This is a genomic window from Acinetobacter sp. ANC_7511, assembly GCF_056779975.1.
Genome location: NZ_JBWYIY010000003.1, coordinates 57,672 through 115,342, shown reverse-complemented (window position 1 = coordinate 115,342; position 57,671 = coordinate 57,672). Strand labels below are relative to the sequence as shown.

At 38.8% G+C, this 57,671-nt stretch carries 55 protein-coding genes and 4 tRNA genes (2 of these 59 cut by a window edge); 26 read left to right on the top strand and 33 right to left on the bottom strand.

Going from position 1 to position 57,671, the window contains the following annotated elements; translation table 11 throughout:
- Nucleotides 1-1,018, top strand: the 3' portion of a protein-coding gene (locus AC1M9L_RS03120; protein ID WP_481591306.1) for an NADP-dependent malic enzyme. Its footprint begins 1,262 nt before the window's first position; 1,018 of the gene's 2,280 nt are visible here — the last part of the coding sequence; its start codon lies beyond the left edge, outside the window; its stop codon occupies nt 1,016-1,018.
- Between the two features lie 79 nt (nt 1,019-1,097).
- A complete protein-coding gene (locus AC1M9L_RS03115) occupies nt 1,098-2,336 on the top strand; it encodes a multifunctional CCA addition/repair protein (RefSeq protein ID WP_481591305.1) in 1,239 nt (412 codons plus the stop codon).
- A gap of 35 nt (nt 2,337-2,371) precedes the next feature.
- On the opposite strand, the gene AC1M9L_RS03110 is transcribed toward AC1M9L_RS03115, so the two are convergent.
- Nucleotides 2,372-2,998, bottom strand: coding sequence for a LysE family translocator (locus AC1M9L_RS03110; RefSeq protein WP_481591304.1), 627 nt, complete (start codon nt 2,996-2,998; stop codon nt 2,372-2,374).
- A 243-nt stretch (nt 2,999-3,241) separates the two neighbouring features.
- Here AC1M9L_RS03110 and AC1M9L_RS03105 point away from each other — a divergent pair, with 243 nt between their 5' ends.
- Complete coding sequence (locus AC1M9L_RS03105; RefSeq protein WP_481591303.1) at nt 3,242-3,580, top strand: N-acetyltransferase family protein; 339 nt, start codon at nt 3,242-3,244, stop codon at nt 3,578-3,580.
- A 38-nt stretch (nt 3,581-3,618) separates the two neighbouring features.
- Here the strand turns inward: AC1M9L_RS03105 and epmA are convergent, their stop codons facing one another.
- The 7 genes from epmA to AC1M9L_RS03070 all read right to left on the bottom strand — a co-directional run bounded on the left by epmA (nt 3,619) and on the right by AC1M9L_RS03070 (nt 10,851).
- Nucleotides 3,619-4,599 carry an EF-P lysine aminoacylase EpmA gene (gene epmA / locus AC1M9L_RS03100; protein WP_481591302.1) on the bottom strand — a complete coding sequence of 327 codons (981 nt, stop codon included), beginning with the start codon at nt 4,597-4,599 and terminating at the stop codon, nt 3,619-3,621.
- The gene (locus AC1M9L_RS03095) at nt 4,596-5,663 is read right to left on the bottom strand and encodes a 4-phosphoerythronate dehydrogenase (protein ID WP_481591301.1); all 1,068 of its coding nucleotides are present in this window, start codon (nt 5,661-5,663) and stop codon (nt 4,596-4,598) included. Before AC1M9L_RS03095 ends, epmA begins: the two co-directional genes overlap by 4 nt.
- Before the next feature lie 110 nt (nt 5,664-5,773).
- On the bottom strand, nt 5,774-6,940 hold the full coding sequence (locus tag AC1M9L_RS03090) for a type III PLP-dependent enzyme (protein ID WP_481591300.1): 1,167 nt from the start codon (nt 6,938-6,940) through the stop codon (nt 5,774-5,776).
- Nucleotides 6,941-7,059: 119 nt separating this feature from the next.
- Nucleotides 7,060-7,293 (bottom strand): phosphopantetheine-binding protein, encoded by a 234-nt coding sequence (locus AC1M9L_RS03085; RefSeq protein WP_481591299.1) that lies wholly within the window; start codon nt 7,291-7,293, stop codon nt 7,060-7,062.
- A 2-nt stretch (nt 7,294-7,295) separates the two neighbouring features.
- A complete protein-coding gene (locus tag AC1M9L_RS03080; RefSeq protein WP_481591298.1) occupies nt 7,296-7,940 on the bottom strand; it encodes an isochorismatase family protein in 645 nt (214 codons plus the stop codon).
- A 15-nt stretch (nt 7,941-7,955) separates the two neighbouring features.
- Nucleotides 7,956-9,620: a (2,3-dihydroxybenzoyl)adenylate synthase gene (locus AC1M9L_RS03075; protein WP_481591297.1), complete on the bottom strand. Its 1,665-nt coding sequence runs from the start codon at nt 9,618-9,620 to the stop codon at nt 7,956-7,958.
- Nucleotide 9,621: 1 nt separating this feature from the next.
- On the bottom strand, nt 9,622-10,851 hold the full coding sequence (locus AC1M9L_RS03070; protein WP_481591296.1) for an isochorismate synthase: 1,230 nt from the start codon (nt 10,849-10,851) through the stop codon (nt 9,622-9,624).
- A 160-nt stretch (nt 10,852-11,011) separates the two neighbouring features.
- Between AC1M9L_RS03070 and AC1M9L_RS03065 the strand changes: the two genes are divergently transcribed.
- Complete coding sequence (locus AC1M9L_RS03065; protein ID WP_481591295.1) at nt 11,012-11,782, top strand: SDR family oxidoreductase; 771 nt, start codon at nt 11,012-11,014, stop codon at nt 11,780-11,782.
- 37 nt (nt 11,783-11,819) lie between these two features.
- Here the strand turns inward: AC1M9L_RS03065 and AC1M9L_RS03060 are convergent, their stop codons facing one another.
- A complete protein-coding gene (locus AC1M9L_RS03060; protein ID WP_481591294.1) occupies nt 11,820-13,142 on the bottom strand; it encodes a condensation domain-containing protein in 1,323 nt (440 codons plus the stop codon).
- A gap of 232 nt (nt 13,143-13,374) precedes the next feature.
- Here AC1M9L_RS03060 and AC1M9L_RS03055 point away from each other — a divergent pair, with 232 nt between their 5' ends.
- From AC1M9L_RS03055 to AC1M9L_RS03035, 5 genes are read left to right on the top strand one after another with little or no spacing between them, the layout of a single operon-like run.
- The gene (locus AC1M9L_RS03055) at nt 13,375-14,184 is read left to right on the top strand and encodes a siderophore-interacting protein (protein ID WP_481591293.1); all 810 of its coding nucleotides are present in this window, start codon (nt 13,375-13,377) and stop codon (nt 14,182-14,184) included.
- A gap of 37 nt (nt 14,185-14,221) precedes the next feature.
- Nucleotides 14,222-15,172, top strand: a complete 951-nt coding sequence (locus AC1M9L_RS03050; RefSeq protein ID WP_481591292.1) for an ABC transporter substrate-binding protein — start codon at nt 14,222-14,224, stop codon at nt 15,170-15,172.
- 1 nt (nt 15,173) lies between these two features.
- A complete protein-coding gene (locus AC1M9L_RS03045) occupies nt 15,174-16,211 on the top strand; it encodes a FecCD family ABC transporter permease (RefSeq protein WP_481591291.1) in 1,038 nt (345 codons plus the stop codon).
- A 1-nt stretch (nt 16,212) separates the two neighbouring features.
- Nucleotides 16,213-17,229, top strand: coding sequence for a FecCD family ABC transporter permease (locus tag AC1M9L_RS03040; protein ID WP_481591290.1), 1,017 nt, complete (start codon nt 16,213-16,215; stop codon nt 17,227-17,229).
- Entirely contained in the window at nt 17,226-18,014 is a 789-nt protein-coding gene (locus tag AC1M9L_RS03035) for an ABC transporter ATP-binding protein (protein WP_481591289.1), read from the top strand. The genes AC1M9L_RS03040 and AC1M9L_RS03035 overlap by 4 nt, the downstream gene beginning before the upstream one ends.
- Nucleotides 18,015-18,083: 69 nt before the next feature.
- Here AC1M9L_RS03035 and AC1M9L_RS03030 read toward each other — a convergent pair.
- A tRNA-Ser gene (locus AC1M9L_RS03030) sits at nt 18,084-18,173 on the bottom strand.
- Nucleotides 18,174-18,270: 97 nt separating this feature from the next.
- Entirely contained in the window at nt 18,271-20,304 is a 2,034-nt protein-coding gene (locus tag AC1M9L_RS03025; protein WP_481591288.1) for an FAD-dependent oxidoreductase, read from the bottom strand.
- Between the two features lie 428 nt (nt 20,305-20,732).
- Between AC1M9L_RS03025 and argG the strand changes: the two genes are divergently transcribed.
- From argG to AC1M9L_RS02995, 6 genes are all read left to right on the top strand, one after another.
- Nucleotides 20,733-22,073: an argininosuccinate synthase gene (gene argG, locus AC1M9L_RS03020; protein WP_092765981.1), complete on the top strand. Its 1,341-nt coding sequence runs from the start codon at nt 20,733-20,735 to the stop codon at nt 22,071-22,073.
- Nucleotides 22,074-22,300: 227 nt separating this feature from the next.
- Nucleotides 22,301-23,335: a dihydroorotase gene (gene pyrC / locus AC1M9L_RS03015; RefSeq protein ID WP_092766254.1), complete on the top strand. Its 1,035-nt coding sequence runs from the start codon at nt 22,301-22,303 to the stop codon at nt 23,333-23,335.
- Nucleotides 23,320-23,976 (top strand): ribonuclease T, encoded by a 657-nt coding sequence (gene rnt / locus AC1M9L_RS03010; protein WP_035266446.1) that lies wholly within the window; start codon nt 23,320-23,322, stop codon nt 23,974-23,976. Before pyrC ends, rnt begins: the two co-directional genes overlap by 16 nt.
- A 175-nt stretch (nt 23,977-24,151) precedes the next feature.
- Entirely contained in the window at nt 24,152-24,298 is a 147-nt protein-coding gene (locus AC1M9L_RS03005; protein ID WP_481591287.1) for a hypothetical protein, read from the top strand.
- A gap of 152 nt (nt 24,299-24,450) precedes the next feature.
- Nucleotides 24,451-25,392: a hypothetical protein gene (locus AC1M9L_RS03000; protein WP_481591286.1), complete on the top strand. Its 942-nt coding sequence runs from the start codon at nt 24,451-24,453 to the stop codon at nt 25,390-25,392.
- Nucleotides 25,393-25,425: 33 nt separating this feature from the next.
- Nucleotides 25,426-25,575, top strand: coding sequence for a hypothetical protein (locus AC1M9L_RS02995; protein ID WP_171076764.1), 150 nt, complete (start codon nt 25,426-25,428; stop codon nt 25,573-25,575).
- A gap of 83 nt (nt 25,576-25,658) precedes the next feature.
- Here AC1M9L_RS02995 and serC read toward each other — a convergent pair whose 3' ends face one another.
- From serC to AC1M9L_RS02965, 6 genes are all read right to left on the bottom strand, one after another.
- Complete coding sequence (gene serC / locus AC1M9L_RS02990) at nt 25,659-26,741, bottom strand: 3-phosphoserine/phosphohydroxythreonine transaminase (protein WP_481591285.1); 1,083 nt, start codon at nt 26,739-26,741, stop codon at nt 25,659-25,661.
- Nucleotides 26,742-27,374: 633 nt separating this feature from the next.
- Nucleotides 27,375-30,350 carry a DNA gyrase subunit A gene (gene gyrA / locus AC1M9L_RS02985; RefSeq protein ID WP_481591284.1) on the bottom strand — a complete coding sequence of 992 codons (2,976 nt, stop codon included), beginning with the start codon at nt 30,348-30,350 and terminating at the stop codon, nt 27,375-27,377.
- A 306-nt stretch (nt 30,351-30,656) separates the two neighbouring features.
- Nucleotides 30,657-31,265, bottom strand: coding sequence for a hypothetical protein (locus AC1M9L_RS02980; RefSeq protein ID WP_481591283.1), 609 nt, complete (start codon nt 31,263-31,265; stop codon nt 30,657-30,659).
- A gap of 232 nt (nt 31,266-31,497) precedes the next feature.
- Nucleotides 31,498-32,430: an FAD-binding protein gene (locus AC1M9L_RS02975; RefSeq protein ID WP_092765976.1), complete on the bottom strand. Its 933-nt coding sequence runs from the start codon at nt 32,428-32,430 to the stop codon at nt 31,498-31,500.
- Between the two features lie 18 nt (nt 32,431-32,448).
- On the bottom strand, nt 32,449-33,201 hold the full coding sequence (locus AC1M9L_RS02970) for an electron transfer flavoprotein subunit beta/FixA family protein (protein ID WP_035266425.1): 753 nt from the start codon (nt 33,199-33,201) through the stop codon (nt 32,449-32,451).
- 452 nt (nt 33,202-33,653) lie between these two features.
- Nucleotides 33,654-34,262 (bottom strand): LysE family translocator, encoded by a 609-nt coding sequence (locus AC1M9L_RS02965; RefSeq protein WP_481591282.1) that lies wholly within the window; start codon nt 34,260-34,262, stop codon nt 33,654-33,656.
- A gap of 112 nt (nt 34,263-34,374) precedes the next feature.
- Here AC1M9L_RS02965 and AC1M9L_RS02960 point away from each other — a divergent pair, with 112 nt between their 5' ends.
- A complete protein-coding gene (locus AC1M9L_RS02960) occupies nt 34,375-34,869 on the top strand; it encodes an Lrp/AsnC family transcriptional regulator (RefSeq protein ID WP_092765973.1) in 495 nt (164 codons plus the stop codon).
- An 86-nt stretch (nt 34,870-34,955) separates the two neighbouring features.
- On the opposite strand, the gene mtlD is transcribed toward AC1M9L_RS02960, so the two are convergent.
- The 7 genes from mtlD to AC1M9L_RS02925 all read right to left on the bottom strand — a co-directional run bounded on the left by mtlD (nt 34,956) and on the right by AC1M9L_RS02925 (nt 42,753).
- The gene (gene mtlD / locus AC1M9L_RS02955) at nt 34,956-37,103 is read right to left on the bottom strand and encodes a bifunctional mannitol-1-phosphate dehydrogenase/phosphatase (RefSeq protein WP_481591281.1); all 2,148 of its coding nucleotides are present in this window, start codon (nt 37,101-37,103) and stop codon (nt 34,956-34,958) included.
- 210 nt (nt 37,104-37,313) lie between these two features.
- Nucleotides 37,314-37,688, bottom strand: coding sequence for a hypothetical protein (locus AC1M9L_RS02950; protein WP_481591280.1), 375 nt, complete (start codon nt 37,686-37,688; stop codon nt 37,314-37,316).
- Between the two features lie 154 nt (nt 37,689-37,842).
- Nucleotides 37,843-38,763, bottom strand: coding sequence for a tyrosine recombinase XerC (locus tag AC1M9L_RS02945; RefSeq protein ID WP_481591342.1), 921 nt, complete (start codon nt 38,761-38,763; stop codon nt 37,843-37,845).
- Between the two features lie 112 nt (nt 38,764-38,875).
- On the bottom strand, nt 38,876-39,718 hold the full coding sequence (gene dapF, locus AC1M9L_RS02940) for a diaminopimelate epimerase (protein ID WP_481591279.1): 843 nt from the start codon (nt 39,716-39,718) through the stop codon (nt 38,876-38,878).
- An 11-nt stretch (nt 39,719-39,729) separates the two neighbouring features.
- On the bottom strand, nt 39,730-40,974 hold the full coding sequence (gene lysA / locus AC1M9L_RS02935; protein WP_481591278.1) for a diaminopimelate decarboxylase: 1,245 nt from the start codon (nt 40,972-40,974) through the stop codon (nt 39,730-39,732).
- A gap of 47 nt (nt 40,975-41,021) precedes the next feature.
- Nucleotides 41,022-41,216: an LPS translocon maturation chaperone LptM gene (gene lptM, locus AC1M9L_RS02930; protein ID WP_035267033.1), complete on the bottom strand. Its 195-nt coding sequence runs from the start codon at nt 41,214-41,216 to the stop codon at nt 41,022-41,024.
- A gap of 139 nt (nt 41,217-41,355) precedes the next feature.
- On the bottom strand, nt 41,356-42,753 hold the full coding sequence (locus tag AC1M9L_RS02925; RefSeq protein WP_481589701.1) for an amino acid permease: 1,398 nt from the start codon (nt 42,751-42,753) through the stop codon (nt 41,356-41,358).
- 322 nt (nt 42,754-43,075) lie between these two features.
- Between AC1M9L_RS02925 and AC1M9L_RS02920 the strand changes: the two genes are divergently transcribed.
- Complete coding sequence (locus AC1M9L_RS02920) at nt 43,076-44,434, top strand: alanine/glycine:cation symporter family protein (RefSeq protein ID WP_481591277.1); 1,359 nt, start codon at nt 43,076-43,078, stop codon at nt 44,432-44,434.
- A gap of 58 nt (nt 44,435-44,492) precedes the next feature.
- Here AC1M9L_RS02920 and AC1M9L_RS02915 read toward each other — a convergent pair whose 3' ends face one another.
- Nucleotides 44,493-44,891 carry a hypothetical protein gene (locus AC1M9L_RS02915; RefSeq protein WP_481591276.1) on the bottom strand — a complete coding sequence of 133 codons (399 nt, stop codon included), beginning with the start codon at nt 44,889-44,891 and terminating at the stop codon, nt 44,493-44,495.
- Nucleotides 44,892-45,078: 187 nt separating this feature from the next.
- Between AC1M9L_RS02915 and radA the strand changes: the two genes are divergently transcribed.
- Complete coding sequence (radA, locus tag AC1M9L_RS02910) at nt 45,079-46,467, top strand: DNA repair protein RadA (protein ID WP_035267023.1); 1,389 nt, start codon at nt 45,079-45,081, stop codon at nt 46,465-46,467.
- A gap of 131 nt (nt 46,468-46,598) precedes the next feature.
- Nucleotides 46,599-47,603: a Tim44 domain-containing protein gene (locus tag AC1M9L_RS02905; protein WP_481591275.1), complete on the top strand. Its 1,005-nt coding sequence runs from the start codon at nt 46,599-46,601 to the stop codon at nt 47,601-47,603.
- A 235-nt stretch (nt 47,604-47,838) separates the two neighbouring features.
- Here the strand turns inward: AC1M9L_RS02905 and AC1M9L_RS02900 are convergent, their stop codons facing one another.
- On the bottom strand, nt 47,839-49,026 hold the full coding sequence (locus tag AC1M9L_RS02900; protein ID WP_481591274.1) for a trypsin-like peptidase domain-containing protein: 1,188 nt from the start codon (nt 49,024-49,026) through the stop codon (nt 47,839-47,841).
- Between the two features lie 170 nt (nt 49,027-49,196).
- Between AC1M9L_RS02900 and AC1M9L_RS02895 the strand changes: the two genes are divergently transcribed.
- The 6 genes from AC1M9L_RS02895 to AC1M9L_RS02870 all read left to right on the top strand — a co-directional run bounded on the left by AC1M9L_RS02895 (nt 49,197) and on the right by AC1M9L_RS02870 (nt 52,154).
- On the top strand, nt 49,197-49,955 hold the full coding sequence (locus AC1M9L_RS02895; RefSeq protein ID WP_481588532.1) for a Nif3-like dinuclear metal center hexameric protein: 759 nt from the start codon (nt 49,197-49,199) through the stop codon (nt 49,953-49,955).
- Nucleotides 49,956-50,116: 161 nt separating this feature from the next.
- Nucleotides 50,117-50,743, top strand: coding sequence for a superoxide dismutase (locus AC1M9L_RS02890; protein WP_481591273.1), 627 nt, complete (start codon nt 50,117-50,119; stop codon nt 50,741-50,743).
- A 153-nt stretch (nt 50,744-50,896) separates the two neighbouring features.
- A tRNA-Asn gene (locus AC1M9L_RS02885) sits at nt 50,897-50,972 on the top strand.
- Nucleotides 50,973-50,978: 6 nt separating this feature from the next.
- Nucleotides 50,979-51,054: transfer RNA gene (locus AC1M9L_RS02880), tRNA-Asn, on the top strand.
- Between the two features lie 506 nt (nt 51,055-51,560).
- A tRNA-Asn gene (locus AC1M9L_RS02875) sits at nt 51,561-51,636 on the top strand.
- Between the two features lie 65 nt (nt 51,637-51,701).
- On the top strand, nt 51,702-52,154 hold the full coding sequence (locus AC1M9L_RS02870) for a DUF2726 domain-containing protein (protein ID WP_481591272.1): 453 nt from the start codon (nt 51,702-51,704) through the stop codon (nt 52,152-52,154).
- Here AC1M9L_RS02870 and AC1M9L_RS02865 read toward each other — a convergent pair whose 3' ends face one another.
- The 5 genes from AC1M9L_RS02865 to AC1M9L_RS02845 form a co-directional block, all read right to left on the bottom strand.
- A complete protein-coding gene (locus tag AC1M9L_RS02865) occupies nt 52,155-52,385 on the bottom strand; it encodes a hypothetical protein (protein ID WP_051586562.1) in 231 nt (76 codons plus the stop codon). It abuts the gene before it with no gap.
- Between the two features lie 112 nt (nt 52,386-52,497).
- On the bottom strand, nt 52,498-53,541 hold the full coding sequence (locus tag AC1M9L_RS02860; protein ID WP_481591271.1) for an alpha/beta hydrolase family protein: 1,044 nt from the start codon (nt 53,539-53,541) through the stop codon (nt 52,498-52,500).
- On the bottom strand, nt 53,542-53,754 hold the full coding sequence (locus AC1M9L_RS02855; RefSeq protein WP_481591270.1) for a hypothetical protein: 213 nt from the start codon (nt 53,752-53,754) through the stop codon (nt 53,542-53,544).
- A gap of 77 nt (nt 53,755-53,831) precedes the next feature.
- Complete coding sequence (gene ubiA / locus AC1M9L_RS02850) at nt 53,832-54,710, bottom strand: 4-hydroxybenzoate octaprenyltransferase (RefSeq protein WP_481591269.1); 879 nt, start codon at nt 54,708-54,710, stop codon at nt 53,832-53,834.
- A gap of 10 nt (nt 54,711-54,720) precedes the next feature.
- Nucleotides 54,721-55,212 carry a chorismate--pyruvate lyase family protein gene (locus AC1M9L_RS02845; protein ID WP_481591268.1) on the bottom strand — a complete coding sequence of 164 codons (492 nt, stop codon included), beginning with the start codon at nt 55,210-55,212 and terminating at the stop codon, nt 54,721-54,723.
- Nucleotides 55,213-55,371: 159 nt separating this feature from the next.
- Between AC1M9L_RS02845 and AC1M9L_RS02840 the strand changes: the two genes are divergently transcribed.
- On the top strand, nt 55,372-56,286 hold the full coding sequence (locus AC1M9L_RS02840) for a polysaccharide deacetylase family protein (RefSeq protein ID WP_481591267.1): 915 nt from the start codon (nt 55,372-55,374) through the stop codon (nt 56,284-56,286).
- A 30-nt stretch (nt 56,287-56,316) separates the two neighbouring features.
- Here the strand turns inward: AC1M9L_RS02840 and AC1M9L_RS02835 are convergent, their stop codons facing one another.
- Both AC1M9L_RS02835 and glnA read right to left on the bottom strand, forming a co-directional pair.
- On the bottom strand, nt 56,317-56,595 hold the full coding sequence (locus AC1M9L_RS02835) for a hypothetical protein (protein ID WP_180028688.1): 279 nt from the start codon (nt 56,593-56,595) through the stop codon (nt 56,317-56,319).
- 95 nt (nt 56,596-56,690) lie between these two features.
- Nucleotides 56,691-57,671, bottom strand: partial view of a type I glutamate--ammonia ligase gene (gene glnA / locus AC1M9L_RS02830; protein WP_171076768.1) — the 3' portion only. 435 nt of this gene lie beyond the right edge of the window; only the last 981 of its 1,416 coding nucleotides appear in the window; its start codon lies off the right edge, out of view; its stop codon occupies nt 56,691-56,693.

The window sequence follows — 57,671 nt, the reverse complement described above, 5'->3', positions numbered from 1 at the left end:
CAACTCAGCATTTATGATGAAACCAATTTTTGCTCAAGCGAAAACTGATCCTAAACGTATTGCTTATGCGGAAGGTGAAGATCTTCGTGTTCTTCGTGCTGTTCAAATTGCAGTAGACGAAGGCCTGGCAAAACCGATCTTGGTGGGTCGTACTGCTGTGATCGAAGCGAATATTAAGAAATTAGGTTTACGTTTAGAAAATGGTGTGAATATCACTATCGTTGATCAAGAAACAAATCCTGATTACGAAAAGTTTGCTGATGATTACTATAATCTGATGATGCGTAAAGGGGTAACACCTGAGTATGCACAACGTGAATCACGTCGTCGTTCGACCCTGATTGCAGCGATGTTAGTACGCCACGGCTTAGCAGATGGTATGCTATGTGGTACGTATTCTAGCTACGATATTCATTTAGATTTCGTGAGTAATGTCATTGGTTTAAAAGAAGGTCATAACACTTTCTTTACGTTAAATGCGTTGATGCTCGAAGATCGCAACTTGTTCATTGCAGATACATACATCAATCGTAATCCTACGGCTGAACAGCTTGCTGAAATGACTATTTTAGCAGCAGAAGAAGTCCGTCGTTTCGGTATTACTCCACGTGTAGCATTGTTGTCGCACTCAAGTTTTGGTTCTGACCAGACTGATCCTAGCGCTCAAAAAATGCGTAAAGTGTATGAAATTCTTTCTGAAATCGCACCTGAACTTGAAGTTGAAGGTGAAATGCATGCAGATGCAGCGCTTGATGAAAATATCCGTAGCTTTGCATTCCCGAACTCGCGCTTCAAAGGTTCTGCGAATCTATTGATTATGCCGAATTTAGATGCTGCAAATATTTCATTCAACCTGTTGAAGTCAACTTCAGGAAATAATGTAACAATAGGTCCAATCTTATTAGGTGCGGCTAAGCCAGTTCATATCTTAACACCGACAGCAACTACGCGCCGTGTTGTGAATATGACTGCATTAACTGTTGCAGAAATTCAAGAAGAGGAAAAAAACGCGCTCTAATCCTTTATTTAGGGCACGTTTTGTGACTTGAGAAAACCTCTATTCTGATGCATGATGGTGCTAAGAATAGAGGTTTTTTATGCAAGTTTATTTAGTAGGCGGCGCAGTGCGAGATCAGTTGCTCGGACACCCCTATCACGAAAAAGATTATGTCGTTGTCGGTGCAACACCAGAACAACTTTTAAACCAAGGGTTCCAACCTGTTGGTAAAGATTTTCCTGTATTTCTACATCCCGAAACTAAAGATGAATACGCCCTCGCTCGTACTGAGCGTAAATCTGGGCATGGTTATCATGGCTTTGAATTTTTTACCGATCCCTCTGTAACCCTTGAAGATGATTTAATTCGTCGTGATTTGACCATCAATGCAATGGCCATGAATGAAGATGGTGAATTGTTCGACCCTTATCATGGTCATCAAGATTTGAATCAACGCATTTTACGTCACGTTTCTGATGCATTTGCAGAGGATCCACTACGAGTATTGCGTGTTGCGCGTTTTGCAGCTCGCTATCATCAGTATGGTTTTAAAGTAGCTGAAGAAACCATAGCCTTAATGAAAAAATTGGCTGATTCTGGTGAATTGCAAGCACTTACGCCTGAACGTGTTTGGAAAGAAACTTCTCGTGCTTTAATGGAACGTGATGCTGATATTTATTTCGAAGTCCTTCGTCAGTGTGATGCTCTCAAAATCCTCTTTCCAGAAATCGAAGCATTATTTGGTGTACCACAACGTCCTGAATACCATCCTGAAATTGACTGTGGTATTCATACCTTGATGTCATTACAACAAGCTTGTAAAGCAGACTACTCGATGGATGTGCGCTTCGCAGTATTAGTGCATGATCTGGGTAAAGCACTCACGCCTAAAGATGAGTTACCTCGCCATATCATGCATGAGGAACGTGGTGTTCAGCCCGTGACTGATTTATGTGAACGTCTTAAAGTTCCGACCCAAACCAAACAATTGGCAATTGCGGTGTGCAAAGAACATCTTAAATGCCATCAGGCGTTTACATTAAAACCAGGAACACTTTGGCGTCTATTACAACGTTTAGATGTATTACGCCGTCCTGAACGTGTTGAGGCTTTTGTACAAGCATGTGAATGTGATGCCAAAGGTCGCTTAGGTCTCGAAGACCGTGAATATCCTCAAGCAAAATATGTATTAGATGCGGTACAGATTGTTCGTTCAATTAAAGCATCTGATTTACCGCCTGAGATCAAAGGCCCTGATATTGGTGAAATGCTGATACAAAAAAGAATCGAGGCTTTGGCAACACACCGAGAAAAACATCAATCCTTGGTAAACGCATAATATTTACCTCCTGAAACTCAGGAGGTAATCGTATTTTAAAAGAATGATTGTTGAAAATATTTAAAAGAATCAATCATTGGTTTAATGATTGAAGCCACTAATAGTAGCGCCATACTGTAATTGAAAATTTTTAGATGCTGTGGCGTACGCACCAAAGTTTGTAATTTTTCTCCGAGTATTCCCCAAGCTCCAGTGCATGGAATACAGACTACACCAAATACAACGCCCAATATGATATACCAATAAAATTCACTGCCTGCAGCTAAATAAGTTGTCACCGCGCCCATTGCCATTATCCAAGCTTTTGGATTAACCCATTGAAATAATGCAGCTTGCAAAAAAGTAATGGGTTTCGCTTGAGTTTTATCTAATTCAACTGAGCCTGATTGAGCAATCTTAATAGCTAAATAGATTAAATAAGCAATACCGATCAACTTTAGAATTTCGTAAACCAATTGATTTTGACTCAGTAATGTACCAATTCCTAAACCAACCAAAATCACCATGACCCCAAAACCGATCGCTACACCTAAAATGTGTCCATAAGTCGCACGGAGTCCAAAGTTCACTCCTGAGGTTGCGACCATCAAATTATTAGGTCCAGGTGTTATGGATGTCACAATTGTATAAATTACAAAAGATAAAAATATAGAAAAAGACATATAGTCGCCTATGATTATTGTTTTAAATCTTCACGTTGAAAAAATGAATTAAATCCAATATTAAAAGATAAAATATTAAATTTATCTAAACAAAATACATGAAAGATTAAATTATTTAAACATAGTTCAATTCATACTTATAAATCATGTTTCAATAGCCATGACAATACTGATTAAACCTGTAAATTTAAACCATGATGTTGCAGCGATCGCTGAATTGACTACCCAACTCGAACAGAAGTTATGAAAGAACGTTTAATAAGGTTGCAAGCCCAGGAGCGTTATACAACCCTAGTATTTATCGATCATGGACAAGTTGTCGCATATATTGGTTTTGTTGAAGAAATATCATGGGAATGTGCTGATCCGTATTTTCGCATTCTAGTACTCATTGTAGATCAAGCGCATCGCGATAAAGGGATTGGTCAAAAACTGTTGGCTCACGTTGAACATATAGCCAGTCAACAAGGTATTCAAAAAATTGTGGTCAGTAGTGGTAATCGTGCTGAACGATTACCTGCACATCAGTTTTATTTAAATCACGGTTTTAAGCGTATAGCACGGCATTTGTCAAAATATTAGCTCCTCAAGATAGTCCTTTATCCTGAGGATAAAAAATCTTATGAGCGATCAGCAGGAAATGTAATCACTTGCTCTAATTTCATTTTCTCTGTTGCCACCATCAGTAAACGATCGATTCCTAATGCGATACCTGAGCATTCTGGCATTTTAGGCAATGCGGCTAAGAGATTTTCATCTATTGGCATAACATCTAAGCCTAATTTTTCGCGTTCAGCATTATCAGCTTCAAAACGGGAACGCAATACATCTGCATCAATCAACTCATCATAAGCATTTGCTAACTCTAAGCCCTCAATGTAAAGCTCAAAACGTGCTGCAACCAATTCCCCATCTTCATCAACTCGAGTTTTTGCAAGAGATGCAAGTTCTGGTGGAAAATCCGTTAAAAATACAGGCGTATCAAAACCTAAGCTCGGTTCCACCATATGCGAAAATAACAAGTCGATATAACCTAGACGATCATCACCCAGATCTAGATTTAACCCAACACGATTACAACAATCCTTTAATTCCTTTAATGTGGATTTAAGTGGGTTGAGATCTAAGCGATCTATAAATGCATGTTTGTAACTTAAAATCGTAGGTCGCACTTCGCCAAAACGATGTGCCAAAGTGACATTGAGTAAATCTGTAACTTCAAACATTAACTCTTTGAGACTTAAATCAGGTCTATACCATTCAAGCATGGTAAATTCACTGTTATGTTTACGTCCATGTTCATCATCGCGAAAAACTTTACAGATTTGATAAATTGGCCCTACGCCTGCTGCCAACAGTCGTTTCATGGCAAATTCTGGTGAAGTTTGAAGATAGTGCTTTTTCAAATGACCATGCACATGACGGCTTGCCTCAACTGATGCCAAGTGGACATCGGTTACTCCAGCATGAGATAAAATTGGAGTTTCCACTTCCAAAACATCACGTTCTAAAAAAAATTGGCGAATCTGTTGATACATCTTCGCTCTGGCTTTCATGGCTGTAAGATCGCAAGTTGGTAGATAGCTCAGAGAGTCAGTCATGCTTGCGGCCCTCCATGAGCAGCCCATTCACGGCGTAATGGATAGGTTTTACGTAATTGATCAAATGAGGCTTGATCTACTTTCCCATCTTTGAGGCATGCTCTTAAGTTCTGATCATCTCTAAAGATATCGTAGATATGGTTTAATTGAGTTTTCAGCGTGTGCTTGAGATCACTATTGTTAAAATATTGTTCACATGTAGGCAATCGGGTTTCGAATTTTTTGGAAGGTTGATGGCCGAAATGCTGACAGAAAGCATCATAAATCATCTGGGTACCACGCGCTTTACCCTCAAGACTATACCCCGCAATATGAGGTGTTACCAATTGCACAAGATCCAGTAACTCCTTCGTAATGATTGGTTCATGCTCAAAGACATCTAGTACAACTTTACGACTTGTTGCTCGAATATCTGCAATTAAAGCCTGTTCTTCAATGACTGGCCCACGGGCAGAATTAATTAAAATTGTAGATGGTTTAAGCTTTTTTAAGGTCTCAGCATTAAACATATGTCGGGTTGCATGCATCCCTGAAGTGGTTAATGGCACATGGATAGAAATTGCATCTGCTTTTGAAAAAACTTCATCTAAAGTGACTTGCTGAATATTTTCTCTTTGTACAAAAGGATCAACCCCGATGACGCTCCATCCCAATAGTTTCGCCATATGTGCGAGTCGTGAACCGACATTACCCAGCCCAATAATGGCTAAAGTGAAATCTTGTTCAGCATCTAGAAGATGAGGATTTAGAGCTAATAACGCAGTAATAACATATTCAGAAACAGCTTGGGCATTACATCCTGCAGCATTTGACCAATGAATATTTTGTTGTTCAATTGCTGGAATGTCCAAATGATCTGTGCCGATCGTTGCACTACCCACAAAGGTTAATGCAGTATTTTGAATGAGCGCAGAATTCACTTTCGTCACAGAACGTACTAATAAGGCTTCAGCATCGACCACATCTTCATGCTTTAAGGTACGACCAGCTTTATTATCAATATCGCCAAATTCTGAAAAGAAATAATCTGTGAATGCTAGATTTTCATCTGCAACGATTTTCATGAGCCTACCCATCAAGATTTTAGCATTATGATAACGCTTCTGGGAGGGTTAGGCTATGTGGCTCGCAGCTTGAGCGACTGACTACCAACCACATAGCACCATTCCTTAAATCAATCTAAATAGAACGTTTTTAAAGGTGGATAACCATTAAATTCGACCGAAGCATAAGAGGTTGTATAAGCTCCAGTACTTAACCAATAGAGTCGATCTCCAATGCTCAAGTTTTTAGGTAACTGATAAGGCACTTTTTCATACATGATATCAGTTGAATCACAGGTCGGGCCTGCAAGCACAACACTTGAATGCTCAGGTGCTGAATGCATTTTAGGTGTGTATATAGGATATTTGATCATCTCACCTAAAGTTTCAATTAGTCCATTAAAGACGCCCACATCCGTGTAGACCCATCGTTTATCATCATGTGCTGATTTATTGGCGATAAGAACAATCTCTGAAACAATCACACCAGCATTACCCACCAACGATCTGCCTGGCTCCAAAAATAATATCACCTGATCATCAAAGTGTTCATCAAGATAGCGTTGAATCTCGTGCGCATAACTTTGGATACTGTCAACATCAGCTAAGTAATGTGCTGGGAAACCACCACCCAAATTGATTAATTGTAAACTGATACCGTATTGGTCTTTCAAAGTATTAAATATTTGCTTCACTATCGTTAAAGCTGAACGCCATACAGTGACATCACGTTGCTGACTACCGACATGGAATGACACGCCAAAGGGTATTAAACCCAATTGTCTAGCTTTCACCATTAAATCAACCGCCATATCTGGATGGCATCCAAATTTACGTGATAGTGGCCAATCTGCTGTACCTCCTGACTCTACCATTGCCCTGACAAAGACTTTAGAGTTCGGTGCGAATTCGGCTATTTGGGCGAGATCTGCTTCAGCATCAGTGACAAATAAACGGATTCCTTTTTGGTAAGCGTATTCAACGTCTGAAGCTTTTTTAATAGTATTACCGTATGAAATACGATCTGGATGAATTCCACATTCAAGCGCTTTGTCTAACTCATAAATTGATGCAACATCAAAACATGAGCCAAGTTGATCAAGTTTATGAATAATTTCACGACCTGGATTTGCTTTCACTGCATAATAAATATGGGCTTTTGGAAAGCTATTTTGCAACTCAATAAATTGAGTTTGCACTTGATCTAAATCAACAACTAAAAAAGGGCTTTGCTTTGTTTCGGCAAAATTTTGGATTTTTTTCCATTGTTGATCAGAATAGTATTTTTCTAATTGCATGTAAGATCCACTCACGTTAGCGAATAATTTAACGAAAATGACCTTTGGCTATAAGTGTTTTGGCTAGGGCCGTTGATTGTGCATGTGTTGATTTTCAAGGTATGCACATTAGTCTTACATTAATCTCTATCCAATTTAAGACGATCACTCCATTCATTCAACGTTGGCTCCTCCACCAGATCTTGAAATTCAATTTGAAAGCCTTTTTCACGTAGCAATCCAACCAGCGTCATAAGACTGACTGAATCAAGTCCTAACATAAATAAATTATCCTCCTGCTGAATTTCATCTACAGGTAAATTCAATTGATGAGCGACCATATTTTTTAACTCAATCATGCTTAATTCATTCATGATCATTGCCCCTGACCTAAGGCGTTAATCACAGTCTGAGTATCTATGACTTTTGCACAGCGCCCAGTCGCATACTTTAGTGCAAGATCATGTTCTTCTCGGCTAAAATCCGCCAAGGCATCACCCACCATAAATGCTTGAATATCCAACATAAATGCTTCGGCAGCTGTTAATAAGCAACCAATATGGGCATATACTCCACAAATCACTAATTGATCGCGATTGGCTTGTTTGATTTGCTGCTCAAAATCACTTTTTTTAAATGCGCTATAGCGCCATTTTGTCAGCACGGTGTCTTCATTTTTTGGTTGAAGCGGATCAATAATTTTGGTCAATGCTGGATCAGCTGACAAACCTTTACCCCAAAAATCCGTTAATAGTTGACGATGTTCTTGCGTCTGATCTCCAGGTTGTGCGGTGTAATAGACTGGAATTCCTAGTGCATGTGCCTGATCAATAAGGGCTTTACAATTTCGGATTAATGTGGGAATGGGCGCTTGGGTCTGATCGTAAAAATCTAAAAAATATTGCTGAACATCATGTACCAATAAAACCGACCGTGACGCATCTAAAGTCCAATCAACTTTGTTAACTGGAAAATCTTGAGCAGATGGCATGGGATAACTTGCAATACGTGGGATTGCCATATTTTATTTCCTTAGTTAATTCGTGTCTTCGGTGAGGCGTTTTCTGAGTTGTTTCTTGTCGATTTTGCCCAATGCCGTATAAGGCATTTCTTCAATAAATTCGATGTGATCTGGGATCTTATAGGTCGCCAGACCGTATGCTTGAACGAATTGTCTAATTTGCAGTTTCAGCCTTGTTTCTGATGCATCTTGATCGTTAGGTCGCCATTGAATAAATGCACAACTTTTTTCTCCTAACTTTGGATCTGGTTGTGCAACCAAGGCAGACAAGATGATTTGTTGGTGTTGATTTAAAACCTGTTCGACTTCTTCCGTCGCGATTTTTTCACCGCCACGATTAATTTGTTCCTTACTTCGTCCTTCAACAATAATATTGCCTTCTGGCGTTAATCGTACTAAATCACCAGTGCGATAAAATCCATCTAAGGTAAAAGCACTTCGATTATGTTCTGAAGCCCGATAATAACCTCTAATGGTATAAGGGCCGCGAGTTAAAAGATGCCCCACCTCACCCAATGGCAGCTCGTGATCCTCCTCATCGACGATTTTTATTTCATCATCTGGACTTATACGGGAACCTTGGGTACCTATAATGACTTCTTTCGGATCATCGTAACGCGTGTAATTCACCAAGCCTTCTGCCATACCAAATACTTGTTGTAATCGGCAGTGGTATTGATCAATCAACTTTTCAGCTAAAGCATCTGGCAACCTTGCCCCACCGACCTGTAAAGCCGTTAATTTCTTAAAAATATTTGTTGCGCCGTTTTGAACTGCTTCAGCCCATGTTGCTGCTAATGCAGGGACAAGAGCAACATGCGTAATATGGTGCGCTTCAATGAGTGGAAATGCAGTTTGGGGAGAAGGATCTTTCGCTAAAACAAGTGTTCCACCTGCATAAAATAGACCCAATGAACCAGCCGAACTCATACTGAAATTATGTGCTACTGGAAGCACCATAAGCATACGGCTTTCTGTATGAAGTTCACAAATATCTGCACTGGCACGAACACTATACAAATAGTCATCATGTGTTCGTGGTATAAGTTTCGGTGTGCCAGTACTGCCCCCTGAAAGTTGAAAAAAAGCCACATGGCGAGCCGTTATTTTGGGCTTTGAAACCATATGATTTTTAAACGATGCAAGATTCGGCCAAGGATCAAAATCGCCTGCATCACCAACGACAATCACTTGCTGTAAAGTCGGACATCTGCGCTGGCACTCTTGCGCTAAGGATCTGTAATCAAAGCCTAGATGCTTATCTGCACAGATATACAATTTGGCATCTGTTTGCTGAATAAAATGACTTACTTCGGCATGACGGTGTGCTGGTAAACTCATCACTGGTCGCATCCCTATCCGCAAAGCTGCAAAATAAGCAATAAAAAACTCTGCTATATTTGGCATTTGAATCACAACAGCATCTGCCAGCCCATAGCCTTGTTTAGTCAAGAAGACTGCAAATTGTTCAATATTTTGATTCAGCTCTTGATAAGAATACTGGCGATCACCACAAATCAATGCCACCTGATTGGCAAATTTCTGGGCTGATTCTTGAAAAAATTCAGAAATGGTTTGACCTTTCCAGTATCCCTTTTGAATGTACCGTTCTACGAAATCTTCTGGGTATGGCACGATGCCATCCCAGAGCAAAGACTCGTCATTTACATTTGCATTCATTTTATTCCCCATGATTTAAGTGCTGAGAATCTAAACCCAATGCATTTAACATCGTTTTAAATTTCACGATAGTTTCTGACAGTTCACTGTTCGGCTGTGAAGCTTCAACAATTCCTGCACCCGCATAAAGACGCGCATAATGGTCAAAGATACGCCCACAACGTACATTCACTGCCCAAGCACCATTCCCTCGGGCATCACACCACCCCATGGTTCCAGCAAAAAGGTTACGGTTAAAAGGCTCTAGTTCCGAAATCAACTGGCGAGCCATAGGGGCTGGTTGTCCACAGACTGCTGGCGTTGGATGTAAAATTGAGACCACATCAAAGATATGTTGCTCTGGATCTTTCAACGTTCCCTGAATTTTGGTCGCCAAGTGCCAAACCGCCTCTGTTTTAATCAGTGAAGGTGATTTTGGGATATTGAGCGTTTTACACAAGGGAGCGAGTTGATCTGCAATGGCTTCGATAACTACGGCGTGTTCATGCTGATCTTTTTGCGAAGCAAGCAATTTTTCAGCTTGTTGTTGATCCAGTGTTGGATCTGAATGACGTGCTAATGTTCCTGCAACTGGATGGCTAAACAAATATTCATTTTGCTTCGCAACGAGAAGTTCTGGACTTGCCCCCATAAACCAACCAGATTGTTTTGGGTTTTGGGCCAACGCAAATGTGTAGCCATCAGGATTAGAGGCCAACAACTGGTAAAATAAATCAATAATATTAATTTTGTGTTGGGTTTTAAGATCAATTGCCCGAGCCAATACTGCTTTTTCTAGCGGTGATGACTTCATCAATTCAACCAATTTAACGACACCAGCAATGTATTCCTCTTGTGCTGGGATGAGAGTCGCTTGCACTTGATCATCAAGAGAAGACTGAGCCGATTGATCAATGCGCTCATTTACAAATGTGTTTTTTGCTTCCGCAATCGATATTTCTGGTAAATCTCGATGATCAAAAGGCAAGCTCCCGACCAAAATAAGATCTTTATTCGCTGTTAATTCGATTTTTTTTTGTAGTGCAGATTTTGCTTGTTCGAGCCACTGTGCTTGCTGCTGATTAAAATTTAAATGAGAAGCTCGATCAAATTCGATATGTTCAACTAACTTTTTACTTGAAATGGTCCCCGTTGGCGTTGCGAACACGAAGCCAGGTTGATCTTCCTCAATTAACTCTTCCTTTTTTATGCCTATCATATTTTGAAAAACTGACGGTTCTATTGGCAACATATTTGTTCTCACGATTATCTGTTCACACTGCGTGCATCAAACTTTCAACATTCACAAAAGGACAACCTCTAGGAGTTGAACGCAACCAATATAATAATTATTATTCCCAATTGAAAATGATTATCGTTTCAATTTGTTAATAAAATTAAAGGATACTTAAATGGGTTTATATATCGTGACGGGTGCAGCCAGAGGAATTGGTGCTGAAATTTGTCGTCAACTATTGCAGAAGGATCATCAAGTCATCGCAATTGATCGGATTGATGCCATCAATCAATGGGAACTTTTTAAATTAATTCCTGAAGCATCACTCAACCATCTAGACCACATCAGCTGTGATATTCGTAAGACCAATGAGATTATTCAGCACATTGAAAATTCTATACTTTTTAAAGGCACGATCACGGGGTTAGTGAATGCTGTGGGGGTCTTAGAAATGGGATCTTTATTAAATACATCTGTTGAACAATGGCATGAAAATTTGTCGATAAATTTCATTGGCCCTGCCGAACTTAGTCGTTGGGTCGCTCACCAAATGATTCCTCAAAGAGAAGGTGCGATTGTGAGCATCAGTTCAAATGCAGCCCTCATTCCAAGAATGAATATGGGTCTGTATGCAACCACCAAAGCTACAGTGAGTCACTATTTTAAAAATCTCGCGTTGGAACTCGCGCCTCACAATATTCGCTGTAACTTAGTTTTACCTGGCTCAACCCTTACACAAATGCAAAAACAACTATGGACTGAGGATCGCCCTCCAGCAGGCATTGTCAACGGAAATCTAGAACAATTCCGAAATGGTATTCCATTGCAAAAGATTGCTGAGGCTGAAGATATTGCCAATGCCGTGATGTTTTTACTTTCAGAGCAAGCACGCCAAATCACAATGCACGAATTGGTGGTTGATGGTGGAGCAACTCTAGGCGTGTAACAGCCCTATTGCCTCATTCAAAGGATAAACTGCCAGACTATTCTGGCAGTGGTTTGTGAATTTGAAGTTTTTCAAAAACAAGTTCTGGTTGAGCTAACCAAGTTTTCATCATCTCCATAAAATCATACCAATAAGCTTTAAGACTCAGCACATCATAGAGTTCTTTATGTCCGTCAACAGCGAGATACAATCGTTCGATACCATCAACAAACTTATTGGTAATCGCGGTATCAAAGTCTTCAATTGGGCCAGCGGATATGGTTGTTTTTGTTAACTTACACCCTTCGAAATGTTCAGGTAAAGGATAAGGAATCCAATTCACAATAGGTCCAAATAAGATATTTTCATAGGGATCAAAATCTTCTAATACAAATCGCATTTGCTCAAAATAGCTTTGCTGATGCGGTCGAATTTCGGCAAACCTTTTCGTTAATAATAAAATGATTTCTTTTAAGTTTTCTTGTCCAGTAATGCCCAACCTTAATGGCAGGATATTCATGACTAAGCACGGAATACGCATAGAAGAAGTACCCAACCGAGACATAAAAGGTACCCCAAAGCATTGTTGAAGATCTTTAGACTGTTTCATTATATAACTCATCATCACTGCCATGACGATAAGAGCACTGGGCAATTTTAATTCAGTTGCTAATGCATTTAATTGTAGCTGTGTAGGCCAATCAATTACCTCTTCATAACGTGGCCCTTGTGAAAATGGCTCTTTTAATTTTCGTTTAAGTCGTTTCTTAGGGGCTTTCTCATACGAAAAATTAGCCTTCCAAAAGTCTAAATCTTTTTTAGCTTTTTCAGAGTGAAGGTAGTGCTGTTCTTCTACAATAAACTTTTCATAATGATCGAACCCTTTAATTTTTAATTCAGTACCATTTTTGAGAGATTGATAATAATCAATAAATCGGCTAATCATCAGTCCGTAAGCGTAACCATCTAATGCAACGTGATGCGCTTTAAAAAATAATCCATACTTTTGCTCACCTAAGTGTGCAAACACATAGTCATATAAATGACCCGATTCTAAATTAAATGCTGGTTCTACTTCTTTTTCAGCCCACGCTAAAATTTCCTCCTCATCAAGCTGAGATAAATCAACGAAGCTAGGTTTCCGTATCGTGACATCATCTACTCGATAGACGTGTTCACCCTGAACTAAAGCTCGCCAATGAAGCGATTTAGCTTCCTTTAATGTGAGATAAACTGCTTTTTGAAAAAGCTCTCGATCTAATGGTCCCTCAATAACCAACCACTCCGCCGTATGAAAAGGATAACTGCCATGATAATAATGTCCTTTCCACATACTGTGTTGTGCACGAGTTAATAGATCATGGGATTCATTGATTTGCATAAGACAACCGCATAAATTTAATTTTCATTATAAAATCAAAGTTTTACAAAATATTTCAACCTTCATATTTTGTGATTACACTTTGGCACAAAAAGATTATTAAATATAATGATTATCATTTGCAAATTAAATTTGTTTGATTTAGATTAATAACCATTCAAATCTGTCGACTGACGCACGTATTACTGTATCGACGATCTTCACTCCATTGATAAGTACAGAAGATTAAATAATGACGACACAACCTCCTCCTCTAGCTCGACATATTTCTGTCCATTCAACAGAACAAATTTCCACTCATTTACAGCGTATTAGGTTTAAAAGTGAAGATTTCACAGGTTATGCAAAATGTGATGGTGGTGCGCACATCAAATTGTTTTTTCCGAACTCTGATCAACAAGCACCTGACCTCCCGTTTCGAAATTCTTTAGGCAAAATCACGTGGCCAAATGGAAAGAAACCAATTACGCGGACATATACTGTTCGAGATTTCGATGAAGAACAGCAACTTTTAGTCATCGATTTTGTAAGACATGAAGATTTTGGTATAGCGGCTGATTGGGCAAAGCATGCCAGTCCAGGTGATCTGTTAGGTCTAGCCGGTCCAGGAGGACCAGCACGTTTTAAAATCGATGCAGAATATTGGATTTTTGTTGGAGATCTTTCAGCAATCCCGATGATCGCTGCCTCTCTTGAACAATTACCAAAAGACGCTCATGGTGAAGTTTGGATCGAGATCGAAGATGATTCAGACCAAATACATCTGAATAAGCCTGAACACATTAAAGTTCATTGGTGCAAAGGCCCTCATGAATTGAATAATAAAATCCGTGATTCTTTGCAAAACTTAGACTGGAAAAATAAAGATATTTCAGTATCACTGGCGGGTGAAAATTCAACGGTGGTTGAACTTCGTAAAATACTGAGACAAAACTTTCAGCTACCCAAGAGCAATTTATATGCTGTGCCTTATTGGAAGCAAGGTCACAACGAAGAGGCTTATCATGAGGAACGCCATCAAGTGATGGATGCCGTTGAATAAGTGAATAGAATTATTTTAATTAAATATGTAGAAAGATATGAAATATAAAATTGCAATTATATTGAGTGCTATCACTCTCTTCACAGCATGTTCTCAGTCGAATGAACCTTCTTCACGAGACAGTAAAGCGACGGTTGAATCTCAAATAAATACTACACGACAAATTGAAGATGCTTTAGGTCGTCAAGTTACGATTCCTGTTCAGCCACAACGTGTTGTGGTTTTAAGTGAACTTGATTTGGATAGTGCTATTGCGCTTGGAATAAAACCTATAGGCAGTAGTTATGTTCGAGGTCAAAGTAATTTTCCAGATTACCTCAAAAATGAAACACAACAAATCGCTTCCGTCGGTAACTTTGGACAACCGAGCATGGAACAAATTCTTACGTTACAACCTGACTTAATTATTGCTGGAAGCATGATTGATACACAAATGATTAATCAATTGCAGCAAATTGCACCCACTGCAGTCAGTTTTGCACGCGGCGAGCCATGGAAAGACAGTTTCAAAAAGGTAGCTCATTTATTAAACAAAGAACAACAAGCCCAAAAAGCTCTAGAAGCGTACGATCAATATGCGCAAGAAGCTCAACAGAAATTACATGCTCAACAAGGTCAATCAGTCAGTGTCATTCGTTGGACAGCCAATGGACCTGTGTATATGTTAAATGATTCATTTGCGAGCCAAGTTTTAAAAGATATTGGCTTAACACGACCTCAACATCAGCAACAACCAGGTGCAAGCCATACGCCCCCAATCAGTCGTGAACGTTTTGATCAAATTGATGCATACTGGCTCATCATTGGCAGCCATCTAAACGCAGATAAGCAGCTGGCCGAACTAGAAAAATTACCAGAATTCCAACGTCTTAATGCTGCAAAAAACAAACATTATTTCGTGGTGGATGCATCTATGTGGACTGGCATAGGTGGACCACATGCTGCTCGACATGCCATTGATGATGTATTGAAGCATTTCCATAATTAACATGCTGAAGAATGCTACAACTGTACTTGATCGATTCCCGCTGATGGGAATCGTGCTTAGCTTAATTATTTTTTGTTGCGCTGTTTTGTCGATCGCGTACGGCGCTGGTCAGCCCTACTTTACAGACAGTTTGCAACTTATTCTTCAGGCACTAAGTCAATGGTCGTTAGAACCAATCACTCCCCTATTGGAAATTAGAATTCCACGTACTATTGCGGCGGTGAGTGTCGGATTAGCTTTAGCGATCTCAGGCGTCATCCTTCAAAACTTGCTTAAAAACCCTTTGGCTGATAGTGGATTAATCGGAATTAATAGTGGCGCATCTCTTGCCATTGTTCTGGCCATTGTTCTTCAAATGGATACCATAGGACTATTTTTTTGGGCGCTGATTGGTGCATTAGTGAGTGCCTTATTGGTCTTTGCCATCACCCCTCGTCAAATGACAGATCAAAGCTCACTTACACGTTTAGTCTTGGCTGGACTGGCAATCACCAGTACATTCCAAGGTTTTATGGCTGCCATTCTTCTGAGTTTCCAAAATGGTTTAGATGACTATCGTTTTTGGGTTTTAGGTTCGCTCAATCGCGTTGATATTCAATATCTCGGTCTTGCACTAATTTTAATGGCGATCGGACTCATCATCGCTATATTGGTGATACGCCCCCTGGGTCTTAGCTTAGTTGGTGATCAACTGGCGAATAGCTTAGGCTTAAATACGAAACTACTTGATGCATTCTGCATTTTAGCTGTGGTTTTATTAACTGGAAGTGCCGTTGCATTAACAGGACCAATTGCCTTTTTAGGCTTGATTGCACCTTACTTTGCACGAGCTATTGGTGCTCAGAGTATTCAGAAACAACTCATCTATAGCGGACTATTTGGCATGTTGTTGTTGCTGATCGCGGATATCATTGCACGTGCAGTCGTGCAACCTTTCGAAGCCCCTGTCAGTATTCTTTTAGCCTTATTAGGTGCACCTATTTTGATATGGATGGTACGTCAAAATAACTTACAAAATATCATTCAAGCGGAGAAATAATATGTATTCTCTGTTGAGTCGTTTAAAACAAAAATCAGTGATAAAGGCTTGGATAATCATTGCGATTTTACTGATATCACTCAGTTTATTTAGCCTGATGTACGGTGAAATCACATTAAATTTGAATACGCTATGGAATGTATTGACAGGCAATGCGTCAGCTCCACATCAACTTCTCGTTGAAAAGATTAGATTACCACGACTTTTGGCAGCCTTATTGATTGGCGCTGCACTCGCCTTATCTGGTCTCATTCTTCAAATTATCACCAAAAATCCTCTTGCGAGCCCAGATGTTTTTGGTATCAGTGACAGTGCAGTGCTTGCTTTGGCATTCACCATTCTCCTCTCAAGTTCTAGTATGTTAGGTCAATGGTGGCAAGCATTAGTGGGTGCGATCTTCTGTGTTTTTTTTATTTTAATTGCTTCAGGCGGCGTAGGAACACAGGGGTATCGTATTTTGGTCATCGGGGTCGGAATTGCAACACTCATGAAAGCCAGTTTTGACCTTATCCTTGCGACACTGCCAGTAATGCACACCAGTAATATTTTAATTTTTAGTAGTGGTAGTTTGATTGGTCGAAGCTACAGCATCTTGCTACCAACTTCGATTTTTATCATGCTGCTTGTCAGTATGATTGTGCTGTGGCGGCGACTATTTAGTGCAATGGTTCTCCCTGATTCTGTCATTGATAGTCTAGGAGAACCCTTACCTAAAATTAGACTGATGCTCATTATTATTGCTGCGTTTCTCGCTGGGACCGCTGTCAGTATTGCGGGCCCCATTGGATTCGTGGCTATTGCCGCACCAATCATCGCATTTAAATCATTTCCTCATCATTTATTTCCGATTTTCCCAACCATGTGTATTGGTGCATTAATGGTTTTAAGTGCTGATTTACTTGGAAAAAATTTGCTTGCCCCTGTCGAAATTCCCGCAGGCATTATTAGTGGCATGGTTGGGGGTCCACTGTTGTTGTGGTTGTTATATCGTCATTCTAGAAGTATGAGTCGTACATGAGTTTAATCATCAATCAATTAAGTGCTGGATATAATCATCATCAAGTTTTGAAGGGTATCAATGCTGAATTTCAGCAGGGTCAAGTCATCGTCCTCATTGGTCCAAATGGCTGTGGAAAATCGACCTTGTTAAAATGTATTGCTCAAATTCATCCATATGATCAAGGCGAAGTCATTTGGGAAAAAAATCAACTGAATATACTCAGTAAAAAGTTGCTCGCTAAACAACTTGCATTACTTCCACAGCATGTAACTGCACCCAACGGCATGACAGTTGAGCAGTTAGTGCGCTTCGGTCGTTTTCCACACCAAGGTTGGTTTAAACGACTCAACATCGAAGACCAAAAAGCGATTGATGACGCCTTGTCTGCGACCCATTTAAGCGAATTAAAAAATCAAAATTTAAGCAATCTATCAGGAGGTCAACGTCAACGTGCATGGATCGCAATGGTCCTCGCACAACAAACTCCTTTAATTCTTTTAGATGAACCAATCAGTATGCTCGATATCGGTCATCAAGCCGATATTTTAAATTTAGTCCGCTCTCTAGCCTCACAAGGTAAAACCATAGTGATGGTTCTACATGAATTAGCCACTGCTGCACGCTGTGCCGATTTTCTAGTTGCCATGAAAGATGGTCAAATCATTGTACAAGGAAAATCAGAAGATGTTTTAACAAAGCAATTAGTTCATCAACTCTATAACTTAGATGCTGAAGTCAGGCTGGTTGAAGATGATCAACTCAAAAAAAGGTTACTGGTCATCCCAAATAAGTTTGGTGATTAAACACTCGAATAAAAAGCTTGAATATATAGAATGAAAAAAGCCCTGACATTTGTCAGGGCTTTTTGAATTTGGCGGAAGCGGTGAGATTCGAACTCACGGAGGACTCACACCCTCGTCGGTTTTCAAGACCGGTGCATTAAACCGCTCTGCCACGCTTCCATGTGCGCCATAATACGAAGCTTTTCATATCATGACAAGTAAAAATTACAATCAAACCATTCAAGTGAATATAGTTTCACCAAATGATTCAAATTTATTAAATTTTGGCTGCAATTTCAGCACCTTCACGAATCGCACGCTTAGCATCAAGCTCAGCAGCAAGCTTTGCACCACCAATAATGTGATATTTTGCTAAAGTTGTTTCAGTCTCTGATGGCATAATCTCTTTAACAGATTCTTGCCCTGCACAAACAACGATAGTATCGACTCGTAATAATTGATCATGCCCACCAACTTCGATCCACAGACCTTCATCACTCACTGATTTGTATTGAACGCCACGCAACATTTTCACATGATGTTTTTTTAATTGGGCGCGGTGAACCCAACCAGAGGTTTTACCTAATCCTATACCCAAAGGCGTTGTCTTACGTTGCAATAAATATATTTCGCGAACTGGATGATCCACTTCAGCAGGTTGTAAACCACCTTCAGAAACATACTGAATATCAGGATCAACTCCCCACTCACGTTTCCATTCTGCCAAAGGTTGTGGCTGTGGCTGATGTTCAGGTTTTAATAAAAACTCTGACACATCAAATCCGATACCACCAGCACCAATTACTGCTACCTTTTGACCCACAGGCGCACCTCTTAATACTTCTGCATAAGATAAAACTTGTGGTGCATCACTTCCTTCAATCTTCAATGCACGTGGTACAACGCCTGTCGCAACAATCACTTCATCAAAGCCTTCACGCTCAAGCTGTTCACGATTAACTTTAGTATTTAAACGAAGTTCAACCCCAGTGCGCTCAATTTGGACTTTAAAATAGCGAATGGTTTCATGAAATTCTTCTTTCCCAGGAACAACTTTCGCTAAGTTGAATTGTCCCCCTACATCATTAGTGGCTTCAAATAAAGTAACCTGATGACCACGACTGGCAGCAACGGTCGCTGCCGACATTCCAGCTACACCACCACCCACAACAGCTACTTTTTTTGGCTTCTTGGTTTTTAAATAAACCAGTTCAGTTTCATAGGCTGCACGTGGATTCACTAAACATGTGGCACGTTTATTTTTGAAAGTATGATCCAAACAAGCCTGATTACACGCAATACACGTATTGATTTCATCAACACGATTAGTTGCCGTTTTATTCACCCAGAAAGCATCTGCCAATAATGGTCGAGCCATTTGAATCATGTCGGCTTTACCTTCAGCCAAAATAGCTTCGGCAGTTTCAGGCATATTGATTCGGTTGGATGCAATCACAGGCACAGACACATGTTTTTTTACCTCTGCGGTATAATCTACAAATGCCGCACGAGGAACAGAGGTTACAATTGTTGGCACACGAGCTTCATGCCAACCAATACCTGTATTCAATAATGTGATACCCGCTTCTTCTAGCGCTTTGGCAACCGTGATCACTTCATTCATTGTATTACCGTCATGAACTAAATCGAGCATAGATAAACGGAAACAAATGATAAATTTTTCGCCAACTTTCGCGCGAATTGCCTTAACAATTTCAACTGCAAAGCGCATACGGTTTTCTATTTCACCCCCCCATTGGTCTGTACGTTGATTGACATGACGACTCATAAATTGGTTCAGCAAATAGCCTTCTGATCCCATGATTTCAACACCATCATAGCCAGCTTTTTTCGCGATACTTGCTGTAGCCGCATAATCTTGAATCGTATCCAAAATTTGTTTTTCTGACATTTGTCGTGGTTTGAATGGTGAGATCGGCGATTTTATTGGGCTTGCAGAAACCACAAAAGGTTGATAACCATAACGCCCTGAATGCAAAATTTGCATTAAAATTTTTGCACCATGTTTATGAACTGCATGTGTCACTAATCGGTGTGGGGCAACATCACCTAAGGTATTCATTGTGCCACCAGCTGGAAGGAGCCAGCCTTGACGATTAGGCGAAATACCACCTGTAATGATGAGACCTACGCCCCCTTTAGCACGTTCACCAAAATATGCTGCTAATTTAGGATAATTATAAAAACGATCTTCTAGACCGGTATGCATCGATCCCATCACGACACGATTTTTGAGGGTAGTGAAACCAAGATCGAGAGGTTTTAATATATTTGCATAGCGAGTTGTCATGGCAATTCCTTATTTTATGGGCTTTGCAACTTGTTGCATAAAACTATACTTCTTTTTTCATAACTGTTTATGGCAATTTTTTTTCTTTTTCTATAATAAATTACCAACTATGAAATTAGATATTAATATTCAATCACTTACAAAAAATATTTTTCACTAAGTTCGCTTTGAAAAATTGCAATAAAATAAATTGATGCATAAAAATCTTCATAAATGCGCTGTATTCTTTTCAAGAAGAAATCATGAATTAGATTAAGCACTACCTATTACTTCTGAGTTTCGACGAAATATTGCTACTTATTCTAATATTTTTGCACCACGTATCTTTTTTTAAAAAAAATTACCAATGAAAAGTGCTACAATTGAAGAAATATATTTTTCAGGTTACCAATTTTCTAGGTGCCTATATTCTATCGTTAGGATGAACAATGTCTGATAATGCAACTATCTTACAGAATGTACCTGTAGGCAAAAAAGTTGGTATTGCCTTCTCTGGTGGTCTTGATACTTCTGCAGCTCTATTGTGGATGAAACAAAAAGGTGCTGAACCTTATGCGTATACAGCAAACTTAGGTCAGCCAGATGAAGATGATTACGATGCTATTCCAAAGAAAGCTGAAGCTTATGGCGCTGTTAAAGCACGCTTAGTGGATTGCCGTTTACAACTTGCATTAGAAGGTATTGCAGCAATTCAATGTGGCGCATTCCATATCTCTACAGGTGGTGTACCTTACTTCAATACAACGCCACTTGGTCGTGCAGTCACAGGTACAATGCTTGTTACCGCGATGAAAGAAGATGACGTCAACATTTGGGGTGACGGATCTACTTATAAAGGTAACGACATTGAGCGTTTCTACCGTTATGGTCTATTAACGAACCCAGCACTTAAAATTTACAAACCTTGGTTAGACCAAACATTTATCGATGAACTTGGTGGCCGTGCAGAAATGTCACAGTTCCTCATCGATAACGGTTTTGACTATAAAATGTCAAAAGAAAAAGCATACTCAACAGACTCAAACATGCTTGGTGCAACTCACGAAGCGAAAGATCTTGAGTATCTTGATGCTGGTATCAAAATCGTTGAACCGATTATGGGTGTTGCTTTCTGGAAAGAAGACGTTGAAATCGCACCTGAAGAAGTTTCAATCACATTTGAAGAAGGCTTCCCTGTTGCACTTAACGGTCAACGTATTGAAGATCCAGTTGAGTTAATTCTTGAAGCGAACCGTATCGGTGGTCGTCATGGTCTAGGTATGTCTGACCAAATCGAAAACCGTATCATCGAAGCGAAATCTCGTGGTATTTATGAAGCTCCAGGTATGGCACTTCTACACATTGCTTACGAACGTCTTGTGACTGGTATTCATAACGAAGATACCATTGAACAGTACCGCATCAACGGTTTACGTTTAGGTCGTTTACTTTACCAAGGTCGTTGGTTCGACTCACAAGCGCTTATGCTTCGTGAAACTGCTCAACGTTGGGTTGCTAAAGCAATCACAGGTACTGTGACTTTAGAACTTCGTCGTGGTAACGATTACACTATTATGAACACTGAATCTGAGAACCTTACATATGAAGCTGAACGCTTAACTATGGAAAAAGGTGATTCTGTATTCACGCCAATGGATCGTATTGGTCAATTAACCATGCGTAACCTAGACATTACAGATACACGCGCTAAGTTAGGAATCTATACTGGTGCAGGTTTACTTGCTGTAGGTACAGGTTCTGCTGTTCCACAACTTAAAGACAAAAACTAAGATTTAGTTTAGTCCTAAAAAAACCGCGCTTTGAGCGCGGTTTTTTATTTGGGCATGAAAATCTATCATTGTTCCCTAGATGAATAATGACTCATTCATCCAACGTATGCTTCATTTTTATATTAATCAGCACAAATAGATGTAAAACCCCTTTTATCGGCTTTTGTCGTTATCAATTTCAAGCAATATCGATTATCATCTATGTTATTTTTTCAGTAAGACTTGCCTTGAATACGATCACTTTAATCCAGCCAGATGATTGGCACGCTCATTTAAGAGATGGTTTAGCACTTCAACGTACTGTTCCTGATTTGGCGAAGCAATTTCATCGCGCAATCTGTATGCCAAATACAGTTCCACCTGTAAAAACTGTGGAAGAGGCACATGCCTATCGTGAAAGAATCATGGCGCATGTTCCTGAAAATGTAAAATTCGATCCTCGTATGGTGCTTTACTTTACGGATCATACTTCTCCTGAAGAAGTACAAAAAATTAAAAAATCTCCATATGTAAATGCAATTAAGCTTTACCCTGCTGGAGCAACCACGAATTCTGATAATGGCGTTAGTGATATACGTAAAGTGTATAGCGTCATTGAGCAACTTGAAGAACATCAAGTTCCTCTCTTACTCCACGGCGAAGTAACACATCATCATGTTGATATTTTCGATCGTGAAAAACGTTTCTTAGATGAAGTTTTAGCACCGCTGCTTAAACAATTTCCAAAATTGAAATTAGTTTTAGAACATATCACCACAAGCGAAGCTGCACATTTTGTACTTGAGCAAGATCGCAACGTGGCAGCGACGATTACACCACAACATTTGTTATTCAATCGCAATGACATGTTGGTTGGTGGTGTTAAACCGCATTTCTATTGTTTGCCAATTTTAAAACGCCAGACACATCAGCAAACTTTGTTAGAAGTCGCAACAAGTGGCAACCCTAAATTTTTCTTAGGTACTGACAGCGCTCCGCATTCTAAAAATGCGAAAGAAAATGCATGTGGCTGCGCTGGGTGTTATAGCGCTCCAACTGCAATTGAATTGTATGCTCAAGCATTCGATCAAGTCGGTAAAATTGAACGTCTTGAAGGTTTCGCTTCATTCTTTGGTGCGGATTTCTATGGTTTACCTCGTAATACTGAAACCATTACATTGATCAAAGAAGATCAAGTGATTCCTGAAAGCCTTGAATATTTAGATGGCGAACAGATCATTCCTCTTTATGCAGGTAAAACAATTCAATGGAGAAAAGTGTGACCACTGAAACATTACCTGTCATCGGTCAACGCTTCCGCGGGTTCCTACCCGTGGTTGTTGACGTGGAAACAGCTGGTTTTAATGCAGATACTGATGCATTGCTCGAAATAGCATGTATTCCAATCATTTACGACGAGTCTGGAAAGTTTGTACCTGGTCAAGCGCATCATGCACACATCAATCCATTTGAAGGTGCAAATTTAGATCGTCGCTCACTCGACTTCATTGGCATTGATCCTTTTAATCCAATGCGTGTAGCGATGGCAGAAGATGAAAAGTCTGCACTTAAACGTATGTTTAAAGCAATTAATGAGGTACGCAAACAACAACAATGCACACACGCTGTGCTAGTTGGACACAATGCTCATTTTGATCTTGGTTTTTTAAAAGCGGCAATTGCACGTACTGGAACTAAGAATCAAAATCCATTTCATAGTTTCTCGGTTTTTGATACGGTGACTTTGAGTGCTGTGATGTTCGGACAAACTGTTTTGGCTAAATCATGTATTCAAGCTGGCATCGAGTTTGATGGTAAAGAAGCCCACTCTGCTTTGTATGACACACAGAAAACAGCTGAATTATTCTGCTATATTTTAAATAAATTAGCGCCCCATTTACTTGAAACACTCGTTTCAGAGTAAAAATCTTTAAATACCCCAATATTTTAGAAATCTTGATCATCCTGTGGATTGATCTTAATTGAAAAGTATTGGGGCTTTTTGTTCCAATTTTTAACTATCGCTTTTTTATATTATGTTAATCGTAATATAGTATTGATAATTATTCTCATTAATATTGTGAAATAAGTATTATTAAATGATAATCGCTATTTTTGGTTTAACCATTAATAATGTACTTAACCGTAAAAATGAGTATTTTTCTTCCAATATATCCTCAGTGACACCAACACCAAGTCCTGAAATCGGTCGTCAATTCATTGCAGATGTTACATTTAAGTTCTAACTCATGATTCCCATAGAGCACTTAGGTGCTCTTTTTCATTTATGCCACGTTAAACTTTTGGATTGCATAAAGAAAAAACAATTCAAGACTTGAAAAATATCAATTATCCTCGATATTACATAAAGTAATTCACTCAATCTTAGAATGAGCATATGAACAATCAAAACAAACCTGAAATTATTACGATAGAAGATCAAAGCTTTGGTAGCCATGTAGAACATTGGGCGCTGTTAACTGATGATCCGACTGTTCAGGTTCCAAAGTGGTTGAGTGAAGCACTAAATGCACCTGTCATGCCGATGGGGATTTGTGCTGAAGAACAAGATATGGATCCGAATGTTTGGCTAATTCAAGGACCTAAACAACAACCTATCCAATTGGTTCAAGTTATTGCTGTAGAAGATAATAAACCTAAAGCAGTCAAAACAGCCTTCCCTACTTTTGATAGTCCTTATACGTTAAACGCAACGATTGAACGTATCATTACTTGTAAGTCCAACACGCAAGCAGTGTTACAATTAAAAGTTAGTGATAATAGTGTGGTTTATGCTTTTGATAGCTTATACAGCGTTAACCGAATTCAATACCAAAAAAATCAATCTTATAAAGTCCAATTAAATGCGTGGGCTTATGAGCTAGAAAAGGTTGCTGATCAAGAACAAATTGTTGTGGATGATCCAGCTTCAATTAAACACCATCGTGCTTTAAATGAAATTTTGAGTGAACACAATGGTGTAGCGCCAGATAATTTACAGCAGCTGATCGATGCTTGGGAACCTAAATCAGATGCCGATAAAGAACCTGTAACGGTCGATTTTTCGAAAATGGTGGCTTACTTGTACGGTGAAACCATGGGTCAGGAAGATGAGGCCTGGTTCCAAGGAAAAGTGGTTGGCAAGACCCAAATGCAGTTCAACGATCAATTTTATCAACTTTATGATGTAACACTTATTTTGGAAGATAACCAACCTGCTACACTTATTCGTATCGCGACTAAGGATGAGAATTATAAAAATTTCGAAATTGGTCAATATATTCGTGGAAATATATGGATTCAGGCGAATATTTATGCTAAAAATACATCAAATAAATAGGATTTAACTATAAAGTAATATTTAGGCTCCTAGATGAAAATTATACCGGAACAATCAACAGGCTTAATGGAACAAGCACGCCCTCGTATTCGTGTAGACAAGGGGGCTTACTGTTTCTTTTTCTTAGGTGTTTTCCTCGCTGCTTTTATTTTCCACTTTACCAATCTTATTCCAGCATTTTAATAAAGTAGCATTGATTACTTTCATCTGCGTTTTAGTGCATAAAAAAAGCCTGTCATATGACAGGCTTTTTTTACAGACTGATTTTAAGCGTTACGCTTCGCAAAATCATCCATAAATTTCACAAGAGCTTGTACACCTTCAAGTGGCACTGCATTGTAAATACTCGCACGCATACCACCTACTGAACGATGTCCTGCAAGATTTAATAAATTATTTTCCTCTGCTTCTTTCAGGAATTTCTTTTCAAGTTCAGGCTTCGCCAATGTAAATGGCACATTCATAATTGAACGATATTCTTTCGCAATTGGATTTGCATAGAAGTCACTTGAATCAATATAACCATACAATAATTCAGCTTTTTGCTGGTTCACTTGATGAATTGCCTCTACACCACCCTGTTCAAGCAACCATTCAAATACTAAGCCTGATAAATACCAAGCATAAGTAGAAGGTGTATTCACCATAGAATCGTTCTTCGCTTGCGCTGAATACTTCAAGATGCTCGGAATTTCTTCTTTTGCTTGATCTAATAAATCATCGCGAATGATTACCAATGTTAAACCAGCAGGACCGATATTTTTTTGCGCACCCGCGTAAATAAGACCGAATTTTGAAACATCAATTGGTGCCGACAAAATACTAGAAGATAAATCTGCAACCAGTGGTTTATCCGTAGTTGGGATATTTTTAAATTGAATACCACCAATCGTTTCGTTATCTGCATAATGAACATAGGCAGCATCAGCAGATAAATTCCATGTACTTTCATCAGAAATTGCAAGATTACCATCTGCATCTTTAATACCAGCTTCGATCACGTTAATTTCGCCATAACGTTTTGCTTCTTTTAAAGCTTTTTCAGACCAAATGCCAGTATGGATATAATCTGCTTTGTTATTTTTCCCTAATAGATTCAATGGAATCGCAGAGAATTGTAGAGAAGCACCACCCTGTAAGAAAAGCACTTTGTAGTTCTCAGGAATATTCATCAACTTGCGTAAGTCTGCTTCTGCTTTTTCAGCAACAGCGACGTAGTCTGCACTACGATGACTCATTTCCATGATTGATAGGCCCTTACCCTGCCAATCAAGCATCTCAGCTTGAGCTTTTTCTAATACAGCAGTAGGTAATGCAGCAGGACCAGCACAGAAGTTGTACGCGCGCATGATTTTTCCTTTCAGAGTGAAACACAATAAAATGATGGCATTTAACCACAGATAACCATAGCTTGCAGTATATTCAACTTAAATAATTTCAATCTTGTTTTCACACTAAAGCTATTTTTTCAATAAGCTCTACATTTATCAGAGATTTATGTTTACTATATTTTGAGAGACACCGTAGTTAGTAAGTTTAAATCGCTCACTACAACAGCTCTCAATCTGACAAAATTTATTATGACTATTTCGTTGTATTGTCTTTCATTTCATGCGAACAATTAAAACATCTCACCATACCATTCATAGCTGACTCTTTTAAAATGACTGTGTAATAAAAATCCATCTTTTATATCTTGATCTACAATTTCAACAACCATTTCATTATTTTTATCTCGAACTGCATCATAAAGCGCATCAGTATTTACAGCTGAATGTTTTGTTTATGAACAATATTCCTCAGATTCCCCTCTCTCCTTCATTCAGCTGAAATGAAAGGGTTCACTACATGCTGTTATAAACAGTGCTATTACAATCAGCAAGCTATAATTAAATTTGAGTTTCATTTTTAATTAAAATTCTTTTTTAGACTATTGTTAATTAAAAAAGGACGCTTCAGCGTCCTTTTTTAATTCCTACAAATTATTCATCTGTAGATTTTTCATCGCTATCAGTCGTATCAATTTCTTGAGTATCTTCTGATTCATTAGATTCAATTGAAGCCTCTTCACCTTCAACTGATTCTATAAAATCATCTTCCTCAACAGCTTCAATCGCTTCAACACCAACCAATGTCTCGTTTTCACCTAAGCGGATTAAACGTACACCTTGTGCATTACGACCCGTCTGAGCAATTTCAGATGCACGAGTACGTACTAGCGTACCACCATCAGAAATCAGCATGACTTCTTTACTGACATCGATCGCTACGGCACCAACCAGCTCACCATTACGATCAGATGTCTTGATCGCAATGACGCCTTTACCACCACGTTTCTTGGTCGGGAAGTCATCCACTGGCGTACGCTTACCGTAACCATTAGCTGAAGCACATAGCACTTCACCTGTTGCCGGGACAACAACTAATGAAACAATACGGCTTAAGAAATTAGAATCCGTATCTTCATCTTCTGAATCTACATCATTGTCTTCAATTTCTTCCGCTTGAGCCAATCCAATGGTGACACGCATACCACGTACACCTTTCGCAGAACGACCCATTGCACGTACATCAGTTTCTGCAAATCGAATCGCTTTACCTTCATTCGAGAACAACATAATTTGTTGTTCACCGTCAGTAATCGCAACACCAATTAAACGGTCATCTCCAGCTAACTCGATTGCACGTAAACCATTTGAACGTACATTAGAGAACTGCTCAAGTTCAACTCGCTTGATCGTACCGTATTCAGTTGCCATAAAGACATAGAAGTTTTTACGTAAGTTTTCTGCAAGCTCAGCAAATTCAACTACTACTTCATCATCAAGATCTGTAGTTGATAATTCAACTCCTAACTCTTTCAGATGTGTACGCAATTCGTCCGATAGATCGTCACCATCTGCTAGATCAGCAAATGATTTTTCTAATGCATCATAGTGTGCAGCAATGATTTCGTTTTGCTGTAATTGAGCTTGATGAGATTTAACAAACTGACGGAAATCGGCTAGACGTTCTTTAAATTTCTTCGGTGCATCAATCACTGGCAGAATAGCAGTAATTGTCTCATTTTCATCTAATGGCAATAAGTTCACCATAGGGCGACCTTTTGCACCACGAGAAGCTTGAGGCACTTCAAAAACTTTTAAGCGATAGACTTTGCCGACATTGGTAAAGCATAAAACTGTTGCATGGTTAGATGTCACAATCAAATGTTGAATGTAATCATCTTCTTTCATAGACGTTGCTGATTTACCACGCCCACCACGACGTTGCGCAGCATAATCAGAAAGTGGCTGTGTTTTCGCATAGCCTGATTGAGAAACGGTTAAAACAACTTGTTCTTCTGGAATTAAATCCTCACGAGAGAAATCTACACGAGATTCTACAATCGCAGTACGACGCTCATCACCGTATTGCTGAAGAATAAGTGCAAGTTCTTCACGAATCACATTCATCAACAATTCAAAATCATTAAGAATTGCTGTCAACTCTGCAATTTGTGCCAAAATTTCAGAATATTCTGCATGCAGCTTATCTTGTTCTAAACCAGTTAAACGATGCAAACGTAATTCTAAAATTGCACCCACTTGAGTTGGTGAGAGACGATAAATATTGCCAGATAATCCAAACGGTTTATTAAGATCTTCGCCTTCAATTTCATCTGGGCGAACAGAAACTGAACCTGCTTTTTCTAATAAAGCAACTACACCACCTGCAGACCATTCTCCTGCTTGCAAACGTTCACGTGCTTCTTGCGGATTCGCAGAGGTTTTAATGGTTTCGATGATGGCATCAATATTTGCTAAAGCAACCGTTAAACCTTCCAAGATATGACCACGTTCACGCGCTTTACGTAATTCGAACATCGTACGACGTGTTACAACCTCTTGACGATGGCGAATGAAAGCAGCAATGATGTCTTTTAAATTCATCAGCTTTGGCTGGCCATTATCCAAGCAAACCATATTAATACTGAATGAATTTTGAAGCTGAGTATTTTGAAATAAATTATTAACAATTACTTCAGCGTTTTCGCCACGCTTTAAGTCAATTGCAATACGCATCCCTTCTTTATCAGATTCGTCGCGTAACTCTGAAATACCTTCGAGCTTCTTCTCTTTCACAAGTTCAGCAATACGTTCAATCGTTTTTGCTTTGTTCACTTGATATGGAATTTCAGTGAATACAATCGTCGTACGACCTGTTTTTTGGTCTTCTTCTAAATGATACTTACCACGAATAAATAAACGACCTTTACCAGTACGGTAAGCATCAACAATACCCGATTTACCGTAAATGATACCGCCTGTAGGAAAGTCTGGACCCGAAATATGTTCCATCAATCCTTCAATACTGATATTCGGATTATTGGCATAGGCTAAGCACGCATTGACCACTTCAGTCATATTATGCGGCGCCATATTGGTTGCCATACCTACAGCAATACCCGTGACACCATTAATGAGTAAATTTGGCACACGAGTTGGCATAACTTGTGGGATACGCTCTGAACCGTCGTAGTTATCTTCCCACTCTACTGTATCTTTTTCTAAATCAGCTAACAGTTCATGCGTTAATTTACGCATACGCACTTCGGTATAACGCATCGCTGCTGCACTGTCACCATCGACAGAGCCGAAGTTACCCTGACCATCAACCAACTGATAACGTAAACTGAAATCTTGTGCCATACGAACGATTGTTTCGTATACAGCAGAGTCACCATGAGGGTGGTATTTACCGATTACATCACCAACGACACGCGCTGATTTTTTGTAAGCTTTGTTATAATCATTTCCAAGCTCATGCATCGCATAAAGAACACGGCGATGAACTGGCTTTAAACCATCTCTAACGTCTGGTAGTGCACGAGAGACAATGACACTCATAGCATAGTCGAGATATGAGCTCTTCAGTTCATCCTCAATGGCAATCGGTCGAATTTCCGATACGCTCATGCATACTCCTTATTACAAACAGCTTGAAGAAACTGCTCGATTTATATAATCAATCTTGCAAAAAATTAGCCCAAAATCTATGGAGCTAAATTCTAAAACTCAGCCGAAAATGATAGCACAAATCCGTATTTTTGTCCCTAAATTTTATGGATGATCTGTTTAATTTTATTCATAAAAATGACTAAATTTTCAACACAAAATTCTTAAACATTATTTCTCTAAAGTGAATGATTAAAATCACTTTTTTTGCTACTTATACGTAAAAAAAGATCCTCGTAAGGATCTTTATAAATACATGAATATTATTCAATGACGAAGTTCAAGCTTGTCCGTTTTCATTAAACTAAAAGAAATCGCAAATAAGCTTAAAATCAACGGAAACTCATACAGCTCTTCAAGTAAGCTTTCATTACTATTTTCTGTGAGCAGGAGCATCCCTATAAAGCGATGATGCTCAATCGCATCAGAAACAACGAGCCCAGTTACAGCCAAAACCAAGGCCCAAACTGGGATAATAGCAGTCTTAAACTTGTTCACAATCTCTGTGCGTAATTTTTGGTTCAATAGCGGAAAAACCACAGACCCAATCAATACAATAGAGATACCTCGAAAATAGATTTTTGGGACATCAGGGAAATAATCTCGCCCCCAACTGGTACTACGACCAAACAATAAAACCCACCAGCAAACAGCCCAAAGCCAAAACTCTTTCTTACCTTCTCTAAGCTGCAAAGGCTTTATGTAAAAATAGCTAATAACTGCAAAGGACAACAATAAAAGAGCCTGTAAATTTTCAATCAGACGCACGTCTTCCATACCAAACACATTGAAATGGACTTGATTAAATAATGGAAAAATTAAACATGAGACCGCGATTAGAACAAGCGGTAATGTTATTCGGGTGTCGACCAGCAAAACACAGACTCCCTCATCAATACATTGAAAGTATGAATGAGCTTAAAAAATGATGGCGAATCATATCACAATTACAAAAAACATATAAAACGGTAAATTCTGATCCCTTGATGAGAATAATCTATAATTTTGTTTTATGAGATTTTTTTGATAATCAAATATAAAAATGCCCTGACCAAGTAAAATGAAATGAAACATTACTCGATCAGAGCATTCGTACAGCAATGCTGAATTAGATTTTAGAAACTAATTCTGGAACCACTGTATTTAAGTCACCTACTAACCAGTAGTCAGCTACTGCATTAATTGGAGCTTCTTCATCTTTGTTGATCGCAACGATCACCTTAGAATCTTTCATACCTGCCAAGTGCTGAATCGCACCAGAGATACCTACAGCAATATAAAGGTCTGGCGCAACGATTTTACCCGTTTGACCAACTTGCATATCGTTTGGAACGAAACCAGCATCTACTGCTGCACGAGATGCACCTTGAGCTGCACCAAGCTTATCAGCTAATGGATCAAGTACTTTATGGTAGTTCTCACCAGAACCTACACCACGTCCACCAGATACAACAATGCGAGCTGCTGTTAATTCTGGACGTTCTGATTTTACGATTTCTTCAGATACGAACTTAGAAATACCCGCATCACCAGTAGAAGTTGCAGCTTCAACCGCAGCAGATCCACCTTCAGCAGCAACTGCATCAAACGCTGTACCACGAACTGTACCAACAACAACTGATTCACCAGACTCTACAGTTGCAATCGCGTTACCAGCATAGATTGGACGCTTGAAAGTTTTAGGACCATCAACTGCAATAATGTCAGTAATCATACTTACATCAAGAAGTGCTGCAGCACGTGGAAGTACGTTTTTGCCCGTCGTTGTAGACGCCGCAAGAATGTGTGAATAACCTGTACCAATTGAAGCAACAAGCTTCGCTACATTTTCAGCCAATTGGTTTGCATATGCAGCATCGTCAGCTAAAAGAACTTTGCTTACACCAGCAACTTTAGCAGCTTCATCAGCAACTGCTTGAGCGCCTGAACCAGCAACTAATACAGTGATATCACCACCGATTTTTTGAGCCGCAGCTACAACGTTTAAAGTTGCACCGTTAAGTGCTTTGTTGTCGTGCTCAGCGATTACTAAAATACTCATGATTTTTATCCTTCTGTATTAGATCACTTTCGCTTCATTTTTTAGTTTTTCAACAAGCTCATCAACAGACTTCACTTGAACACCAGCTTTACGTTCAGCAGGCGCTTCAACTTTAACAGTCTTAAGCTTAGTTGCAGGATTAACACCAAAATCTGCAGGAGATTTAGTATCAAGCGGTTTCTTACGTGCTTTCATGATGTTTGGTAGAGCAGCATAACGTGGCTCATTCAAACGTAAGTCAGTCGTAATGATCGCTGGAAGTGCTAGTTCAACAGTTTGTAAACCACCGTCGATTTCACGAGTCACTTGTACTTTATCGCCTTCAACTTTAACTTCTGAAGCAAATGTACCTTGACCAGCACCAAGTAATGCACCAAGCATCTGACCAACTTGGTTAGAGTCGTCATCAATTGCTTGTTTACCAAGAAGGATAAGTTGTGGCTGTTCAGCGTCTACAACGCCTTTAAGAATCTTCGCAACTTCTAAAGCACCAAGTTGGCTGTCATCAGCTTCAACTAGGATACCGCGGTCTGCACCAAGCGCCATTGCAGAACGGATTTGTTCTTGCGCTTCTTTAGGACCAATAGAAACAACAACGATTTCTGAAACAGTTCCTTTTTCTTTTAAGCGAACCGCTTCTTCCACTGCGATTTCACAGAATGGGTTAATTGACATTTTAACGTTAGTAAGGTCAACCCCACTATTGTCCGGCTTTACGCGAACTTTAACGTTGGCATCAACCACACGTTTTACAGCAACAAGAGCCTTCATGTAATCCTCGGCTGTTTTAACAGAAGTAAATATTCAGAAAAGTTATAATAACTCTTCATTTAAAATTTTTAGGTGTCCTATCTTGCAATGTGTTTGGCATTTCGGTCAAGTCACAATTCACAAAACTGCTGTAAAAAAGCGTAATTTTCGTTGAACGGAGCGTTCACAAAATTATTTTGTTAATAAATTTGTCAGCTTTTCAATATTTTTTGTAAAAAATTAAACTTTGATTTTTAATATTTTTTTAATTTATTAACTACATCAGTTGAATTGATGCAGTAGACTCTTATTTTACGTTGAAATGCGTTGGCGTAAATCACCAAATTTGAGGTAAAAAATGTCATAACAGACAGCAAAAATTACAATAACAGCTATTCTTTTTGAGTATAATTTAACCAAAATTAATTCTATTTGAATAGAAAGCGCAGACATTGGTTTGCGCTTTTTTAATCTTAATTCACAATGAGCCATGTTGCTGCCAATGAAAGCATCACTCCCGAACCACCATCAATCCATTTTTGACTTTTTTCATTTATCCCTGTTTTCTGTGTCAAAAATGCAAATACAAAACTCAATGATGAATAAATAATTAAGCATAATCCAATGAAGATTAGGGATAAGACAATCCCCTGTCCCATAATCGAAGAGGTATGCTGGTTAATAAATTGAGGCAAAATCGCAAAATAAATAAGCATACCTTTAGGATTAAGTAAGGATGTTATAAAACCGCGTCTAATCGGACTATTGACCTGACTTTGTTTAATTTCAATATTTTTGTGATTAAGCGCAGATCGAATCAAATTAAAAGCAAAATAAAGCAAATAACAGATTCCTAACCATTTGATCGTTTCAAATATAATAGGGAAAGAAATAATGATAGCCGCAATACCCATAACGACTAAAAAAGAATGGACGAAATAACCCAAACACACCCCTAAAGTCGCCATAACGCCTGCTTTCGCATTTTTACCCATTACCTGTGACAGAATAAATAACATATCCGGACCAGGCGTAAAAATAAGAGGGATAACTGTCAAAGCAAATAACCAATAGGTAGACATTTTATTTCTTCCATCATTAATGAAAATGAAAAAAAAGTATCTTCGAATTTACATAAAATTGGATTTCAAATATTCTATTTATTCTTTAATTTTTAGAATTTAATTCTAATATATGAAAATAATATCTAAATCAATTTCAGTTAAATTAGATCGCATCGATAAAAGTATCATTCATGAACTTCAAACCAACGGTCGAATTCAAAATAATGATTTAGCCAAAGAGATTGGCTTATCACCATCCTCTTGTTTAAGACGCGTAAAAATTCTCGAAGATGCTGGAGTCATCCAGCAATACACAACCATTGTTGATCCTCAAAAAATCGGATTACAACTTATTCTATTTTCGCGTATTTGGTTGGTGGGACAAGACGCTGAAACCATCGATACTTTTATTGAGGCGATGAAAGAACTCCCTCAAGTCATGGAGTGCTATATTATTTTGGGCGAATGTGATGCGATGTTAAAAGTTGTCGTACCTGATTTGGAGAACTATCGTAAATTTCAGTCAGAACACTTAACCAAAAAAAATGGGATTACCAGTGTGAAAACGGATTTACCCAGTCAAATCATTAAACAAAGCTATCAACTGCCCCTGCAATCAATTTGACACCATAAAGCAATCGATCCGACTGACTTTTCAGATCGGACCGATTATCCATTTTGATCAAGTTAAAAAGTTAAATGTTCAATGCTTTAAGTTTTTTCAACCTCGATTTTTTCATTCAAAATTTTTTCTAAAAGTACATGCTGATCCACTGATTCACTCAATTTAGGATCACAAATTTTGAGTCTCCGTTTCAGCTCTTCCTGCAAATACAATTGATCCTCAAGTTCCAATTCAGTTTGACTAAGTTGCTTAGCAAAATGCCGAATCACATCTTCAAATCGTTGATTTTGCTTCAATATAACGTATGCATAACCCAATACAAGCCCTTTGAAAATTTCCTGATAAGGCTTGCCACGTTGAAAATTGTATGCCAATGAAGATAGTACCCGCTCACCAAAACCTAACTTACGATATGGGTCTCGTGCCACTCGATCACATGGGTCTTTATAAGCCGTCTCACAAGAGTCGATAAAACTCTTCGCCAACAATTCTAAATTTTCTTTTCGATGTGGTAGTAGATCCTTTAATCCAACTTTAACCTCATGGAGTACAGCCAACATAAATTTAGAAATTTGCTCATCAGACAGTGCAATCCCGATCGTTTTATATTGTCGAAAACTTGCAGCCCATGCTGTCATTGCATGCACACCATTCCACATGCGATTTTTGATTAACTGTATCTCTTCAATCTCTTCAACTAGAATCATTTGGCGCATTTTTGCCAATAAAGGGCTATTATTTTCTACATAAAGTGGCATATCTGTTTCGGCATGAAATAAGATTAATTCTAGATTCTGTAGAATATGCGCCGATTTGAATTTTTCGTATAGATCGTCAATATACTGAGTAGCCAATTGTTCTTGTTCAGCATTTAAACGCGTCCCTTCATCCACATCCGTCACGTCTAAATCATGCTCATCCTGCACATGTCTAAAAATATTGTATTTGATTTTTAACTGTCTAAATAGTTTTTGATCTGTAATTTTCGCTACCATTCGATTGACTACTGTATCGCAAAAATAGTGCTGCGACATGATGATATTGACTGTCTTCGCATCCGTAATTTCATGCAAAGCACTACAAATCTGTTGTTCAATTAATGATTTTGCGCCTACTTTGTTTAAAACAATTAAAACTGTTAGAGGATTCAACTGTTCTTCAAAATGGATATAACGCGCATACAACCCTTGAGCAATGGTTTTAGCCTCTTGCTCGATTGCCTTTTCAGGTAAACACAGTGCAATTAAACTTGATTCAATATACATGTGCTGCATCATTTCAATATTTGATGCATCTATGATGGTTATATTGTCTATTCGCTCGTCATGAGAGTGTTGCCCATAACGAATACTGTAACCACCAAAAGTATTCACACTATTTCTATAGAGTGAATTCCGCGTTGAAGCATAGATTTGTTTTGGTCGAGTATATCCATCCCAATGAGACAATACTTGGGCAATATAGCCACCACCTATTGCCCCAAAACCATGTATCCCCACGACATGCTGATTTAAAGTCTGAGGAAAAGAGTCAAATAGAGCAGGCATTTTTAATTTTGGTGTAAATTGATTCAAATCTTCCAGAAAATCATGCATGCTTTCGTAAAAGAAATTCGCTTTTTCGAGCATGGTTGAATTAGGTTCTTTGATATCTTGAAGTAATACCGTTAATCCACCCGCTTCAAACGCCGACATCACTCCATTTTCTGAGTCTTCAAACATTAAACATAAAGTTGGATCAATGTTCAGTTGCTCAGCAGCTTTTAAGAAAATTTCTGGGTGTGGTTTTCCATTATCAACCTCATCGCCGCATACGATAATGTCGAAAAATTTATATACATTGGCATTGATTAAATACTCTTCAGCTATTTCACGTCGACTCGAAGTTGCTACTGCCATTTTCAGATTGGACTTTCTTAAACGTTCAAGAACTTGCATGAGTCCAAATTTAATCGGCACTCCGTATTTTCTTACATGCTCAAGTTCTAGCTGATCTGCTCGCTTTCTAATTTCCGCATACGGTACTTCTTGACCATATTGCTGATTTGCCAGTTTTTCGGCACTACGAGCACTTAAACCCAAACAAGATAATAAATAGGCGTCTGTAAATTCGACACCAATGAGTTCTAATGATGCTTGCTTCAACGTTTGAAAACGAAGTCGCTCCGTATCAAACATTGTGCCATCCATATCAAGAATGGCGGCATGGATATTATTTTCATGAAATTTAATCATTTACCCCTCTCCAAAAAAATTCAAAATAACTAGACAAGTGTAAAGAATTTGACTGAATCAAATGGGCAGAATAAATATATGAAACAAAATTGATTATTATTTAATCAATACTTTTATCTTTATGTATTGGGTTGTTGGAAACAGGTAAATTTACTTTTCTATGAAGTAACAGAGCTAAAATTATTAGCCCTGTTTTTTAAATCAATTTTTTCAAGCTTGATTGAGCGCCGCCAAATAATCACGATGGATGTGACTCAATTCAATAATAGGATATTGTTCTAATTCAAAAATTTTCCAAACTTCAATAAAGTCTTCTTTCAAATCAACTCCTTGATCTGCAATAGGTCTTTCTTGCCATTGCTGATCAGAAATCCACAAATAAGTCTTAGATGCTACTGGATCAATCGCTTGGATTTTTCCTTCAGTATTAATACCCTCCACATAGGCATTGTTAGGTAGAGCGGCTTCAATCATCGGTAAATTGATTTCCACAAAATGTTTCACCTGACGTAAACCATAACCTGCAAAAATGTCTTTTTGTGCTGAAGAGAGTTGCTGATACTTTTGATCAATATTGTCAATCATGATTTGACCTAACTTATCCTTTAATTAATCCTTAGATTGATAGTGATTATTGAATAAATGTTGAACGCTTAAGTTTTATACTTTCTTATACCTTATAAATGACATTTTAAAAAATAATTTTATGGGTTTCGTCAGTCAACTTTGGTCGAAACAATTAATTGTTTTTCTGCGCCCGAGGGTGAGCTTTATCATAGACTTGTGCCAAACGATCAAAATCTAACTGAGTATAAATTTGTGTCGTAGATAGATTACTATGACCTAGCATTTCTTGAACTGCTCGTAAATCACCACTGTTTGAAAGCAGATGACTAGCAAAACAGTGTCGCAATAAGTGAGGATGTAAATCCACATTTACGCCCGCTCTTTGTGCTTGCAATTTGACTCGATTTTCAATCTGCCTATTGGTCAATCGACTCCCTTTTTTAGTAATAAAAACTGGAGAATCCAATTCAATTTCCCCACACCAGATACGATGGACTTTAAGCCATTCGATTAAACTCGTTTTCGCTTTCAGACCAAAAGGAACAACCCGAGTTTTATTTCCCTTACCCGTAATTCGAAGTAATTGTCGTGTAAAATCGATATCTCGAATATTCAATCCTTGTACTTCGGCTAATCGTAAACCACTTGAATAAAGCAGCTCCAAAATAGCTTTATCTCTTAACCACAAGAGATGATCTTGAGAGGATTCAGGTGCAGGTTGATCCAAAATTTGCTGAATCGTTTCGACATCAACCATACCCGGCAAAGGCCTTGGCTGTCTTTTTAACTTAAAATCATGAATGGGATTATTCGATAGATATTTCCCTTCCACAGCCCATTTCATGAATTGACGAATGGCTGTTAAATGACGTTGTAAGCTTGCACTATTGAGTTGATGTTGTTCAACCTTATAAGCCATATATTCTCGTAAATCAGATGCTTCAACCTGATTTAATTCAATTTTCTTTTCATAACAAAAGTCAATAAAACCAGACACATCACGGAAATACGCCTCAAGCGTATGCTCAGATTGATTTTGAATCTTTCTTTCTTTCAACCATATTGACAGCAATTGCATTGCGCCATATTGCATTTGGCTTTCTCTCTGTTGAATTGATGTCTGATCATCAATACTCATGGGCATTCCAACAAATCATAAAGTAAAAAGCCCTGAATTTCAGGGCTTTTTACTCAGGAAATAAGTTTTATTGAAAATAACGTAGATCCAAACGACCTTCATAAACCGTTGCAGTTGGACCAGTCATCCAAACTACATCTCCCTCTTTCCATTCAATCAGCAATTTACCGCCGGCAAGTTCGATTTCCACATTGCTAGACAATAAACCACGGCGCATACCTGAGACAGCAGCAGCACATGCACCTGTACCACAAGCCAATGTTTCTCCCACACCACGTTCAAAAACTCGTAATCGAGCATATTTTTCATCAACGATCTGCATAAATCCAGCATTTACACGCTCAGGAAAACGTTCGTGAGATTCCACTTGAGGGCCTATTTTAGCAACATCAGCAGTTAACACGTCTGGAACAATGGTCACTGCATGCGGATTTCCCATATTGACAACATCGATGCTGATCGTCTCATTATCCGCTAAAGCTAAATCATATAAAGCAGCAGGCGCTTCTGCTAGAAATGGGATTTGGTTCGGTAAGAACTTCGGATACCCCATGTTCACACGCACCCATCCATTCGCACCCAACTCAGGCTCGACGATCCCCGCCTTTGTTTGCACTTTGAATTTAGTTTTATTGGTTAAATGACGATCATGAACAAATTTGGCAAAACAACGAACCCCATTGCCACATTGCTCAACTTCAGAACCATCCGCATTAAAAATGCGATATTTGAAATCAACGTTCGGATGGTCTGGTGTTTCAACAATTAATAACTGATCAAAACCGATGCCAAAATTACGGTCAGCCAACCGGCGAATCATGACAGGATCTAGATAAGCACGTTGGCTGATTAAATCAACCACCATGAAGTCATTACCTAGACCATGCATTTTAGTAAATTCTAGCAACATCTATTGTCTCCTTAAGGCAATAAGGACTCACGTTCCCACAGAGACTCAATCGTTTCACGTTGACGAATTAAGTGTGCTTGATCACCGTCAACCATCACCTCTGCTGCACGACCTCGGCTGTTGTAATTTGAACTCATCACAAAACCATAAGCACCTGCACCCAAAACAGCTAAATGATCGTTCGCTTGAATCGCAAGTTCACGCTCTTTACCGAGGAAGTCACCTGTTTCACAGATCGCACCAACCACATCCCAAACTTTTTTCTCAGTTTTCGAATTTTGATTAACCTCTTGGATATCCATCCAAGCTTCGTACAAAGAAGGACGAATCAAGTCATTCATTGCTGCATCAACAATTGCAAAATTGCGATGATTGGTTGGTTTTAAAAGATCAACTTTCGTCACCAATACGCCAGCATTCGCCGAAATACTACGCCCTGGCTCCATATACACTTTAAGACCAAGTTTTTCTAATGCAGGACGTAAAGCATTTGCATATTCTTCAACTGTCGGTGGAACTTCATCTTTATAAGTCACACCAAGACCACCACCAATATCAATATGTTTGAGGTTGATCCCTAATTTTTTCAATGCTTCAATCATGTTCATGACACGATCAAGTGCATCAACAAAAGGTTGAGTTTCAGTCAATTGTGAACCAATATGACAATCAATTCCTACGATATCTAAGTGACTTAAACTTGCTGCATACTGATAAGTTTCATATACCGAATCAGAAGGAATACCAAATTTATTTTCTTTAAGACCAGTCGAGATATATGGATGTGTTTTGGCATCAACATCTGGATTTACCCGAAGTGAAATTGGAGCTTTTACATTAAGTTCTGCTGCAACTTTTTGAATACGGTCAAGCTCTGCATATGATTCCACATTAAAACAAGCAATACCCACTTCTAATGCTTGACGAATGTCAGCTTCAGACTTGCCCAAACCAGAGAAGACTATTTTAGAAGCGTCACCACCTGCGCGTAAAACACGTGCTAATTCACCACCAGTCACGATATCAAACCCACAACCAAGTTTCGCCAACACATTTAGAACAGCGATATTTGAGTTTGACTTCACTGCAAAACAAATTTGGTGATCGATAAAATTAAAAGCACGATCCATATCCAAATAATGTTTTTCAAAAGTTGCTTTTGAATAAACATAAAGTGGTGTACCAAATTGCTGAGCAAGTTGATCCAATGAACATTGTTCTGCGTGCAAAACCCCTTGAATGCGAGGGAAACTCATGGATGTATCCTTTCTAAATTGCGCTGGAGAAAAAAAATAAATGAATATTAATCTTGAGTAGGTACAGCATCTGCTTTAGGTTCAGCTTGATCCTGACTTGGGCGATCACTGTTTTTATAAATTAAATATTGTGCTCGCTTGTCATAGTTTGGATCACTGGGTAGTTGTAATGCACCAGTCTGACCACATCCAGCCAAAATTGAAACAACGGCTGCACTGATAACTCCGATCAAAATACGCATACCTACACCTATCAGTAAAATTTATAGAAGTATACCTTGATCATCTAATTCACCAAAGTATTTAACGCAACAGAAATAAAAAAACGCCAGTTTTTACTGACGTTTCTTTTGACTTAAATTGCAAATCATTTATAAGTTTTTATTTTTTCTTATAAAAACCAAAATAACCAATGATCAGAATAACAAACCAAATCGGGCTCACCATCAATGCACGGCGAGTATCATCTTCTAAAGCCAATACTCCAATCATACCAATAAAGAATATAGCAACAATCGCACATGTCACCAATCCACCTGGTAGTTTAAATTTCGATTTGGCATGAAGTTCTGGGCGTGTTTTGTAATAGACCACATAACTCCAAATGATCATCAACCATACACAAATAAATAAAATGGTGGAAAGTGTTGTCGCTAAAGTAAATGCTTCCACCGTATTCGGTACGAAGTATTGCAGTGCTGCCCCTAGTAACAAACATACTGCTGAGAAATACAAGGCATTCGCTGGCACAGCTCGCTTATTCAGTCTTCCAAACGCTTCAGGTGCTTGAGTTTCGCGCGATAAGCCAAATAGCATGCGGCTGGTTGAGAATACGCCACTGTTCATCGATGACATCACTGAAGACAATACAACCAAATTCATAATAATAGCAGCGGCTGCAATACCTGCTTGACTAAACAAGTTTACAAATGGGGAAATATTCGGATCAATCGTATTCCATGGTGTAACCGACATCACCACCAGCAACGATAAAACATAGAAAATAATGATTCGAATAGGAATCGAATTGACAGCTTTCGGCAAATTCGTTTCAGGATCTTTAGTTTCAGCTGCGGTTGTACCCACCAGTTCTACACCCACAAAAGCAAAAATTGCGATTTGGAAGCCTGCCAAGAAACCGATTGCACCTGTTGGGAAGATCCCGCCGTGTGACCAAATATTACTGAATGCTGCGATTTCACCTGATGTAGAAGTGAAACCTGTAAATATCATCCAAAAGCCAACGCCAATTAAAACCACAATTGCGATAATCTTGATTAAAGCAAACCAGAATTCTAATTCACCAAACAGTTTCACCGTAACAAGATTCAATCCCATGATAAATACGATTGCAGCGATGCTAATCATTACCCCTTCTTCAGGGCTAAAAGGCATCCCATTATTGAAGAACTGAAGGTAATAAATGATCGCCGATAAATCTGCAATACCAATGGTGATCCAACACAGCCAGTAGGTCCAGCCCACAAAGTAACCTGCCCATGGTCCAATTAAATCCGTGGCGAAATCAATAAAAGACTTATATTGCAAATTTGAAAGCAACAATTCGCCTAGTGCTCGCATCACTAAAAAAACCATGAAACCGATGATCATGTAAATTACAAGAATTGAAGGACCAGCTAGGCTAATTGTTTTCCCAGAGCCCATGAACAAACCTGTTCCAATTGCGCCTCCAATTGCAATTAACTGCAAATGTCGATTAGATAGACTTCGTTGTAATTCACCATTTTGCTGAGGCGAATTTATATTTTGATCTGACATTTTCAAATTCACCAAATATATTAATCGGCACAACTTAACTGAAAAAAATCAGATTTCAAAAAGAAAATTAGCACGATCAATATTTTCTAATTAGTTTAAAGTATTAATTCATTTTTCTTATATATCACCAGAGTGATCAATTATTCATCATATTTATTTATCTTATTTTGAGTAAAATATTGAAAATCTTGTTGTTATATGTAAAAAATATAAGTGCAAAAAATAATCAAAAGGAATGATGTGTTTGATCGCACAAAAGTATGGCATATCCCTTGCTTGATCATGCATGTAAAAAACAATCAGGAAAATAAGAAGGTAATTTATGCAAGAAATACAATCAATCATGGAAACACTCAGCGGCTTAGTCTGGGGACCTTATATGCTGGTGCTGATTGTTGGGACAGGTGTTTTCTTAACATTCCGTCTACTTTTTTGGCAATTCAGGATGCTTCCATTGGCATTTAAACAAGTGTTCGGGAAACACCCAGATAAAAAAGACTCGGGAGATATCTCACAATTTGCCTCACTCATGACCGCACTTTCAGCCACGATTGGTACAGGTAATATCGCAGGGGTAGCGACTGCTTGTGTACTGGGTGGTCCGGGTGCTGTATTCTGGATGTGGATGACTGCTTTTTTCGGTATGGCAACCAAATACGGTGAAGGTGTTTTGGCGGTCAAATACCGTATAAAAAATGAAAAAGGAGAAATGTCTGGTGGTCCAATGTACTACATTGAACGAGGACTTGGCGCGAAATGGAAGTGGCTCGCAGTCCTCTTCGCATTATTTGGTACATTAGCATCCTTTGGTATTGGTAGCTCAGTTCAATCAAACACAGTGGCACTAGCAGTAGAAAATAGTTTGGGTATAAGCACGCTCACCACTGCCATCATTATTACAATTTTCTCTGCATTGGTGATTTTAGGCGGTATTAAGTCTATTTCCAAAGCATCCTCAGTTATTGTTCCAGTCATGGCTCTAGGCTATGTCATTGGCGGGCTAATTATTATTTTCAATAACCTTGAATTAGTTGTTCCTGCTTTAAAAATGATCTTTACCTATGCATTCACAGGTGAAGCAGCAGCAGGTGGAGCCATCGGTGCAGCGATTCGTTACGGTGTTGCCCGTGGTGTATTTTCAAACGAAGCTGGTATGGGCTCTGCTCCAATTGCAGCGGCAGCAGCTAAAACTGATCACCCTGCCCGTCAAGGCCTAGTTTCAATGACAGGTACATTCATTGATACGATTATTGTGTGCTCAATTACGGGTATTGTTCTTGTTATGGGTTTCATCATGGCAGGACAAACATTTGGTGATCAAACTGGGGCTGTTTTGACCATTAGTGTTTTTGACAAATTACTACCAGGGTTTGGGGGCTGGGTTGTTACGTTCGGAATCATCTTTTTTGCTTATTCAACTATTTTAGGTTGGAGTTATTACGGTGAAAAATGTTGCACCTATTTACTGGGTGAAAAGTCAGTATTTATCTATCGTCTCATTTATATTGCTTCGGTATTTGTAGGCTGTGTCGTCACACTTGATTTAGTTTGGCTTTTCGCAGACACCTTCAATGGGTTAATGGCAGCACCAAACTTAATTGCCTTATTATTACTTTCTGGAGTCATTGCAAAAGAATCTAAAGACTTTATTGAACGTCGAAAATCTGGTGAGCTTTATTAAACAAATTAATAGAATTAAACCAATAAAAAAGCCTCATTGATGAGGCTTTTTTATCTTTTCACGAAAATTTCTGCTCATTCAAATTTTGTTTTTCCTCTTGATCCTTTGCAATTTCTTCCGCAACCTCTAAGCTCAATACAAAAAATAGAACATGTTCAATTTTCATATTGCCTCGTTCATCTTCAAGATAATTTTTAACCAGCTGATACTGCTTATTTTGCTCATCAAAAGGAATATCTAGATATAGGTCACCCAGATAGCTATCAATTTCATCCTCACCTGACAAACCTAGACATGGCTCAAATTCAATTTCATGTTGTTCAAGCCATGTAATCACAAGATCTCGAATATTTTCTTCCTCATTCTGATCATCCGTGTAATTCTCAAAATGAATAAACAGCACATCACGCTGTATTTCACGTGCGATGGCATCAATATGTTGGGCGTACAAGCGCATATCAAATAACTCAGTCGATTCTTGATATGAGTATAAATTAATTCATGATCGCTTTAATTCAATATCTCGTTAAAGCACACGTCATGACTTGTCTTATTGTGTTTAAATTTGATCAATATTTTTTTGTTTTCGCGATCTTTACTCAGTATGCTCAGCATATAGAAAATCACAAAACCTATATCAAGTTATGGCTAAAGCAAAAAGTGTATATCGCTGTGAACAATGTGGCGCAGATCATCCTAAATGGGCAGGTCAATGCTCAGAATGCGGAGAATGGAACAGTTTAGTTGAAGTCACCATTGCCCCAGCGATTACGCATCGCGCAAATCCAAAAATTGCAGGCGGTTATGCTGGTCAAGCAGCATCAATCACTACATTGAATCAAGTTTCAGTTTCTCACGAAACACGTTTAGCAACAGGGATTGGAGAATTTGATCGCGTTTTAGGCGGAGGGCTTGTTACTGGTTCAGTTGTACTGATCGGTGGTGACCCTGGTATTGGTAAATCAACAATTCTTTTGCAGACGGCAACCCATATGGCTGCCGCGAAAAGTTCCGCCCTATATGTCACTGGTGAGGAATCTTTATCTCAAGTTGCATTACGTGCCAATCGTTTGGATCTTCCAACTGATCAATTAAAAGTGATGGCTGAGACGTGCGTAGAGCGTATTTGCGAAGTATTAGCGCATGAACGACCTGCTGTCGCGATCTTAGACTCGATTCAAACTTTATACACTGAAACTTTACAGTCTGCGCCAGGCGGCGTTTCTCAAATTCGAGAATCTGCAGCCCTTCTGACACGTTTTGCGAAGAACAGCGGAACAGCTTTATTTATTGTGGGTCATGTGACCAAAGAAGGTGCTTTAGCTGGCCCTCGTGTTTTAGAACACATGGTCGATTGCGTACTTTATTTTGAAGGTCAATCTGATTCACGTTATCGAATGATTCGAGCTGTTAAAAATCGTTTTGGTGCAGTCAATGAACTCGGTGTTTTTGGGATGACTGATAAAGGGCTTAGAGAGGTTGCCAATCCCTCAGCCATCTTTCTTAGCCGATATGATGAAGCGATTCCTGGTTCTATCGTCATGATTAGTCGAGAAGGCACACGTCCACTCTTAGTTGAAGTGCAAGCCCTAGTAGATGACGCGCATGGTCAACCTCGCCGTGTTGCATTGGGTCTTGAGCAAAACCGTTTGAATATGCTACTCGCCGTCATGCACCGTCATGGTGGTGTTCAAACTTCTGGTCAAGACGTATATGTGAATGTTGTTGGTGGCTTAAAAATTACTGAAACAGGTTCAGATCTCGCCGTCTTATTGGCCTGTGCTTCAAGTTTGAGAGCAAAAGCACTCCCTCAGCAATTGGCTGTATTTGGCGAAGTGGGATTATCGGGAGAGATTCGTCCCGTACCTAACGGGCAGGAACGGTTGAAGGAAGCAATTAAGCACGGGTTTAAATATATTATAGTCCCTAGAGCGAATGCACCACAAAAGGATATTCCTGGTGTTCGCATTATCGCCGTTGCCCGTCTACATGAAGCTTTAACTGAAGCGATGAGCTTAGCGGATGAACATTAATTCAGCTGATCAATTTATTTAACTATACACTGTGTATGAATACTGAAAAAAATTGAGGTTTAAGTTGAAATTTAAGCCAAAAGACTGCATAAATACAGTGTGAAATTAACTTTTTAAAATAGGAATTTTAGATGGAAGTTCGACAGCGTAGTTTAGTTGCAGGTATTTTAATGGCGACACTCATGGTAGCGCCTTTTGCAGAAGCAAAACGTGCTGGTGGTGGTAAAAGCCATGGTATGAGCCGTTCTGCTGCTCCAACCCAATCATATCAGCAACCACGTCAAGCTACTCCTGCCCAACAACCTGCTGCTCCAGCGACTGCGCCTCAAAAGTCTGGTCCTGGTGTGGGTGGTATGGTCGCTGCTGGTGTTGCTGGTGCTGCAATTGGTGCAGTCGCAGCAAATGCTTTAGCAGATGATGATACTGTTCCAGCAAGTCAAGCAGAAGTTGCTGCACAACCTGAGGAAGAAGGTGGTATCCCAAGTTGGGTATGGTTGTTGATTATTGCTGCTGCTGCGTTCTTCATCTTCCGTAAATTCGGAGCAAAAAAAAAATTAGCGGCTAACAACCCTTATGCACCAAACAGTTCAGGTCCACAATCTGCACCGTTTGGTCAAACTGCTGCACCTCGCCCTTCAGTGTCTAATGACAATACCAATATTTTTGGTCAATCTGTGGGCGGTGGCACAGCTGCATCTCAAGCGCCATTTGGTCAAGCACCACAAGCTCCTTTTGGTGCAGCAACAATGTCTAGTGGAAGTCAGCTACCTGACGGAACTGAACCAGCTGCTTTCTTACGCATTGCACGCCAACGCTTCAACCATATTCAATCAATGAATTCGGCAAGTAATATTGCTGAGATTCAACGTTATTTGACGCCTGATCTTTATCAATCGATGTATAACGATATTATGGGTAACCAAGATCAAGACGTAGCTGAGTTTTCAAATCTGAATGCTATGGTTGTTGATTCTGCGACTGAAAATGGTCAATACGTTGTCAGCGTTCGTTTCACGGGTACGGTAAGTGAAGACTTAAATAGCCTTCCACAACCGTTTGCTGAAGTTTGGCATTTCGTTAAACCAGCAGGTTCTAGTCAAGATTGGTTGGTTGCGGGTATTCAACAGGAAAGCTAATTTTATTCTCAAAAAAAGCCAGTGAACCACTGGCTTTTTTTGTTTCGTACACTGTTTAATCATTGTTGAGTGAATTCAATTTTGCATGTGTTAAAACTCTATCTCACCGTCACTTAGGAATGCATGACCGTATTTAATTATTAAATAGCAGATTTATTCAGATTCATTCAAAGGTATGAAACAATATAGAATCTAAGAATTATAAAAAAGCCCCATATTACTGGGGCTTGTTAATTTAACGACGAGGTAATGGAATATACTGGCTATTACGATCGCTGGTTTCAGCTGGTCGTTCACCAATAACCACTTCAGTATTGAGGCTCTTACCTTCACGTAAAATCTCAATTTTTGCAGAGGTATTCGGTGATTGCATTGCAACATAATTAATCAATTGTGATGGATTGTTGATCTCCTGATCATTTACTTTCATGATTCGATCACCGACTTTAATCTTAGCTTTATCTGCAGGACCAGACTCATAGACGCTGCTCACAATTACACCCTTCTCACGAGGTTGTAATACATCGGGTTGCGTCGGATTCGCCAAACCAATACCTAGCCACCCTCGAATTACTCTGCCTTCTTTTAATATTGAATTCAGAACTTGCTGGCAGACTTTAGCAGGAATAGCAAAACCAATTCCTAAAGAACCACCCGATTGCGAGAAAATTGCAGTATTAATCCCAATCAAATTACCTGCAACATCAATGAGTGCTCCCCCAGAATTACCTGGATTAATAGCAGCATCGGTTTGAATAAAATCTTCATAGAAATTTATACCCAATCCCGAACGTTCTGTCGCAGATATGATCCCTTGCGTAACTGTTTGTCCCACGCCAAATGGATTACCAATTGCGAGTACAACATCTCCAACTTCATTTCCACTCAGTTTGAAAGGAAGCACTGGCAGTTTGTCCATTTCGATTTTAATGACTGCTAAATCCGTATCAGGATCTGTTCCAATTACTTTGGCTTCTGCTCGACGACCATCATACAAAGCCACAACAATCTGGTCAGCCTGTGCAATCACATGATTATTAGTCAGAATATAACCATCAGGTCGAACAATCACCCCCGAACCCAAACTATTTTCATTTGGTTCTTGTCCAAAACGTTCAGGTAATTGACCACCAAAAAATTCTCTAAAAACAGGATCATTTAAAATCGGATGATCCACTTTTTTTACAGTTTGTGTTGTAAAAATATTAACGACTGCAGGTGCTGCAACCTTTACCGCAGCATTGTATGACACTACTCCCCCAGAACGTGTCGTATCCACCAAAGGTTCTACTTTTTCAGCTGGCATTTTATATCCATCAGCTGCTATTTGAGGCTTTGGTTGATTTAGTTTTTGCCATGTGACAAAACTAATAATGACAATAATGAGTAACACCCATGGTAACCATGTAAAGGACCGGCGCACTTTAATATCCTCTGAGAATTTTAATTTATTGATGACAAAAGTATTTTATGACTGCATATTGTAATCAAAAAAAATTTATATACCTAAAATTGTGAAAATAGTTTTGTTCGGCTTTAGTTAAGATTAAAAATATGCTTTGATCTTTATATTTTCACAGACTTAAGAACATTATGGCAAAGCTAAACGACATTATCCAATGGTGTGATCAGACCCTAAAAGCCAATGAATTTAAAGATTACGCTCCCAATGGTCTGCAAATCGAAGGTAAAACAGAAGTAAAGCGAATTGTTTGTGCTGTATCGGCTTCTCAATCAGCCATTGATGCTGCAATCGAGCTACAAGCTGATGTTTTATTGGTTCACCATGGCTATTTTTGGAAAGGTGAGCCATCTCCGATTACAGGAATGCGTGGCAAGCGAATTAAATCACTCATTCAACATGATATTTCACTATTAGCTTATCATTTACCTCTCGATAGCCACCCTAGCTTGGGAAATAATGCTGCGATAGCAGATTTACTTCATCTTGATCAAATTGAAGCACTTGATCCGAGTGAACGTCATCCCATTGGAAATATCGGCTATTTAAAAAATGCAATGACACCAGATGAGTTCAAAGCTTTTGTGTCACAACAACTTAATTATGATGCGATACATTTGATGGCTGATAAACCAAGTATTCAAAAAGTTGGATTTTGTACTGGCGGTGCTCAAGACTTTATCACTAAAGCTGCCGAACAAAATTGCGATGCTTATATTTCAGGTGAAGTTAGTGAGCGTACCTTTTATCAAGCTTTAGAATTAGATGTGCATTATTACGCATGTGGACATCATGCGACTGAACGTTATGGTGTTCAACGACTAGGTCAAGCAATTTGTGAACAATTTGGTCTTGAATATCATTACGTTGAACTCAATAATCCTATTTAAATTGATTTAACCACGCGTTTTAAATTGGAGTGAGCTTATACGTATTAATTCACGCTTTATTCTGTATTCTTATTTATAAGTAATGCGCAAAATATGGTGAGAATCTATTACAATAAGTGCACTTCGATGTAAAACCCAGCACAATGCAAGGAACTTAAAACATGACAACGATTACTTTACCAGCTCTTCCGTACGGTTACGAAGATCTTGCTCCACACATCAGCAAAGAAACTTTAGAATACCACCACGACAAACACCACAATACTTATGTTGTTAATTTAAACAACCTAATTGCAGGTACTGATCTTGAAGGTAAAACGCTTGAAGAAATCATCAAAGCTTCTGCTGGTGATGCTTCTAAAGCGGGTATCTTCAATAACGCAGCACAAGTTTGGAACCACACATTCTACTGGAACTGTATGACTAAAAACGGTGGTGGTAAAGCGACTGGTGCTTTAGCTGCTAAAATTGACGAAGCTTTCGGTTCTTACGAAAAATTTGCTGAAGAATTTGCTGCTGCTGCTACAACTCAATTCGGTTCAGGTTGGGCTTGGTTAGTTGCTGATGAAGTAAATGGTAAACTTTCTATCATGAAAACTTCAAATGCTGATACTCCACTTGCTCACGGTAAAGTTGCTGTATTAACGATCGATGTTTGGGAACATGCTTACTACATCGACTTCCGTAACGCTCGTCCTAAGTATATTTCTACTTTCTTAGAAAGCTTGGTGAACTGGGATTACGCTAATGCGAAATATGCTGGTCAAGAAGCTGGCGTTGAAAAATAAGATTTAACCGTCTTATTTTGTTTAAAAAACCATCCTTTTAGGATGGTTTTTTTATTATTTATATCGATTTGAGTATTAATAAATCAAACTATTCATTTCTTTACAATAATTGGTTGACGACTAGTAATTTCAACCCTAAAATGCGCATCAGATTCTCCAATAGCTCAGTCGGTAGAGCGACGGACTGTTAATCCGCAGGTCCCTGGTTCGAGCCCAGGTTGGAGAGCCAATCTAATCTCCCATAGCTCAGTCGGTAGAGCGACGGACTGTTAATCCGCAGGTCCCTGGTTCGAGCCCAGGTGGGAGAGCCAAGATTCTAAAAACCCAAGCATAATGACTTGGGTTTTTTTTATCCCTAAATTTCTGATTTGCTATAAAATTATTCTAATTTTCTAAAAAAGTCTAAAAATGAATACACCTTGGCTTAAATCACTGATTTTCTGGTCTCTACTTGTTGGCAGTCTCATCTTTATATTTCAATGCACTCAGAAATCTGAACATAATAAAATAGCCCCTACACTTATGTATGAACGTTTGTATCACTGTACTTCGGAATTATCCTCTGAACACACACTCCTGATTAAAAAAATTCAAAACGAGGTAAATGTGGAATCATCACAACAAACCATGATGGAACTTATGAGTTTATGCCGTAAAGCGAATCCACTGAAAAGCAAAGCAGAGTATGTCCATTTATTAAAAAAGCTATAGATCGTTTCACTTAGATTAAATTTAAATCAGTTGATTCATATTTCTAATATTTTTCAATGTTAAGGCTTGACCTCTCTTCATTTGACTCATAGAATGCGTACCAGATTCTCCAATAGCTCAGTCGGTAGAGCGACGGACTGTTAATCCGCAGGTCCCTGGTTCGAGCCCAGGTTGGAGAGCCAAGATTCTAAAAACCCACTCAATCGAGTGGGTTTTTTCTTATATGTGCTTTTATTTACGAATTCCTGTGTTTCAATCCAGTCAAATTACTTTCTTAATTATTGGTGTTATTGCAACTCTTGCCCTGCTCACCATTATCTTTCAACAATTATTTAAAAAGCCACAACGCTTTTACCCCAAACGCATTATTACCGCATTTGAAAGTAAAATGTTTTTTAGATTAAAAGAGAGTTTTCCGCAATACCATGTGCTTGCTCAAGTCGCTTTTAGCGCTTTAATCACAAACCCCAGTCTAAAGATTCGAGCTAAATTTAATCGAAAAGTGACTGACTTTGTCTTACTGGATGATCAGCTTAAAGTTATCGCCATTATCGAGCTCGATGATCCCAGTCATCTTGGTAAGGAACAAGAAGATGCTGAACGCGATCAAATGTTTTATGAAGCAGGATATCGAGTATTTCGCTATAACGATATCCCAAGTATTCAAAGTCTCAGAAAAGACATTCTTGCTAAAAAATAATTAGTTCAAAGGCTCTGCAACAGATGAAGCATTCTGCTCAAGTTGCTCTTGTTTTTCTCTAGCTTCAATTCGCGCGGCCTGTTCTGCACGTAAACGATCGTACTCTGCTTTGTTTTTTGCATCACTCTTTACTGCAAAAAAAGCGATCGCAATGATAAGCAACGGGATAAGGGGACCAAGACTTGCCAATAAAATAAATTTAGTGGTGAATTTCTTTTTTGATGAAGTCATCAACAAAACCTGTGTTTTTGAGTCCGAGGCAATATAACAGAATAAAGTCATAGAAAAAACTTTAGCTTTAAGTGTCAACTAGGATGCAACACCCTAGCTGACATAGTCACGTTTAGCGCACCGGTAAATACGATTTAATAAAATCAACAACCTCATCATTTTTCTCAACAATCGCTTGTGTATGCGATGCTCCTGCCACAATATCTAATACAATTGGAGGTTGAGTCCCCAATCCATTTAACTGATTTACTAATTGTTGTGTTACTTGATATGGGACAGCGGTGTCATTTTCACCTTGAACCACATAAACCGATTTCATGAATTTTTGAGTTCCAGGCTGATTATTACTTAAAAAACTACTCACCACTGGATCATTTTCAAAGCCAACCTTTAACCCAGGATAGTCCATTACTTTTTGTGTTGAATTTGATTCTAAATAAGTCTTAATATCTGTTCTAAATGCATCAATTAATGGCATCAAGCATATGCCATTTTCACCAGTCGCCCCCTCAGCTTTCTCTGCCACAGCTTGAGACCTAGATTGGAATATCGTTGCTAATGAAAATCTAGGTTCATATGCTTTAATCCCTACGCCTGTATAAGCAGCATAAGCTAATAGCTCTGAATAAATAGCGATTGCCAAATCTCTATTTTGACTTTCTATCGCTGAAATGGCATTTGGTGCGACTTGGGTAATAATGTAACCCAAACTGGATGCTGGAGCAGTCGCTACAGCCCCTTTAAAATACGGATCATTATTGGCATATTGTGCAATTCCTAATGACGCATGGCCACCTTGGGATTGCCCAATAGACATCCAAGATTTATTTAATTGTGATGGATATGCTTGATGAACTGCCTTTACTGCCTGAATCGCAGATTGTGCAGCACTAGATAAATGAAGAGAAGGATGAATCCCCTTAACTCCTAAACCTTCATAATCAGGGGCTACAATGACATAACCTTCTTTAAGAAGGCTGTTCGCTAAAATTTCAAAATTCGAATTAAGTACATTATTGCTTGGTGCACATTCGTCTCCAACACCAGTTGTTCCATGTACCCATACCACCGCTGGCCATCCTGCTTCTGGCTGAGCAGTCTTAGGAAACATGACCATTGCTGTAGCCTTAGTTTTCTGACCCAGAACATTCGGCATTTAATAAGTCATAATTTGGATTTTGGAAGCTTGCCCTAAACTATATTTTTGATAAGCTTTCTCAGCAACAAACACTTTTTCTTGAAAAATATTTTTATCATCATCACTATTACAAGCCGTTAAGAGTAATGCTGCCGTACAGCACATTGCGATAACCATTTTTTTAATCACATACTTCAATAATTCTTTCCCTTCATTATTATCACTCTCCATGAGTACTTTTAATTAAACATAAAAAAAAAGCATCCGACTAGGATGCTTAATTATTTTATTTTTATTTAATGTTAAGATTAAATTAATGCAATAAAAATCCCCATAAAGATCATCACCCCCACCCATCGGTTATGTCTAAATGCCCAGAAGCACCATTGCGGATCTTTATCACGTGTTTTAGTCCATTGATAGATGAAATCACCTACCACGAGCACTAATGCGATTAATCCAAATGGTACAAGTATGTGTTCAAGCCATAGTGCAGTACCAATTAAAATAACACTCATCGCCTGCAATAAACTGATAATTTTAATATCATTTTTTCCAAACAAAATAGCCGTCGACTTAACCCCAATCTTTAAATCATATTCGCGATCCGTAATTGCATATTGAGTATCATAAGCTACAGTCCAAGCCAAATTACCGAAATAAAGTAGCCAACACGTCCAATCCAAAGGCTTCCCCATTGCAGTAAATGACATCGGTATACCCCATGAGAATGCCATCCCCAGTACCACTTGAGGTAAATGCGTATAGCGCTTCATAAATGGATAGATGAAAGCAAGTACCAGCCCAATTAAGGCACAATAAAAAGTTTCAATAGGCAGGAAAAACAATGTACAAGCACTTGCAGCAACCAGTGCGATAAACACCCAAACTGCTTCTTTTGCCGAAATCACACCTGTGGCTAATGGACGATTTTTGGTTCTTTCTACGTGTGCATCCACTTTACGATCAGCAAAATCATTAATGGCACATCCCGCTGCACGCATAAAAATAGTGCCACATACAATGGCAAGCAGTGTCACTAAATCAGGTATTCCACCAGCTGCAATCCACAGCGCCCATAAGGTGGGCCACAGGACTAACTCAGTACCAATTGGCTTATCGAAACGACATAAATAGTAGTAAGCGCTTAAACGCTCGCGCCAGGTGATTGCTTGTGCGGTTGCCATAAAGTCTAGCTCAATGAGTTTTTATAAAACGTTCAAATGCTGGTAAAAATGTTTCTTGGACAATAAATTTACAGCCATGCCAAGTATAACAGCTCTGTCTAGTCCATCCATCCTCAAGTAAGATCACGCGACGTTGGCATTGCGGTTCTGTGCGTTGGAACAGGAATCGACCTATAGGCTGATTTCCAATATGTTGAAAGAGACGTGCTTTTTTTTGAAGGCTGGTAATTGGAAAAATAGATTTCGCTTTTACCCAAGGTTCGCAATCAGAACCAAATAACTGAGTCTCTCTAACCCAAGAAGTATGCTGATGTGATACACCCATCCAGCTGGCATCATGAAAATTTAAACGTTGAAATCGCTCTTGGATTCGTTGAACTTTAAATATTCCATCAGCTAAATCTGTCAGTTGCTGGGTAAGTGAGCCTGAGGCATACAACCATTTTTTTAATTCAGGACACATTAATTTTTCCTGATGATTAAATTGACGGCTTTCAAGCATATTTCAGACTACCATTATTTTATACTCTCAAGTGTACCCAAGCTTTAGAACTAATGCACCAAACCTATGGTTTAGTTTAAGACATCACACTCACACATTTCATACTGCACTCCCCCAAAAAATGCTATAAACATTCATTCGTAAACAACTTCATTAAACATGCTTAAATTTAGCTTGTACTTATTTATATCACTGTTATTTCTTTCCCAAGCTCATGCTCGTCAATTAGCACTGAGTTTTGATGATGGATTAAATCCAACTATCGATCCTACTGCTCCACACATTAATCAACAAATACTAGCGCATTTAAAAAACAAAAATATTCAATCTATCATTTTCCCAAGTTACATCAAAATCGGTGACAATGCGGGTAAAGACTTAATACGTCAATGGGATAAACACGGACACATTGTTGGCAATCACAGTGCTTTTCACGAAAATTTAAATAAACCTGAAGTTTTGGCGAAAGACTACATCAAGAGCATTAAAATTAATGAATTGGTTTTTCATGATTTAAAAAACTATAGGAAAATTTTTAGATATCCCTATCTCAAAGAAGGCAATAATATTGCGAAAAGAGATCAAGTCCAAAACTGGTTAAAACAAAATCATTACCAGCATGGTGGTGTCAGTATTGATGCAAGTGACTGGTTTTATAATCAAAAATATCTAGCGTATCTAAAAGCAGGAAAAACGTCACACATTAAAAGATTGAAGCGTGCTTATATTGATCATCTTCTTGATCGAGCTGAATATTATGACTCACTCGCATTGCAAACCCTTCAACACTCTCCTCAACATGTATTGTTACTCCATACGAATGCGATTAATGGACAGTTTCTAGGCGAGATCATTCTAGCCTTAGAAAGCAAAGGTTGGAAAATAATCAATGCAACAGATGCTTATACTAATCCACTATATAAGAATTTCAGCTCTAATATCCCCGCTGGAGAGAGTATTATATGGTCTATCGCCAAGAGCCAAAATATTGAAAATTTAAGATATCCTGCTGAGGATGCACCTTATGAGCGTGAAAACTTACTCAAATATGACTTGGATGATCACAAGGAATAAATCTTATTTTTTAGGCGCAGACACACACATTCAAGCACTGTCTGATTTTGCAATCACTTCAAATTTACCTTGTGCTGTTTTTACTAAAATAAAACCTTCGGCACTGATATAAAATTCATTTGGATAATCAAATTGTAAAGCCAAATCAGGATTTCTCAGTTCAAGAAATTGTGCCTGTTTATAGCCTTCCATGGTTCTGCCAACTTCCAAATAGGTCACTTCAGAAAAATTGAGCTTAAATCCTTTTTCGTGGTCACTTGGATCATTCCAAGGAAAAAATCCCGTGTGCTTTTTACGTGGCTTTGCCATGAAATATTTCTCATATTTGACTACATTTATTTTAACTCAAAATACAAAAAACCCGCGCATTGCGCGGGGTTTTTACAGCGAAATTCGTGAACGAATTACAGGCTGTAGTACATATCAAATTCAACTGGGTGAGTTGTCGTATTAAGACGACGAACTTCTTCAGTTTTAAGCTCAATGTAAGCATCAAGCATTTCTTTAGTGAATACGCCACCTTTAAGAAGGTAATCGTGATCCGCTTGAAGAGCTTCTAAAGCCATATCCAAGCTGTGTGCAACTGTAGGAATTTTTGCTTCTTCTTCAGGAGGTAGATCATACAAATTCTTATCTGAAGCTTCACCTGGATGAATCTTGTTTTGAATACCGTCGATACCCGCCATTAACAATGCAGCGAAACCTAAGTACGGGTTCATCATTGGATCTGGGAAACGTGCTTCAATACGTTTACCTTTCGGGCTAGAAACGTATGGAATACGGATAGAAGCCGAACGGTTACGCGCTGAGTAAGCAAGCATAATTGGCGCTTCATAATGTGGCACTAAACGCTTATACGAGTTTGTAGAAGGGTTAGTAATCGCATTTAATGAGCGTGCGTGCTTGATGATACCGCCAATGAAATACAATGCCATTTCTGAAAGGCCTGCATATTCATCACCAGCAAACAAGTTCTTGCCGTCTTTAGAAATTGACATATGAACGTGCATACCAGAACCGTTATCACCAACCATAGGTTTAGGCATAAACGTTGCAGTTTTAGCATATTGATGAGCAACGTTCCAAACAGCATATTTAAACTGTTGTACTTCATCAGCTTTACGAACCATTGTGTTGAAGCTCACACCAATTTCTAATTGGCAAGATGCAACTTCATGGTGATGTACTTCTACACGACCTGGCCCCATGATGTCTTCAATTTTCGCACACATTTCTGCACGCATATCGTGGTGAGAATCAACTGGAGGCACTGGGAAGTAACCACCTTTAACGCGTGGACGGTGGCCTGAGTTACCTGATTCGTAAGAATTACCTGTAGACCAAGCAGCTTCTTCAGCGATTAATGTATGGCGAGCACCAGACAT

Bases quoted from the DNA above. Each gene is read 5' to 3' on its own strand.
- AC1M9L_RS03060 (WP_481591294.1), bottom strand. From the start codon at position 13,142: ATGCAAATCAATGAATCCCATGATCTATTAACTCGTGCACAACACAGT.
- AC1M9L_RS03025 (WP_481591288.1), bottom strand. From the start codon at position 20,304: ATGACAACTCGCTATGCAAATATATTAAAACCTCTCGATCTTGGTTTC.
- AC1M9L_RS02860 (WP_481591271.1), bottom strand. From the start codon at position 53,541: ATGCCGAATGTTCTGGGTCAGAAAACTAAGGCTACAGCAATGGTCATG.
- AC1M9L_RS03110 (WP_481591304.1), bottom strand. From the start codon at position 2,998: ATGTCTTTTTCTATATTTTTATCTTTTGTAATTTATACAATTGTGACA.
- AC1M9L_RS03050 (WP_481591292.1), top strand. From the start codon at position 14,222: ATGAAATATAAAATTGCAATTATATTGAGTGCTATCACTCTCTTCACA.
- gyrA (WP_481591284.1), bottom strand. From the start codon at position 30,350: ATGAGCGTATCGGAAATTCGACCGATTGCCATTGAGGATGAACTGAAG.
- AC1M9L_RS03075 (WP_481591297.1), bottom strand. From the start codon at position 9,620: ATGAATGCAAATGTAAATGACGAGTCTTTGCTCTGGGATGGCATCGTG.
- AC1M9L_RS03115 (WP_481591305.1), top strand. From the start codon at position 1,098: ATGCAAGTTTATTTAGTAGGCGGCGCAGTGCGAGATCAGTTGCTCGGA.
- AC1M9L_RS02845 (WP_481591268.1), bottom strand. From the start codon at position 55,212: ATGCTTGAAAGCCGTCAATTTAATCATCAGGAAAAATTAATGTGTCCT.
- AC1M9L_RS03055 (WP_481591293.1), top strand. From the start codon at position 13,375: ATGACGACACAACCTCCTCCTCTAGCTCGACATATTTCTGTCCATTCA.
- AC1M9L_RS03085 (WP_481591299.1), bottom strand. From the start codon at position 7,293: ATGAATGAATTAAGCATGATTGAGTTAAAAAATATGGTCGCTCATCAA.
- lysA (WP_481591278.1), bottom strand. From the start codon at position 40,974: ATGAGTTTCCCTCGCATTCAAGGGGTTTTGCACGCAGAACAATGTTCA.
- argG (WP_092765981.1), top strand. From the start codon at position 20,733: ATGTCTGATAATGCAACTATCTTACAGAATGTACCTGTAGGCAAAAAA.
- AC1M9L_RS03065 (WP_481591295.1), top strand. From the start codon at position 11,012: ATGGGTTTATATATCGTGACGGGTGCAGCCAGAGGAATTGGTGCTGAA.
- mtlD (WP_481591281.1), bottom strand. From the start codon at position 37,103: ATGATTAAATTTCATGAAAATAATATCCATGCCGCCATTCTTGATATG.
- AC1M9L_RS02895 (WP_481588532.1), top strand. From the start codon at position 49,197: ATGGCAAAGCTAAACGACATTATCCAATGGTGTGATCAGACCCTAAAA.
- AC1M9L_RS02950 (WP_481591280.1), bottom strand. From the start codon at position 37,688: ATGATTGACAATATTGATCAAAAGTATCAGCAACTCTCTTCAGCACAA.
- AC1M9L_RS03080 (WP_481591298.1), bottom strand. From the start codon at position 7,940: ATGGCAATCCCACGTATTGCAAGTTATCCCATGCCATCTGCTCAAGAT.
- AC1M9L_RS03045 (WP_481591291.1), top strand. From the start codon at position 15,174: ATGCTGAAGAATGCTACAACTGTACTTGATCGATTCCCGCTGATGGGA.
- rnt (WP_035266446.1), top strand. From the start codon at position 23,320: ATGGAGAAAAGTGTGACCACTGAAACATTACCTGTCATCGGTCAACGC.
- lptM (WP_035267033.1), bottom strand. From the start codon at position 41,216: ATGCGTATTTTGATCGGAGTTATCAGTGCAGCCGTTGTTTCAATTTTG.
- AC1M9L_RS03035 (WP_481591289.1), top strand. From the start codon at position 17,226: ATGAGTTTAATCATCAATCAATTAAGTGCTGGATATAATCATCATCAA.
- AC1M9L_RS02835 (WP_180028688.1), bottom strand. From the start codon at position 56,595: ATGGCAAAGCCACGTAAAAAGCACACGGGATTTTTTCCTTGGAATGAT.
- AC1M9L_RS02920 (WP_481591277.1), top strand. From the start codon at position 43,076: ATGCAAGAAATACAATCAATCATGGAAACACTCAGCGGCTTAGTCTGG.
- AC1M9L_RS02840 (WP_481591267.1), top strand. From the start codon at position 55,372: ATGCTTAAATTTAGCTTGTACTTATTTATATCACTGTTATTTCTTTCC.
- AC1M9L_RS02905 (WP_481591275.1), top strand. From the start codon at position 46,599: ATGGAAGTTCGACAGCGTAGTTTAGTTGCAGGTATTTTAATGGCGACA.
- AC1M9L_RS02970 (WP_035266425.1), bottom strand. From the start codon at position 33,201: ATGAAGGCTCTTGTTGCTGTAAAACGTGTGGTTGATGCCAACGTTAAA.
- epmA (WP_481591302.1), bottom strand. From the start codon at position 4,599: ATGACTGACTCTCTGAGCTATCTACCAACTTGCGATCTTACAGCCATG.
- AC1M9L_RS02975 (WP_092765976.1), bottom strand. From the start codon at position 32,430: ATGAGTATTTTAGTAATCGCTGAGCACGACAACAAAGCACTTAACGGT.
- AC1M9L_RS03005 (WP_481591287.1), top strand. From the start codon at position 24,152: ATGATAATCGCTATTTTTGGTTTAACCATTAATAATGTACTTAACCGT.
- dapF (WP_481591279.1), bottom strand. From the start codon at position 39,718: ATGTTGCTAGAATTTACTAAAATGCATGGTCTAGGTAATGACTTCATG.
- AC1M9L_RS03095 (WP_481591301.1), bottom strand. From the start codon at position 5,663: ATGAAAATCGTTGCAGATGAAAATCTAGCATTCACAGATTATTTCTTT.
- AC1M9L_RS03105 (WP_481591303.1), top strand. From the start codon at position 3,242: ATGAAAGAACGTTTAATAAGGTTGCAAGCCCAGGAGCGTTATACAACC.
- AC1M9L_RS03070 (WP_481591296.1), bottom strand. From the start codon at position 10,851: ATGTTGCCAATAGAACCGTCAGTTTTTCAAAATATGATAGGCATAAAA.
- AC1M9L_RS02995 (WP_171076764.1), top strand. From the start codon at position 25,426: ATGAAAATTATACCGGAACAATCAACAGGCTTAATGGAACAAGCACGC.
- AC1M9L_RS02945 (WP_481591342.1), bottom strand. From the start codon at position 38,763: ATGCAATATGGCGCAATGCAATTGCTGTCAATATGGTTGAAAGAAAGA.
- serC (WP_481591285.1), bottom strand. From the start codon at position 26,741: ATGCGCGCGTACAACTTCTGTGCTGGTCCTGCTGCATTACCTACTGCT.
- AC1M9L_RS02960 (WP_092765973.1), top strand. From the start codon at position 34,375: ATGAAAATAATATCTAAATCAATTTCAGTTAAATTAGATCGCATCGAT.
- AC1M9L_RS03040 (WP_481591290.1), top strand. From the start codon at position 16,213: ATGTATTCTCTGTTGAGTCGTTTAAAACAAAAATCAGTGATAAAGGCT.
- AC1M9L_RS03090 (WP_481591300.1), bottom strand. From the start codon at position 6,940: ATGCAATTAGAAAAATACTATTCTGATCAACAATGGAAAAAAATCCAA.
- AC1M9L_RS02890 (WP_481591273.1), top strand. From the start codon at position 50,117: ATGACAACGATTACTTTACCAGCTCTTCCGTACGGTTACGAAGATCTT.
- AC1M9L_RS02965 (WP_481591282.1), bottom strand. From the start codon at position 34,262: ATGTCTACCTATTGGTTATTTGCTTTGACAGTTATCCCTCTTATTTTT.
- ubiA (WP_481591269.1), bottom strand. From the start codon at position 54,710: ATGGCAACCGCACAAGCAATCACCTGGCGCGAGCGTTTAAGCGCTTAC.
- AC1M9L_RS02925 (WP_481589701.1), bottom strand. From the start codon at position 42,753: ATGTCAGATCAAAATATAAATTCGCCTCAGCAAAATGGTGAATTACAA.
- AC1M9L_RS02855 (WP_481591270.1), bottom strand. From the start codon at position 53,754: ATGGAGAGTGATAATAATGAAGGGAAAGAATTATTGAAGTATGTGATT.
- AC1M9L_RS02865 (WP_051586562.1), bottom strand. From the start codon at position 52,385: ATGACTTCATCAAAAAAGAAATTCACCACTAAATTTATTTTATTGGCA.
- AC1M9L_RS03000 (WP_481591286.1), top strand. From the start codon at position 24,451: ATGAACAATCAAAACAAACCTGAAATTATTACGATAGAAGATCAAAGC.
- AC1M9L_RS02915 (WP_481591276.1), bottom strand. From the start codon at position 44,891: ATGCGCTTGTACGCCCAACATATTGATGCCATCGCACGTGAAATACAG.
- radA (WP_035267023.1), top strand. From the start codon at position 45,079: ATGGCTAAAGCAAAAAGTGTATATCGCTGTGAACAATGTGGCGCAGAT.